This is a genomic window from Oceanobacillus polygoni (genome assembly GCF_008304605.1).
In the GTDB taxonomy this organism is placed as follows: Bacteria; Bacillota; Bacilli; order Bacillales; family Amphibacillaceae; genus Oceanobacillus; species Oceanobacillus polygoni.
In genome coordinates this window covers 1-42333 of the sequence record NZ_PIJY01000049.1, presented here as the reverse complement: position 1 = coordinate 42333, position 42333 = coordinate 1, and the positions used below count along the sequence as shown (strand labels likewise).

At 35.2% G+C, this 42333-nt stretch carries 45 protein-coding genes and 11 tRNA genes; 52 read left to right on the top strand and 4 right to left on the bottom strand.

All coding sequences use genetic code 11. The annotated features are described in order from the left end of the window. On the top strand, nucleotides 1–1151 hold a 1151-nt coding region (locus F1560_RS20945; protein ID WP_187773789.1), incomplete at its 5' end, for a PH domain-containing protein. A gap of 78 nt (nucleotides 1152–1229) precedes the next feature. Here the strand turns inward: F1560_RS20945 and F1560_RS20940 are convergent. Beyond that, complete coding sequence (locus tag F1560_RS20940) at nucleotides 1230–1994, bottom strand: rhomboid family intramembrane serine protease (protein WP_149476556.1); 765 nt, start codon at nucleotides 1992–1994, stop codon at nucleotides 1230–1232. A 479-nt stretch (nucleotides 1995–2473) separates the two neighbouring features. Here F1560_RS20940 and acpS point away from each other — a divergent pair, with 479 nt between their 5' ends. The 14 genes from acpS (at nucleotide 2474) to F1560_RS20870 (ending at nucleotide 14100) form a co-directional block, all read left to right on the top strand. After that, complete coding sequence (acpS, locus tag F1560_RS20935) at nucleotides 2474–2833, top strand: holo-ACP synthase (RefSeq protein WP_149476585.1); 360 nt, start codon at nucleotides 2474–2476, stop codon at nucleotides 2831–2833. A gap of 67 nt (nucleotides 2834–2900) precedes the next feature. Beyond that, nucleotides 2901–4430 (top strand): NAD(P)H-hydrate dehydratase, encoded by a 1530-nt coding sequence (locus tag F1560_RS20930; RefSeq protein ID WP_149476555.1) that lies wholly within the window; start codon nucleotides 2901–2903, stop codon nucleotides 4428–4430. Nucleotides 4431–4470: 40 nt separating this feature from the next. Then, on the top strand, nucleotides 4471–5502 hold the full coding sequence (locus tag F1560_RS20925; RefSeq protein WP_149476554.1) for a LolA family protein: 1032 nt from the start codon (nucleotides 4471–4473) through the stop codon (nucleotides 5500–5502). Between the two features lie 325 nt (nucleotides 5503–5827). Next, nucleotides 5828–6112, top strand: coding sequence for a CopG family ribbon-helix-helix protein (locus F1560_RS20920; protein WP_095311884.1), 285 nt, complete (start codon nucleotides 5828–5830; stop codon nucleotides 6110–6112). 4 nt (nucleotides 6113–6116) lie between these two features. Continuing rightward, nucleotides 6117–6479 (top strand): type II toxin-antitoxin system PemK/MazF family toxin, encoded by a 363-nt coding sequence (locus F1560_RS20915; RefSeq protein WP_095311886.1) that lies wholly within the window; start codon nucleotides 6117–6119, stop codon nucleotides 6477–6479. A 278-nt stretch (nucleotides 6480–6757) separates the two neighbouring features. After that, entirely contained in the window at nucleotides 6758–7621 is an 864-nt protein-coding gene (locus F1560_RS20910; protein WP_149476553.1) for an RsbT co-antagonist protein RsbRA, read from the top strand. A 5-nt stretch (nucleotides 7622–7626) separates the two neighbouring features. Beyond that, nucleotides 7627–7983: an STAS domain-containing protein gene (locus F1560_RS20905; RefSeq protein WP_095311891.1), complete on the top strand. Its 357-nt coding sequence runs from the start codon at nucleotides 7627–7629 to the stop codon at nucleotides 7981–7983. Nucleotides 7984–7985: 2 nt separating this feature from the next. Beyond that, entirely contained in the window at nucleotides 7986–8387 is a 402-nt protein-coding gene (locus F1560_RS20900; RefSeq protein ID WP_149476552.1) for an anti-sigma regulatory factor, read from the top strand. Nucleotides 8388–8490: 103 nt separating this feature from the next. Beyond that, entirely contained in the window at nucleotides 8491–9504 is a 1014-nt protein-coding gene (locus F1560_RS20895) for a PP2C family protein-serine/threonine phosphatase (protein ID WP_149476551.1), read from the top strand. 119 nt (nucleotides 9505–9623) lie between these two features. Beyond that, on the top strand, nucleotides 9624–9956 hold the full coding sequence (locus tag F1560_RS20890) for an STAS domain-containing protein (protein ID WP_149476550.1): 333 nt from the start codon (nucleotides 9624–9626) through the stop codon (nucleotides 9954–9956). After that, nucleotides 9956–10432, top strand: coding sequence for an anti-sigma B factor RsbW (rsbW, locus tag F1560_RS20885; RefSeq protein WP_149476549.1), 477 nt, complete (start codon nucleotides 9956–9958; stop codon nucleotides 10430–10432). The genes F1560_RS20890 and rsbW overlap by 1 nt, the downstream gene beginning before the upstream one ends. Continuing rightward, on the top strand, nucleotides 10404–11195 hold the full coding sequence (sigB, locus tag F1560_RS20880; RefSeq protein ID WP_149476548.1) for an RNA polymerase sigma factor SigB: 792 nt from the start codon (nucleotides 10404–10406) through the stop codon (nucleotides 11193–11195). The genes rsbW and sigB overlap by 29 nt, the downstream gene beginning before the upstream one ends. After that, nucleotides 11192–11809, top strand: coding sequence for a SpoIIE family protein phosphatase (locus F1560_RS20875; protein WP_149476547.1), 618 nt, complete (start codon nucleotides 11192–11194; stop codon nucleotides 11807–11809). Before sigB ends, F1560_RS20875 begins: the two co-directional genes overlap by 4 nt. A 119-nt stretch (nucleotides 11810–11928) precedes the next feature. Beyond that, nucleotides 11929–14100 (top strand): Tex family protein, encoded by a 2172-nt coding sequence (locus F1560_RS20870; RefSeq protein WP_149476546.1) that lies wholly within the window; start codon nucleotides 11929–11931, stop codon nucleotides 14098–14100. Between the two features lie 38 nt (nucleotides 14101–14138). On the opposite strand, the gene F1560_RS20865 is transcribed toward F1560_RS20870, so the two are convergent. Continuing rightward, nucleotides 14139–15632 carry a catalase gene (locus F1560_RS20865; protein WP_149476545.1) on the bottom strand — a complete coding sequence of 498 codons (1494 nt, stop codon included), beginning with the start codon at nucleotides 15630–15632 and terminating at the stop codon, nucleotides 14139–14141. Nucleotides 15633–16116: 484 nt separating this feature from the next. Between F1560_RS20865 and F1560_RS20860 the strand changes: the two genes are divergently transcribed. The 15 genes from F1560_RS20860 (at nucleotide 16117) to arsC (ending at nucleotide 23164) form a co-directional block, all read left to right on the top strand. Continuing rightward, nucleotides 16117–16578 carry a SprT family protein gene (locus F1560_RS20860; protein ID WP_149476584.1) on the top strand — a complete coding sequence of 154 codons (462 nt, stop codon included), beginning with the start codon at nucleotides 16117–16119 and terminating at the stop codon, nucleotides 16576–16578. A gap of 346 nt (nucleotides 16579–16924) precedes the next feature. Further along, nucleotides 16925–16999, top strand: a tRNA-Asn gene (locus F1560_RS20855). A gap of 3 nt (nucleotides 17000–17002) precedes the next feature. Further along, nucleotides 17003–17093: transfer RNA gene (locus tag F1560_RS20850), tRNA-Ser, on the top strand. 9 nt (nucleotides 17094–17102) lie between these two features. After that, a tRNA-Glu gene (locus F1560_RS20845) sits at nucleotides 17103–17174 on the top strand. A gap of 24 nt (nucleotides 17175–17198) precedes the next feature. Beyond that, nucleotides 17199–17275, top strand: a tRNA-Asp gene (locus F1560_RS20840). Between the two features lie 5 nt (nucleotides 17276–17280). Next, nucleotides 17281–17355, top strand: a tRNA-Gln gene (locus F1560_RS20835). 114 nt (nucleotides 17356–17469) lie between these two features. Then, a tRNA-Lys gene (locus F1560_RS20830) sits at nucleotides 17470–17545 on the top strand. A 40-nt stretch (nucleotides 17546–17585) separates the two neighbouring features. Further along, nucleotides 17586–17669, top strand: a tRNA-Leu gene (locus F1560_RS20825). Between the two features lie 541 nt (nucleotides 17670–18210). Then, a complete protein-coding gene (locus tag F1560_RS20820; protein WP_149476544.1) occupies nucleotides 18211–18672 on the top strand; it encodes a MarR family winged helix-turn-helix transcriptional regulator in 462 nt (153 codons plus the stop codon). Between the two features lie 67 nt (nucleotides 18673–18739). Next, nucleotides 18740–19240: an arsinothricin resistance N-acetyltransferase ArsN1 family A gene (locus F1560_RS20815; protein WP_149476543.1), complete on the top strand. Its 501-nt coding sequence runs from the start codon at nucleotides 18740–18742 to the stop codon at nucleotides 19238–19240. 89 nt (nucleotides 19241–19329) lie between these two features. Next, nucleotides 19330–20685: an NAD(P)/FAD-dependent oxidoreductase gene (locus tag F1560_RS20810; protein ID WP_149476542.1), complete on the top strand. Its 1356-nt coding sequence runs from the start codon at nucleotides 19330–19332 to the stop codon at nucleotides 20683–20685. A 58-nt stretch (nucleotides 20686–20743) separates the two neighbouring features. After that, nucleotides 20744–20953, top strand: coding sequence for a hypothetical protein (locus F1560_RS20805; protein WP_149476541.1), 210 nt, complete (start codon nucleotides 20744–20746; stop codon nucleotides 20951–20953). 74 nt (nucleotides 20954–21027) lie between these two features. Then, nucleotides 21028–21372 (top strand): ArsR/SmtB family transcription factor, encoded by a 345-nt coding sequence (locus F1560_RS20800; RefSeq protein WP_149476540.1) that lies wholly within the window; start codon nucleotides 21028–21030, stop codon nucleotides 21370–21372. Between the two features lie 24 nt (nucleotides 21373–21396). Continuing rightward, nucleotides 21397–22686 carry an arsenic transporter gene (locus F1560_RS20795; RefSeq protein ID WP_149476583.1) on the top strand — a complete coding sequence of 430 codons (1290 nt, stop codon included), beginning with the start codon at nucleotides 21397–21399 and terminating at the stop codon, nucleotides 22684–22686. A 58-nt stretch (nucleotides 22687–22744) separates the two neighbouring features. Further along, nucleotides 22745–23164: an arsenate reductase (thioredoxin) gene (arsC, locus tag F1560_RS20790; protein WP_149476539.1), complete on the top strand. Its 420-nt coding sequence runs from the start codon at nucleotides 22745–22747 to the stop codon at nucleotides 23162–23164. A gap of 58 nt (nucleotides 23165–23222) precedes the next feature. Here the strand turns inward: arsC and F1560_RS20785 are convergent, their stop codons facing one another. Next, complete coding sequence (locus F1560_RS20785; protein WP_149476538.1) at nucleotides 23223–24332, bottom strand: tyrosine-type recombinase/integrase; 1110 nt, start codon at nucleotides 24330–24332, stop codon at nucleotides 23223–23225. Between the two features lie 556 nt (nucleotides 24333–24888). Continuing rightward, the gene (locus F1560_RS20780) at nucleotides 24889–25287 is read right to left on the bottom strand and encodes a helix-turn-helix domain-containing protein (protein WP_149476537.1); all 399 of its coding nucleotides are present in this window, start codon (nucleotides 25285–25287) and stop codon (nucleotides 24889–24891) included. A 241-nt stretch (nucleotides 25288–25528) separates the two neighbouring features. On the opposite strand from F1560_RS20780, the gene xis reads away from it, so the two are divergent. The 22 genes from xis to F1560_RS20670 all read left to right on the top strand — a co-directional run bounded on the left by xis (nucleotide 25529) and on the right by F1560_RS20670 (nucleotide 42023). After that, nucleotides 25529–25726: an ICEBs1 excisionase gene (xis, locus tag F1560_RS20775; protein ID WP_149476536.1), complete on the top strand. Its 198-nt coding sequence runs from the start codon at nucleotides 25529–25531 to the stop codon at nucleotides 25724–25726. 442 nt (nucleotides 25727–26168) lie between these two features. Beyond that, complete coding sequence (locus F1560_RS20770; RefSeq protein ID WP_149476535.1) at nucleotides 26169–26546, top strand: DUF961 family protein; 378 nt, start codon at nucleotides 26169–26171, stop codon at nucleotides 26544–26546. Between the two features lie 166 nt (nucleotides 26547–26712). Next, on the top strand, nucleotides 26713–28068 hold the full coding sequence (locus tag F1560_RS20765; RefSeq protein WP_149476534.1) for an FtsK/SpoIIIE domain-containing protein: 1356 nt from the start codon (nucleotides 26713–26715) through the stop codon (nucleotides 28066–28068). A 43-nt stretch (nucleotides 28069–28111) separates the two neighbouring features. Continuing rightward, nucleotides 28112–29155, top strand: a complete 1044-nt coding sequence (locus tag F1560_RS20760; RefSeq protein WP_149476533.1) for a replication initiation factor domain-containing protein — start codon at nucleotides 28112–28114, stop codon at nucleotides 29153–29155. Between the two features lie 313 nt (nucleotides 29156–29468). Then, nucleotides 29469–29768 (top strand): hypothetical protein, encoded by a 300-nt coding sequence (locus F1560_RS20755; protein ID WP_245347879.1) that lies wholly within the window; start codon nucleotides 29469–29471, stop codon nucleotides 29766–29768. 2 nt (nucleotides 29769–29770) lie between these two features. After that, nucleotides 29771–30805, top strand: coding sequence for a conjugal transfer protein (locus F1560_RS20750; RefSeq protein ID WP_149476532.1), 1035 nt, complete (start codon nucleotides 29771–29773; stop codon nucleotides 30803–30805). Between the two features lie 17 nt (nucleotides 30806–30822). Next, nucleotides 30823–31074, top strand: coding sequence for a TcpD family membrane protein (locus F1560_RS20745; RefSeq protein ID WP_149476531.1), 252 nt, complete (start codon nucleotides 30823–30825; stop codon nucleotides 31072–31074). A 13-nt stretch (nucleotides 31075–31087) separates the two neighbouring features. After that, the gene (locus F1560_RS20740) at nucleotides 31088–31591 is read left to right on the top strand and encodes a conjugal transfer protein (RefSeq protein ID WP_149476530.1); all 504 of its coding nucleotides are present in this window, start codon (nucleotides 31088–31090) and stop codon (nucleotides 31589–31591) included. Next, nucleotides 31497–34004 carry an ATP-binding protein gene (locus F1560_RS20735; protein WP_245347878.1) on the top strand — a complete coding sequence of 836 codons (2508 nt, stop codon included), beginning with the start codon at nucleotides 31497–31499 and terminating at the stop codon, nucleotides 34002–34004. The genes F1560_RS20740 and F1560_RS20735 overlap by 95 nt, the downstream gene beginning before the upstream one ends. Before the next feature lie 67 nt (nucleotides 34005–34071). Beyond that, nucleotides 34072–34332: a hypothetical protein gene (locus F1560_RS20730; RefSeq protein ID WP_149476529.1), complete on the top strand. Its 261-nt coding sequence runs from the start codon at nucleotides 34072–34074 to the stop codon at nucleotides 34330–34332. A gap of 68 nt (nucleotides 34333–34400) precedes the next feature. Next, entirely contained in the window at nucleotides 34401–34616 is a 216-nt protein-coding gene (locus tag F1560_RS20725) for a hypothetical protein (RefSeq protein WP_149476528.1), read from the top strand. Beyond that, nucleotides 34603–36753 carry a CD3337/EF1877 family mobilome membrane protein gene (locus F1560_RS20720; RefSeq protein ID WP_149476527.1) on the top strand — a complete coding sequence of 717 codons (2151 nt, stop codon included), beginning with the start codon at nucleotides 34603–34605 and terminating at the stop codon, nucleotides 36751–36753. The genes F1560_RS20725 and F1560_RS20720 overlap by 14 nt, the downstream gene beginning before the upstream one ends. A gap of 37 nt (nucleotides 36754–36790) precedes the next feature. Further along, a complete protein-coding gene (locus F1560_RS20715; protein ID WP_149476526.1) occupies nucleotides 36791–37870 on the top strand; it encodes a lysozyme family protein in 1080 nt (359 codons plus the stop codon). Between the two features lie 4 nt (nucleotides 37871–37874). Next, nucleotides 37875–38366: a hypothetical protein gene (locus F1560_RS20710; protein WP_149476525.1), complete on the top strand. Its 492-nt coding sequence runs from the start codon at nucleotides 37875–37877 to the stop codon at nucleotides 38364–38366. An 84-nt stretch (nucleotides 38367–38450) separates the two neighbouring features. Further along, nucleotides 38451–38831 (top strand): hypothetical protein, encoded by a 381-nt coding sequence (locus F1560_RS20705; RefSeq protein ID WP_149476524.1) that lies wholly within the window; start codon nucleotides 38451–38453, stop codon nucleotides 38829–38831. A 193-nt stretch (nucleotides 38832–39024) separates the two neighbouring features. After that, nucleotides 39025–39417 (top strand): TIR domain-containing protein, encoded by a 393-nt coding sequence (locus F1560_RS20700; RefSeq protein ID WP_149476523.1) that lies wholly within the window; start codon nucleotides 39025–39027, stop codon nucleotides 39415–39417. Between the two features lie 59 nt (nucleotides 39418–39476). Further along, complete coding sequence (locus F1560_RS20695; protein ID WP_245347877.1) at nucleotides 39477–40727, top strand: TRAFs-binding domain-containing protein; 1251 nt, start codon at nucleotides 39477–39479, stop codon at nucleotides 40725–40727. 158 nt (nucleotides 40728–40885) lie between these two features. Next, complete coding sequence (locus F1560_RS20690) at nucleotides 40886–41296, top strand: DUF4231 domain-containing protein (RefSeq protein ID WP_149476522.1); 411 nt, start codon at nucleotides 40886–40888, stop codon at nucleotides 41294–41296. A 379-nt stretch (nucleotides 41297–41675) separates the two neighbouring features. After that, a tRNA-Arg gene (locus F1560_RS20685) sits at nucleotides 41676–41752 on the top strand. 3 nt (nucleotides 41753–41755) lie between these two features. Further along, a tRNA-Pro gene (locus F1560_RS20680) sits at nucleotides 41756–41832 on the top strand. Between the two features lie 28 nt (nucleotides 41833–41860). Continuing rightward, nucleotides 41861–41934: transfer RNA gene (locus F1560_RS20675), tRNA-Gly, on the top strand. 15 nt (nucleotides 41935–41949) lie between these two features. Further along, nucleotides 41950–42023, top strand: a tRNA-Ile gene (locus F1560_RS20670). The last annotated feature ends 310 nt before the right edge of the window (nucleotides 42024–42333 follow it).

Genomic DNA, 42333 nt, shown 5'->3' with positions numbered 1-42333 from the left:
AGTCGATTGATTTAACCTCAGGTGTTATTCATCGTATGTTTAAACTGGTGAAGCTTCAAATAGAAACGGCTGGAAGTGGAAAGAGTGCTGAAGCATCTTTGAATGCTGTTAAGCTATCTGATGGTGAGAAGCTTCGCAAGGCATTAAAGGGGAAAAAGGTATCGCATCCAGATGTAGAGATAGAAGTGCAAAAGGAATCAGTCAACCCTTCACGTGAAATCACGCCTAAGCGCCTTTTACTAACTGGAGTGACATCGGGTAGTGCTGGTATTATTATGGCGTTTGCAGCATTTGCTTTTTCTGAGTTGGAGCAATTTATTCCAAGTCATTTTTATGATTGGACTTTTCATTGGGTAAGTGAGTTAGCAATTGTCTTTATCATTGGACTAGCTATCGTGGTGTTATTTATATTTTGGTTATTAGGCATTGCCGGGACAATAATTAAATATGGAAAGTTTACAATTACAAAGATAGATGATGAGTTGTTCATAGCAAGAGGATTGTTAGAGAAGAAGCAACTAACAATTCCTCTAAAGCGAATTCAAGCGGTTGGGATAAAGGAAAGTATCATCAGGCAGCCATTTGGATTTGTAACCGTGTTTGTCGAGGTCGCTGGAGGGTCGTTAGATAGCGGCGAAGACTTTTCTACGGTGCTATTTCCAATCATGAAAAAGGCTGAGGTCGATCCATTTTTACAGGAGTTTTTGCCGAATTATGTGCAGGGACCAGCGCGCTTAACAGCTTTACCGAAACGTGCGATGAAATTCTACTTGATTCGTACGTGTACCCCTGTTCTGTTACTCGGGCTAGCGGTAATTTACTTCTTTCCGCAATTTAGCTGGCTTGTAATATTTGCCTTGTTTGTAGCATTCTTGCTTGGGTTTATGTGCTATAAAGATGGAGGTTTCTCTGTGGAACCAGAGCGGATTGTTATTCGGATTCGCGGATTTAGTAAGAAAACAATGTTCCTTCATCACAAGCGAATTCAAGCATTTGAGAAAAAACGATATCCATTACAGAAAAGAGAGCTTCTTGCAACGGTGAAACTATCGATTCTTGGGAAAGGTGGAACTGGTAAGCATTATAAGCTCAAGGAGCTAGAAGAGGCACATGCAGATAGGTTAAGTGACTGGTACTCCTATCGGGAATAGCTGAAGAAGTGATAAAAATAAAAAATCGGTCTTAAGGGAATTTTTCCTTTAGACCGATTTTTTAATTGGGATTCTATATTAAAATCGACTTAATATTCCCAGTAACACTAGAATTCCTAAAACAATCCAAATGATATTTTTCTTTAATCGCGGCGGAATTCTCCTTTTCTTATTCCAACGATTTGGATCAAACTGGATAGAGTCATCGTCATCATAGCGGGATCTCCTTCTCCTCCAAGGTGAATAGCTTTGGACATTTATTAAAACAAGCGGAGCGATTGCAAAACCGCCAATGAAACCGAAAATATGTGCGTATATATTGATATTGCTGCGCAGGAAGGTCATCGCCAATCCGATAATTAGAATCGTCATAACGATTTGAGAACTTCCTTGATCGATAAGGTGCTTTCGAAACGAAACCATAAAGGCATATATCCCGAATAAACCGAATACAGCTCCAGAAGCACCGAGATGGAGATAATTAAAGTCTTCGAACATATAAGTAGCTATGTTGCCGATAATACCAGCACCGAAGTAAGCGAGAAGAAATTTGAACTTACCGAGCATTTGCTCCAAGGCAGGGCCAAATAATGCAAGTGAAAAGGAATTAAATAGCGCATGCATTAAATCCCCATGCAAAAATATCGGTGTAACGAATCTCCAATAATCACCAAGGTAGATCATGAAATTACTTCCGACTCCCCATTGATAAATCTCTCTGCCAATTGGCAGCTGAAGGAAATTGATGATGAGCCAAAGAATGAGATGGATCATAATTAATGTAGAAATAACTGGATATAGCTGAATAAACTCCTTTAAGCTTCTTTCATTACGGATAAACAATGTAGGTCCCCCTGCATATTATTATATTATTGTTGCTGCTGATTAACATCGCATTTGAAGGAAACTGCGACGTAACTTACTGGGAAAATTTGTGCAATAATTGTCGTCCGGGATCGATTCGGGCGGATGCTTTCCGTGACACGGCTTCAGTCTCTCCGTAAGAAGACTCACCCGGACTGGTTTGAGCAACGTTTTTGTTTCGGTAAACAATGTTAGTAATAGCTAATGAGCCAGTATTTCCGGAGCGGGTGTACGTACAATCCATCTTGCACGTTACATCGCAGTTTATATCTTGTAAAAATAATACTCATTGCCCTTACCAAGATACGTCTAGTTCAATTAACTGCATAGACCAATCTTATTGGTGCGAAACTTGATTATGTACGTTACTATAACTATAATACTGAAATTCAGGTAATATGACCAATCTAACATGTGTATAAAACTATTGAGATAATTGAATGAAGGGTACGGTTGAAATGATAAAAGGAATCGGGATGGATTTAATTGAATTGGATAGAATTCAAAAAAGTATCGAGAGAAACAAGAGGTTTATCGACCGGGTATTAACGGAAAAAGAGAAAAAGACATATGTATTACTTACATCTCCAAAGCGTCAAGTGGAATATGTCGCCGGTAGGTTTGCTGCAAAGGAAGCTTTTGCAAAAGCGGTTGGAACCGGAATTGGACGTTTGAGCTTTCAGGATATGGATGTAATGAACGATGAGCACGGTGCTCCAAATATTACTGTGAAGGGATACGATCATGTAACCATATTCCTTTCCATCACGCATAGCAGGGATTATGCTGCGGCTCAAGTAGTCCTAGAAGAGAAATGATCTTCGGATACATTGCATAATTAGCAGGGTTGTCTCATATATTTTACTGCGGGTAGGAGGGAACGAATTGTATATTGTCACCGCAAAGGAAATGTACGATATTGACGAATACACGATAAATGAAATTGGACTTGAAGGAAAACTACTGATGGAAAATGCAGGCAGAGCGGTAAGTGAAAAGGTCATAAAGCTGATAGGAGAAACAGAACCCGTCTGCGTTTTTATTGGGGCAGGTAATAATGGCGGAGATGGTTTTGTTATTGCAAGGGTATTGCTTGATAAAGGTTATTTCGTTCAAGTTGTACAGGTCGTTCCGGATGAGAAGATTACTGGTGATGCCCTCTTTCATAAACGCGTGTTTATCCAGTGTGGAGGAGAGGTAAGCTATCTTACTGATCGTGCTGCAATATGCAAAATTGTGGAACGTGTACGCTTTGTAATTGATGCAATAATTGGTATTGGTGTAAAAGGAGTGTTGAGGGAGCCAATCCAAGAGATTGTTCACATCATTAATCAATCAAAAGCTTGTGTGATATCAGTCGATATACCATCCGGATTACCAGCTGATGAAGGAGTAACGGAATTTACTTCTGTTCAAGCGGACTATACGTTTGTTATCGCTGCAGCAAAAGAAAGTGCCTTTCTGGTAGATACTGCAGATTATTATGGACAATGGGAAATCGTACCGATTGGCATACCGAATCTCGTTTTACGAAAAAATTCAACTAAAAGTCAGTGGATAGAGTCGAATTTTCGAAAAACAATCCCCTCTCGAACTGTACATGCACATAAAGGAAGTCATGGCAGGGGTCTTATTATTGGAGGATGTTCAGAAATGCCTGGTTCGATTGCGATGTCTACGAAGGCCGCGTTAAAAACTGGTGCCGGCTTGATAACGGCTGGGACAACGGAAAAGGTTATTTCCATGATTGCTGCGACTTGTCCGGAAGCAATGTATATGAACCTCCCTGAGAAGGATGGCTACATTACTAGTGGTCCTGCATTAACTATAAGCAATTATCATGCAATTGCAATTGGGATTGGATTGGGGAGAAGAAAGGATACTGGAGATGTGGTTGCAGAACTCCTTAACCATGCACCCTGTCCACTGCTGATTGATGCAGATGGAATTTATCATCTAAAGTCTCACCTGTCTTTGTTGAAACAAAGAAGCATGCCAACGATCATAACACCACATCCAGGTGAAATGGCCATGCTGCTAGGTATTTCTATTTCTGATCTTTTATCAGCACCTTTTCATCATACGCGTAAACTTGCCGAAGCTTACGGAGTTTTTATTATTTTGAAAGGAAAGCATACCATCATTACATCGCCAAAAGGAAGACAGGCTGTGGAAGCTAGTGGTAATCCAGGCCTTGCAAAAGGAGGAACTGGTGATGTGTTAACGGGAATCGTACTTGCCATGATGATGCAGGAACAAGAACTGTTTGATGCGTTATGCAATGCTTGTTTTATTCATGGGAAGTCTGCAGACATTCAAGTAGAAGAGAAGCATGCTTATTATGATTTGATGGCGACAGATGTTATTGATGGAATTTCAAATGTGTATCGTACATTTCCTTGTAAACGTGAGTGACGTTGTTCCCTTTGTTAATTGAGACAAGGGAGATATGTCGATGAAAAAAATATTTACGTATCGAATGGCTTTGATTTTAGCCTTATTAATAATTGTATTAGCTGCTTGTGGGGAGAAGTCACAGGAAGATGTTCTTTCCCAATTACAAAAAAACGTAGAAGATATGTCAGGGTATAAAGCAGTAGCAGAAATGTCAATGAATACTGGACAAGAAGAGCAGAAATTTAATATAGACGTATGGTATAAAGAGGAAGATAATTATCGAGTAGCTTTGGAAAATAGCGTAGAACAAAATGAGAGACAAATTATTCTTAAAAACGATGATGGCGTATTTGTACTAACACCAGCACTTGATAAAAGCTTTAAATTCCAAACAGAATGGCCAGAAAGCAGCAGTCAGCCATATCTTTATCAATCACTTGTAAATGATGTGATGAAAGATTCCGAAGCAGTATTTGAGACAACGGATACGCATTATGTTTTCCGTACAAAAACAAACTATCAAAGCAACAGTAATTTGCCTTTCCAAGAAATCTATTTTGATAAAAAATCTTATGTTCCTACGATGGTGAGGGTTTTAGATAAAGATAATAACGCATTAGTTGAAGTGAGCTTTTCTAGTTTTGATATGGACCCCGCATTTGAAGATGATGATTTTTCGATGGAAAAAAACATGGCTAGTAATGCGGATGCCACTACATCCGCAGAAGTCCAAGGAGATGATACGGAAACAGAAGAGTTAGCCGTATACTATCCTTTATATACTGCTGGTTCAGAAGTTTTGGAGAAAAAGGAAGTTACATTGGATGATGGAGAAAGGGTTATTTTGACCTATGACGGAGAAAAGAACTTCACCTTGGTAGAAGAGCGAAATCATACAGCTCCTGCTTTATCAACGCCACAGGAGGTGCAGGGAGAAATTGTGAATTTAGGTCATACGATAGCAGCGCTCTCTTCAAACACAATAGAGTGGAGTTATAATGGCGTTGATTTCAAATTGGCAAGCGATGAATTGACACAAGAAGAAATGATTCAAGTAGCTCAATCTGTTCAAGGACAAGAAGCAAAATAACAACATGACAGTCATTTGGCAGGCTCATAGGAGAGGAGGGTCTGCTTTTTTGTTTCTTTATTCGTGATTAAGCAGCAGAAAGTCAAAATTTAAAAAGGAGGCATGATATAGCTTCGGTCGCATATATATTACAGGGGTGCTTTTGTATGGAATTAACAGCATCAAAGTCAAAACACTATTGTATTCCCGACTAAACAGATATTAAACGACAAATATACGGCTTTTTTTTAGGAAATCTCCAGAACCCTTTGCAATCAGCCGGATTCAATGCTATTATTAAATAGAATTTTATCGATCGTTTATCAGTTGTCGGAGGTGTATGGTTTTGTCGGAAAGCTTGCAGGAGATATTAGTTAAGTTACCAAAGAACCTATTGAATGAGGTGGATGGATTAATGAAATATGAAAATAGCGATTTAAGCGATTTTATATGTAAAGCAACGCAAAATTATCTAAACCACAAGAAAGAGGAGCATATTCAACGATTCCACGAAAATATGCAGCGTGGATATGAAGAAATGGGTCGAATTAATTTAACGATAGCTTCAGAAGCCTTTCAAGCCGAAGAGGAGGCTGAAAACACCCTTGAGCGCTCTGTGATCGGGGTGTAATAATTTGATCGTTCAAAGAGGCGAGGTATATTTCGCTGACTTATCCCCTGTCGTAGGGTCAGAACAGGGAGGCGTACGCCCTGTGTTGATCCTTCAAAATGATATTGGAAACCGTTTCAGTCCCACGGTGATTGTCGCAGCAATTACTGCACAAATTCAAAAGGCGAAGTTGCCTACTCATGTAGAAATCGATGCGAAGCGGTACGGGTTTGACCGCAACTCGGTGATACTACTCGAACAGATCAGAACGTTGGATAAGCAGCGCTTAACGGATAAAATTACAAAATTAGATAATGAAATGATGACTAAAATAAACCAAGCTTTAGAGATTAGCCTTGGACTTAAAGACATTTATAGCAATAATTAACGATACCCTTCTCGACGTGAGAACGGGTATTTTTTGTGCTTCTGGCATTTGTTCTATTAAGGATTTGTTACTAAGCAAGAATAGGTATTTTGAACTGAATGCATGCAAAGCTTGATAGGGTAAGGGAAAGGATTTGTGTAAAACTTTTTGGAGGATTATTTGTATGTTACAATAGTTGTTAGTTTATTGATGTATTCGTGCTGTTATTATTTGCACATTTATTATGAACGTGTAACAATATTCGTAACATTATATCAGCCGATTATGGGGGGAAGAGGATGGAATTCAAACAGTTAGTTATTAATAACAGTGATTCAATTGTACAAAAATGGATGGAAGAAATAGATTCACTTAAGGATAGCAACTATACTGCGACAATATCAGACGAATTATATGAAAGCACAAATCGTGAATTTGTTAATGTTATTTTTACTAGCATTCGAAATGAAGGTTCTACGAAGGCGGTAGAGGATTTCTCGGAAAAAATTATTAACCTCGGTTGGCCATTAAGCTATATTACAGATGGTTTGCAAATATTTAGGAGAGTGTCTACCGAATACCTACTAACTCAATCGGAAAAAGTAGATTCTAACTTCTTCACCAATCTATCAGCAAGTGTTAATGATTGGGTAGAACCATTGATTCGTGAATTAGTCAATGAATACTCGGGGAGCTGGGAACACATTGTTTCTTTGCAGCGAGTAGCATTGCAAGAATTATCTGCACCGCTAATCCCAGTTATGGAAGGCATTACGATTATGCCGTTAATCGGTACAATTGACACCGAGCGTGCGAAGCTGATTATGGAGAACCTGCTAGAAGGAGCTATTAAGCATAATTCTGAGGTTGTTTTAATTGATATTACAGGTGTTCCGGTTGTGGATACAATGGTAGCTCATCATATTATTCAAGCTGCTGAAGCTGTTAGACTGATTGGAGCAACATGTATTCTTGTTGGAATTCGGCCAGAAATTGCGCAAACAATTGTAAACTTAGGTATAGATTTAAGTAATTTCCCAACGAAAAGTTCCTTAAAGAAGGGATTCTCAACTGCGTTAGAAATAACAGGTAGGCATGTGACAGACCTTAATGTAAAAGAAAATAACATTGAGAAAATGATGGATTCTTTACGAGGAGAGTGAGATGAATGCGAATTCCGATTCTGAAGCTACACAATTATTTACTTATTTCGATTCAGACGGAAATAGATGATCAAACAGCAATACAATTTCAAGAGGATTTATTAGATAAAATCCATAAAAGTGGTGCTTCAGGTGTTGTCATTGATTTAACATCTGTTGAAATTATCGATTCATTTATCGCAAAGGTATTGGGTGACGTAGTATCGATGTCAGATTTAATGGGGGCGAAAGTAGTTTTAACTGGTATTCAACCTGCTGTAGCAATGACACTAATTGACTTAGGTATTCATTTAAAAAATGTACCTACAGCATTGGATCTTGAACAGGGGCTCATTAAGCTGCAACAGGAACTGGGGGTATAATCATGAAACCACAGGCCTGTGTAAACATTCATAAAGAGTGGGATATCGTTGGTGCGAGGCAGCTTGGTCGCGAAATGGCCAAAGATCTTGGATTTGGCACAGTTGATCAAGCAAGAATTGCAACTGCGGTATCAGAATTAGCTCGTAATATATACTTATATGCCGAACAAGGGCAAATTTGCTTTGAAATAATCGATACAATCGAGCGACGGGGATTATGCATGATTGCAGTTGACTCGGGACCGGGAATCGCTGATATTAGTCAGGTTATGCAAGATGGTTTTACAACTTCGGGGGGGCTTGGTGCGGGACTTCCAGGTGTTAAGCGGCTGATGGATGAATTCGATATTCGTTCGGAAGTAGGAGAGGGAACAAAAATAAAAGCGACAAAATGGATTCGTTAAAAAAAGCAAGGGGGGCGGTGTTTGTTAGCGAGGCTAATAAGCACCTTTACTTTACTATAAAAAAATAATTGCTTCCTGTTATTTAGCTTTTAGGGGGATAGAGATGGATGAGCTTATTAAACTGCACGCTGCAACCTACAAAGAATTATTAAAGAACTATATGAATACACAGGATGAGCGAGCTTTATATGGAGTAGAGAAGGTCAGTAAAGCTTTTATTAAAGAAAATATATTGCCAGAAGAGATTGTCAACCTTCATATTGATGCGATGGAGGAAGTGTCGACAAACCTAAATAAGGATTATAAACATTCGATGAATTTTTTACTAGAAGCAATGATTTCTTACGGTCTTGCGATGCAAGAAATTCAAATGCTTCGGGAAGAGAAGCATGTACTTGAATCAGAAATTTCGGTTGCAGCAAGCATGCAAGAAACACTTTTAGGAACAACGAAGCCATCTATTGAGGGATTAGATATTGGAGTAATCAGTGTACCAGCTCATCAAATGAATGGAGATTATCACCATTTTATAAAAGGTACAGATGGTTCATTAGGAATCGCAATTGCAGATGTCATCGGGAAAGGAATACCTGCTGCCTTATGTATGTCGATGATTAAATACGCTATGGACAGTTATCCAGAGGAATCAATGAGTCCGAAATCAATATTAAAGAATTTGAACCGGGTTGTAGAAAGAAATGTTGACCCAAGCATGTTTATTACGATGTGCTACGCTCAATACATACCGTCGGAACAAAAGCTTCGTTATTCATCAGCTGGGCATGAACCGGGCTATTATTATTGTGCAAAAAATGATACCTTTAAGGAAATCAAAGCAAAAGGTCTAGTTCTAGGCGTATCTCCTGACACGGAATATAAGGAGTATGAATTAATAATTGAAAAAAATGATATGATTATTTTGTTGACCGATGGTGTCACGGAATGCCGAGACGGAGAACGATTTATTGAAAGTCAGGAGATACTTAGCATCATTAGAAAATATGCCTATTTACCTGCTCAAGAAATGGTAGATAATGTGTATAAGCATTTTGAACGGTTACAGGATTTTCAGTTGCGAGACGACTTTACATTACTTATTCTACGAAAAAAGGTTTAGCTTTATAAAATAACGGGTAATACAATAGTCATGAAGAAAAATGGTAGTTCTATCAACTAATCAATGTCGACTAGAGACCTTGATGTTTTACATAGTGATAGACGTATGGGAGGTAAACCATGAATTTAACAGTAAATGTAGTTGAAGAAAATGAAAAGTCTGTTTTGAATGTCTCGGGTGAAATAGACGCTTATACTGCGCCAAAATTAAAGGAATCTCTACTTCCCTTAACGAAAAAGGAAAATAATAAAGTAGAAGTCAATTTGGAAAAGGTTACGTATATGGATAGCACGGGATTAGGAGTTTTTGTTAGTGCTTTAAAGTCTACGAAGGAAAATAATAGCACGTTAACATTATTAAATTTACAAGACCGTGTATTTCGTATTTTTAAGATTACAGGATTGGATGAAGTAATCACGATTAGAGCGGCGATTCGAGGTGGCAACGAGTGATGGAAAGGTTTGATTTTGTCGAGTTAAAGATTCCTGCAGAGGCTGAATATGTAGGCGTTGTTCGTTTGACAATGTCGGGAATTGCAAATAGAATGGGTTTTTCCTATGAGGATATTGAAGATTTAAAAGTCGCAGTTTCAGAAGCGATAACGAATGCTGTTACACATGCCTATGAGGAAACAGGCCAAGGAGAGATTACGGTTGGTTTTGGGATTTATGACGACCGTTTGGAAATTATGATTGCAGATCGTGGAAATAGCTTTAATATGCAAAAGGTGAGAGAAGAGATTGGGCCATATGAACCGGATGAGCCTATTGAAACCCTTAGAGAAGGCGGTTTTGGATTATTTTTAATCGAAGCTTTAATGGATGAGGTGCAAATTAATAATAACTATGGTGTTATAGTATTAATGAAAAAGTACCTTAGCGAAAAAGAGGTGGATTTTGATGGCGACCAAGTCTCAACCACACAATAGAGGAAGAGACGAGGTTTACCAATGGATTGAATATCTCCAAAAAGAGCCAAAAAATGAGGAGATTCAAGAGAAAATTGTGCTAACTTATAAGGATTTAGTAAGTTCCATTGCTAGAAAGTATTCCAAGAATAGTGCGATTCATGAAGATTTGGTACAAGTAGGGATGATTGGATTGTTGGCTGCTGTCAGAAGGTATGACCCAACATTTGGTAAGTCATTCGAATCCTTTGCAATCCCGACAATCATTGGTGAAATCAAACGATTTATTCGTGATAAGACATGGAGCGTTCATGTACCTCGTCGTATAAAAGAATTGGGACCAAAAATAAAAAAAGCAGTAGATGAATTAACAACAATGAATCAGAAGTCTCCAACTGTACATGAAATTGCTGATTATTTGGATGCGTCTGAAGAGGAAATACTGGAAACGATGGAAATGAGTAAAAGTTATAAGGCACTGTCTGTTGATCGGAAAATTGAAGCAGATTCAGATGGGAGCTCTGTCGCCATATTAGATTTAGTAGGAAATGACGAAACGGGGTACGACAATATTGATCAGAAAATGTTGATCGAGAAAATTTTTCCGATTTTGTCAGAACGTGAACAACAGATACTTGAATGTACGTATTTTAAAAATATGAGCCAGAAAGAAACTGGTGAGTTGTTGGGAATTTCCCAAATGCATGTTTCCAGACTGCAAAGGCGTTCCTTGAGAAAGCTGCGTGAAGCAATTCAGTCTGATAGTACGGAGGTTTTTGATTGACCGTGGGAAGTAAAGTCGAGGTGTCTGTTTTTCAGAAAGCAAAAAAAGGAAATTATCATTGTGGCGATAGTTATTTTTATATAGAAACGGAAAATGAATTTGTTTGTGCGCTAGCAGATGGTTTAGGTAGTGGTGAATTTGCAAAAGAATCTTCACAGATTGTTATCGATATTATCCAAAATAATATTGGAGCAACAGTGGAAGAATTAGTTAAAGTTTGTAATGCTAGATTACTCGGAAAGCGTGGGGTTGTTCTAGGGATTTTAAGGATGGATTATGGTACGCAAACATCTGCTTTTTCTTCCATTGGTAACATTGGTATTATGTCGATTACAAAGGATAAAAAAAAGAAGCGAAATATCCCGAATGCGGGATATTTGGCGGGGTACCATCGGCCGTTTAAAGTGATGACGCAAAGGCTTGAACCTGAGATGACCTTTATTATTTTTTCGGATGGGGTACTGGATAAAGAATTATCACAACGCTTTTTTATGAATAAAGATGTTCGATGTATTACAAAAGCATACGAACAGACAAGCGATAAAATCAGAATGGACGATACGACGTTAATTGCAGTAAGATATAAATCAGAGAAACCATCTTCGGCTGACTAATAGATAGAGTCAGCTTTTTTTGTTACACCAAGAAATGATTAAGGTCTCCATGAAGAAGTCAATTAGGAATTCAACCCTTTTTTTGATAAAATAAAAAGGTATACGAAGGAGGAACAAGTGTGACAGATCAGTTAGATAACAATCTTATAAAATGGGTTTCTAAGGAAACAGAAGTGAATACAATAATAATAAAAAAAGTAATCGAACTATTAGATGAGGGCAATACAGTGCCTTTTATTGCGAGATATCGTAAAGAAGTAACAGGTGGACTAGATGAGGTACAAATAAAAGCTGTACAAGATAAATGGCACTATGCTGTTAATCTCTCGGAGAGAAAGCAAGAGGTTCTTCGTATTATTGAAGAGCAAGGGAAATTAACAGAAGAACTGGAAAAAGAAATCAAGCAAGCTACACAATTACAGCGTGTCGAGGATTTGTATCGACCATACAAACAAAAACGCCGAACGAAAGCTACGATTGCGAAGGAGAAAGGATTAGAGCCTTTAGCAGAGTTGATCTGGAAGCAAGCGCCTTTCAATCAGGAGCAAGAGGTTGCGAAGTATCTTTCAGAGGAGCATGAATTACATACGCAAGAAGACGTGCTAGGTGGAGTTAATGATATTATTGCGGAATGGATTTCAGATGATGCTGCATACCGTGACTACATTCGTGAAGAAACATTTAAACGGGCTACCATCCAGGCCGAAGTAAAAAATGCCGATAAAGATGAAAAAGGCGTTTATGAGATGTATTATACATACAGTGAAGCTGTCCGTTCCCTTGTATCACACCGTATCTTAGCTTTGAATCGTGGGGAGAAAGAGGATGTTCTAAGAGTCGTGATTGAGGCACCGGCAGAACGGGTCATCCAATTTTTGCAAAATAAAGTGATTAGGCGATCTGCTTCTCCAGAATTAGTTGCTATTTTACAAGCAGCTATTGAAGATAGCTATAAGCGATTAATTCAGCCATCGATTGAAAGAGAAATTCGTAATAGCTTAACCGAAAAAGCGGAAGATCAAGCAATTGAGGTTTTTTCCGTGAATCTCAAAAACTTGTTGCTTCAGCCGCCGCTTAAGGGTAGAACCGTGCTTGGTGTTGACCCTGCATTTCGAACGGGCTGTAAGTTGGCAGTTGTCGATGAGACTGGTAAGGTTCACGAGGTCGGTGTTATGTACCCGACCGCACCAAGAAATGACGTTGTAGGGGCAGAAAAAATAGTGATGAGCATTATTCGTAAATATGGAGTAGAGCTTATCGCCATTGGAAATGGAACTGCATCTCGTGAAACAGAGCAATTTATTTCCGATGTCATCACGAATAACAGCTTAAGCATTCCTTATATTATTGTGAATGAAGCGGGAGCAAGTGTATACTCTGCTTCTTCATTAGCGCGTGAAGAATTTCCAGACTTTCAAGTGGAGGAGAGAAGTGCGGTATCAATCGCACGTCGTGTTCAGGATCCATTAGCAGAGCTAGTAAAAATAGATCCGAAATCAATTGGTGTTGGACAATACCAGCATGATGTTAGCCAGAAGTCCCTTAATGAATCATTGAGCTTTGTTGTAGAAACAGCTGTTAACCAAGTTGGGGTTAATGTGAATACAGCGTCTGCATCTTTATTGCAATATGTTGCGGGATTAAGTAAAACAGTCGCTCTGAATATCGTAAAACAGCGAAATGAAGAAGGAAAATTTACTGACCGTAAACAATTGAAGAAAATTCCTCGACTAGGGGCAAAAACGTATGAACAGGGAATTGGTTTCTTACGGATTATTGATGGGGATAATCCGTTAGATCGAACGCCAATTCACCCGGAAGTGTATACACATACAAAAAAACTACTTAAAATGATTGGTTGTGAGCTTGCCGATATTGGTACGGAGAAACTCCGATCAAAGATGAACGGATTGGATAAAACAGAAACTGCAGAGAGCTTAGAAATTGGAGTTCCTACATTGATTGATATGATGGACGCCTTAAGTAGACCCGAGCGTGATCCGCGTGACGACTTTCCGCAGCCGTTACTAAAGCAAAATGTCATTGCCCTTGAGGATCTGCAAGCAGGTATGGAAATGCAAGGAACTGTTAGAAACGTAGTTGATTTCGGTGTGTTTGTAGATATCGGTGTTAAACAAGATGGTCTTGTTCATATTTCGAAAATGGCAAATAAGTTTGTGAAGCACCCAATGGATATTGCTTCTGTAGGAGATGTCGTGACAGTCTGGGTGGAGCAAGTTGATGTCAATAAAGGTAGAATTGCTTTGACGATGGTGAAAAGCGAGAAATAAACGTAAAAAACGTTCCTAGAATTTAGGAACGTTTTTTATTAGTTTTCTAATTCACTTGCTGCTTCTACTTCACTTAAAGAGATGCCAAGTGCGTTTGCTACACCTTCACCATATGCTGGGTCAGCTTTGTAGCAGTTATTAATATGTCTAAGTTGAATTTCTTTTGTTGTACCTTGCATATTTCTAGCAGTGTTTTCAAATAGTCTTTGTTGTGCTTCTGGGCTTTGAAGTCTGAATAATTTACCTGGCTGTTCAAAGTATAGGTCATCATCTTCACGGAAATCCCAGTAATTCGCATCGCCACCAAGTTGTAATGCAGGCTCTTGATGTTCCTTGCTATCTTGCCATTCTCCGTAACTATTCGGGCTGTAAGAAACTTTATCACCGTATGGATGAATTCGCATCGCTCCATCTCGATGGTACGGGTTGAAGTTTTTAGCGTTTTTCGGATAGTTTACAGGAATTTGCCAATGGTTAACGCCAAGACGGTAACGTTGAGCATCGCCGTAAGAGAATAGTCTTCCTTGTAACATTTTATCTGGTGAGAAACCAATACCAGGTACAATGTTTGTAGGAGCAAAAGCAGCTTGTTCAACTTCTTCAAAATAGTTTTGTGGGTTACGGTTAAGCTCTAATTCACCAACTTCAATTAGTGGGAAATCACCTTTATACCATACTTTTGTTAAATCAAATGGATTATAAGGCATGTTCTTAGCCTGTTCATCTGTCATTACTTGGATGTACATTTTCCATTTAGGGAAATCACCATGTTCAATTGCCTCAAATAGATCTTTTTGGTGACTTTCACGATCTTTACCAATTAACTCTTCTGATTCTTGGTCAGTTAAGTTTTCGATCCCTTGTTCTGTGTAGAAGTGGAATTTAACCCAAACACGTTCGTTGTCTGCGTTGTACAAGCTGTATGCATGGCTTCCAAATAAGTTCATATTACGATATGTTTTAGGGATACCGCGGTCAGACATAACGACGGTTACTTGGTGTAATGCCTCAGGCAATCCGGTCCAAAAATCCCAGTTGGATTGTGGGTTATGCATGTTCGTTCTTGGATCACGCTTAACAACATGGTTTAAGTCAGGGAAACGTTTAGGGTCTCTCATAAAGAATACAGGTGTGTTATTTCCAACAAGATCCCAGTTTCCTTCCTCAGTATAGAATTTCATAGCTGTTCCACGAATGTCGCGCTCTGCGTCAGCTGCACCACGCTCGCCTGCAACTGTTGAGAAACGTATAAACATATCTGTTTTCTTTCCGACCTCAGAGAAAATATTTGCCTTCGTGTATTTCGTGATGTCATTTGTGATAGTTAATGTTCCATATGCACCAGATCCTTTAGCATGCATACGGCGTTCAGGAATTACTTCCCTATCAAAATGTGCAAGCTTTTCAAGGAACCAAAAGTCTTCCATTAATAGTGGCCCTCTAGGACCAGCTGTTTTTGAATCATCATCATTAGGTACTGGAGCACCGAAAGCGGTCGTCATTTTCTTTTTACTTTGATTTTCTTCACTCATAACAAATATCCCTCCTAAATTGTTAAATACAATAATTATAATATCACAATCATTACCAGATTACTATAAATATAGTTTGTTAGATAAACATGGTTTATATGCGTTAAACAGGGTTTAATCCTTGTAAAATTTAAGATAACATAGAATAAAAAATTGTTTAGATATGGATATTGTGGACGAATCTTTAGAACGATGATCAATATTCTTTAAACGTAAATATTATCATTTATATTCATTAAATGAGAAAGGAGAGCCTTCATTAGTTAGGGAAAGGTACTCTAAACGAGGTTTAATCTAATAGTTATTATTAGAAAGATCGGTATTGACAAAATTTTTGACGAATACCTTATTTTACTTATATATTATAGTAGAGTTACAGAAATTGCTGTCTTGCGAAAAAAACGGCATTATTTGTTTGTTAGATTATGCTAGAATTAAAAGACAAATAAATTGTCTTATTATCTAAGAGAAAGTAGTTATGCAAATGGAATTATTAAATGAAAAGGAATTATATGAATTAGTTAATGAACTCTCGATTACTTATTTTTATAAACCTTTCATCGATGATGTACGATTCAACCAACGGCTAAGAACAACAGGTGGTAGATACATCCCTGCGAAAAGGGTGATAGAATTGAACCCGAAGTATGCGGTGGAGATGGATGAAGCTGAATTTATTGGTATCATTAAACATGAACTATGTCATTATCACCTTCATATAGAAGGGAAAGGTTATCGACACCGGGATGCAGATTTCAGGAAATTACTGAAACAAACTGGTTCTCCCAGGTACTGCAACCCATTACCTTCAAATAAAGAAAGCTACAAACATGTGTATAGATGTAATAAATGTGACCAGGTTTATGAAAGAAAAAGACGTATTAATTTACAAAAATATAGATGTGGTAAGTGCCGCGGAGTTTTAGCGTATACTTCTATTAAATAAAAAGAAAACGTGGGATTTGCTTATTTGTGAATGCCATCATTGTACTTTGCAAATAAGTAAGCTTTATACCTTTCTAATCTCCAAAAAAGATTTTGTTTGATTTTGTAAAAAAACAAAATAATGCATTGACGAAATATGTCTTCCATGTTAAATTAAATAAGCTAATAAGTTAGCTTTTAAACGCGAAAAAAACTTTTTTAGATAGACCTTGACAACTAAATAAGGTTATTGTATGATATTCAACGTCGCTGTAATTATTCATTTAAGTTCCTCTTAAGCGGGATTGGTCCTTTTAAAGAGTAAAGATAATGTAAAACAGTGAAGTACATAAAAATAATATTATTATTCCACAGTAGCTCAGTGGTAGAGCAATCGGCTGTTAACCGATCGGTCGTAGGTTCGAATCCTACCTGTGGAGCCATTCGGAGAAGTACTCAAGTGGCTGAAGAGGCGCCCCTGCTAAGGGTGTAGGTCGTGTAAGCGGCGCGAGGGTTCAAATCCCTCCTTCTCCGCCATTGTAAAATGGCCCGTTGGTCAAGCGGTTAAGACACCGCCCTTTCACGGCGGTAACACGGGTTCGAATCCCGTACGGGTCATCAATTCTTTAAAATAAAATATCCGGTCCGGTAGTTCAGTTGGTTAGAATGCCTGCCTGTCACGCAGGAGGTCGCGGGTTCGAGTCCCGTCCGGACCGCCATTAGTTGGGCCATAGCCAAGCGGTAAGGCATCGGGTTTTGATCCCGTGTACCCTAGGTTCGAATCCTAGTGGCCCAGCCAATTTTATTTATAAAAGAAGAAGTTAATACTATTTACTTAAATAGTATTTTTTTATTCCTATCTATTATAAGTGTATGTTATTAGTTCCAGATAGAGAAGGAAGTTTCTAGATATGAGCCATTAGCTCAGTCGGTAGAGCATTTGACTTTTAATCAAAGGGTCGAAGGTTCGAATCCTTCATGGCTCACCATTTATAAAAGATTTTTTGTTCCATTAATTATTTTGACTTTGCGGTCGTGGCGGAATGGCAGACGCGCTAGGTTGAGGGCCTAGTGGGTGAATAACCCGTGGAGGTTCAAGTCCTCTCGACCGCATCATATTTCAAAAGCAGTAATACCAAGGGTTTTAAGCCTATTGGTATTTTTTTATGCACTTATTTCTAATGTGAATGGGTGCTTTTTTTGATTGCTGTTACTCCAGTTTTACTCCATGTAAGTAAATGGAAATAATCTAATTACACTATAATGTTCGTGTTTTAAACAAATCGGCATGTTTATCTGAAATATCTTTTGTTGTTAGGGAATGAGTGACCATATACATCGATTGTCGTCTCAATAGAGCTGTGTCTAAGCACTTTAATAATGAACGTATACAAAACTATGATGTATTAACAAAACGTCTTCAGAGCGCCTTAAATCTTTAATTGATGAGTTTATTATTTTATTCATGCATAGCCAAGGTCTTTCTCAATCTCTAAAGATTTCAAGAGTTACTTTCCGGTTTTTTTGTAATAAGTACTATTAGTTGAATTCAGATGATATTCTTCTGGATGGTGGAATCTAAAAATAATTTTAAATTCAATAATTGACAAAAGCAATTATTGAAGGTATCATCTGTTTTGAGGTGACTGAAAAGATGAGTTATACAGAAGCATTAGAGATTAGAGAAATTCTTCAACACTTGGTTCGAGATTTTGGTTTATTACAGCGGGAGGGTTCAGAATGTTGCGGAATAACAGTCCTGCAAAGTCACATTATATATGAACTAGATAAAAATCCTCGTATTTCCTTAATTGATCTGGCTGAGAAATTATCTATGGATACTGGAATGCTAAGTAGGCAAATCAATAAAGTGGTGGAATTAGGGTATGTCTCTCGAATCCCTGACCCTAACGATAGACGTTATGTTGTTTTATCACTTACTGAAGAAGGGCAAGTAAAGGCAAAAGAGATCTCTGGTGAAATGAATAAATACATTGGACAAATTTTAGAATTTATTCCAAATGATAAAAAGAATCAGGTTATAGATAGTTTGCAGATCTTATTAAGTGCCATGAAGGTGAATGGTGGGTCTGGTTGTTGTACCACTATTAAATAGTGGTTTCCTTATGAATAACAATTGACTTTATCAAGTGTTGATATTAACAATTAAAGGGGTATAACCAATGATTATTAGAGAGGTCGAAGTGAATGACTTGATGAAAGTCCTTGAAATTTATAATCAAGGAATAGAGGATCGGATTGCCACACTTGAAACTACAACGAAAGATGAAGAATATATCCATTCTTGGTTTCTTCGTTTTCAAGGGAGATACGTTGGAATAGTCGCAGAGAATGAAGAAAAAAACATCGTCGGCTGGGCATCCATAAGCCCTTATAATACTAGAGATGCCTATAAGGGAGTAGGGGAAATATCTGTGTATATCCATCGTGATTTTAGGGGGAGAGGGGTAGGGCAAAAGTTGCTAAAACAACTTGAAATAGAAGCAATTAATCTTGATTTTTATAAGTTGGTTTTATTTACATTCCCATTTAACCCCTTAGGTCAAGGTTTATATAATAAATTGCAGTATCGTCAAGTTGGAGTATTTAAGAATCAGGGAATTCTTAACGGTGAATTTGTAGATGTTATGGCGATGGAAAAAATATTAGGTTCGGATAGTTAATCTATACGTGGATTTTACATACAGCAAATATCTGAATTACAGTCGAAGTAGTCTTCTTAAAAAAATTTAATGAGAGAGGAAAGATAAAAATGGAACAAATGGAAATCAAAACAATATGTTGTCAAGCTGAAGAAAAATTGAAAAAAAATAATAAAGGTGAAAATAAACAATTACCTATTGCAATCATTGGTGCGGGACCAGTAGGTCTTGCAGCGGCAGCACATTTAGCTAGATATGGGCAATCATTTATTATTTTTGAGTCAGGGTCTCAAGTGGGGGAGAATATCCTAACATGGGGTCATGTTCGATTATTTTCTCCTTGGAGATATAATATTGACAAGATGGCATCTAAACTTCTTAAAAAACAAGATTGGAAGGAGCCAGACTTAAATGAATTACCTACCGGGAAAGGCTTAGTTGATCAATATTTAAAGCCATTAGGAAATTCTCCTGAAATTAAAAATTCATTGTATGTTAACACAAAAGTTCTTTCAATTAGTCGAAAAAATATGGATAAAATGAAAACGGCAAATCGAGAAAAACAACCGTTTGTCATTTATGCAAAGAAGAATAGTGAATTTAAACAATTTGAAGCAAGAGCAGTTATTGATGCAACAGGAACGTGGCGGAATCCAAATCCAGCAAACTCAAACGGCATTTGGTTAAAAGAGGAGGAAGAAATAAAAAATCAAGTTTTCTATGGCATCCCTGATATTCTTAAAAAAAATAAACGTCGTTATCTAAATAAGCGTGTTGCAGTTATTGGAGGCGGGCATTCTGCCATTAATTCTTTATTAGAGTTAGCAAAGTTAAAAGAAGAATATCCAACAACAGAAATAGTATGGGTTTTGAGAAAAGGGAGGGTTGAAGAGGCTTATGGAGGCGAGGAACTGGATGCTCTCGAGGCGAGAGGTGAATTAGGAAGTCACATACACAAATTAGTGGATTCGGGCGTAGTTCGTGTTCTTACACCTTTTAGAATTCAATATGTTAAAGGGGATAATGGCAAAATTGAGCTAGTTGGAGAAACTGAAGGGTGCTTAAAAACTTTTTCAGATATAGATGAGATGATTGTCAATACAGGGAATCGTCCAGACCTTTCAATCCTTCGGGAAGTAAGGATTAGTATTGATACAGCAACAGAAAGTGCTAAGGCTCTTGCGCCATTAATTGATCCTAATATTCATAGTTGTGGAACGGTACGTCCCCATGGAGAAAAGGAATTACGGCAACCAGAAAAAGATTTTTATATTGTTGGAGCCAAAAGTTATGGTCGAGCACCCACGTTTTTAATGGCGACAGGATACGAACAGGTTCGGTCTATAGTGGCATATTTATCAGGTGATTATGAGACCTCTGAGAAGATTGAGTTAGAATTACCCGAAACGGGAGTATGTAGTACGAATGTTAAAGAAGAATCCTGTAGTTCAAATTCATGCTGCTAAATTTTGAAATCAAAAGGGAGGGTTGAATAAACTTTTCCTTTTTTGGGAGGTAACATTAATGGTCATTAATAATGGTGGTAATTTAAGTAAAGAATACTTTGTTGCATGTCTTTCTTTAATAATGAATAGTAGACAATGTAACTTAGAAAGAGCAAAGGAAATCACGTTTGCACGTCTATTTCGAAAAGATGAAAAAACGCTAGGTAATAATTCCTTCGACCAATTTATCAATGCTTATGAGGATTTACAAGAGAAAATAAAGAAGTGAAATCGTTTTTTTTACTTGAATATATAAGCTAATAGTTATATAATTATGTGACTATCTGATTTGAAGGAGGTAAAGTGTTGCAAACAACAATCGAAATGGAAAAAGCTGCAGTGATTTTAAAATTAATGGGGGATAAAACAAGGTTGACGATGCTGAAATTAATTGATAATCAGGCTTGCTGTGTTTGTGAGTTTGTTGAGATATTTCAAACTAGTCAACCATCCATTAGTCAACATTTACGTAAGCTGAAGGATTTAGGACTGGTTAACGAAGAAAGAAAAGGTCAATGGATATTTTATTTGGTAAATAAAAATAACGAGTATTATTCATTTATTAAACCGATTCTTGATCAACTGCCTAATCAAGATTATAAATTAAATGAACTTGAAGAAAAAGGTACACGAATTTCTTGTTGTTAGATTGGAGGTATTATTTTGTCAACCATGCTTATACTAGCAATATTAATTTTTGTAGCAACACTCGTATTAGTAATTTGGCAGCCAAAGGGATTGAACATTGGCTGGTCTGCAATGGGTGGAGCAATTATTGCTTTATTAGTAGGAGTAGTAGGGTTTAATGATGTCATAGCAGTAACAGAAATGGTTTGGAATGCCACCTTGGCATTTGTTGCTATCATTCTTATTTCCTTAATAATAGATGAGGTAGGGCTATTTGAGTGGGCTGCACTACATATGGCTCGAATTGCAAAAGGTAATGGGATTAGGATGTTTGTTTATATCAGTATTTTAGGTGCAATTGTAGCTGCATTATTTGCAAATGACGGTGCAGCATTAATTCTTACGCCGATTGTTCTTGCGATGGTTAGAAACTTAAATTTCACAGAAAAAATGATCTTTCCGTTTATCATGGCGAGTGGATTTATTGCGGATACTACATCCTTACCATTTATAGTAAGTAACCTAGTTAATATTGTTTCCGCAGATTTTTTTGGAATTGGGTTTGTGGAATATGCTTCTAGAATGATTATTCCCAATCTATTTTCACTAGTTGCCACAATCACTGTATTATTAATTTATTTTAGAAAAAACCTCCCAAGTTCGTATGATATTTCCAAATTAAGTGAACCTAGAGCAGTTATTAAGGATCATAAAATGTTTCGTTTATCATGGTATGTACTTGGCTTATTAGTGATTGGATACTTTACCAGTGATTTTATCAATGTTCCAGTATCTCTAATAGCGGGTGCCATTGCTATATTTTTCGTAATCATGGGTAAACGTAGCCCTGCTGTTCATACAAAAGAGGTTATTAAAGGAGCGCCATGGGATATTGTGTTTTTCTCCATTGGAATGTATGTGGTGGTATATGGATTGGGAAATGCCGGGCTGACATCTGCACTGGCGGATGTTCTTCAAACCGTGTCTGAACAAGGCTTATTTGCCGCAACCATTGGAATGGGCTTTATTGCAGCTTTCCTGTCATCAATCATGAATAATATGCCAACCGTCATGATTGATGCTTTAGCTATTGCTGAAACAAATACTTCCGGTGTATTAAGAGAAGCACTTGTTTATGCTAACGTAGTTGGATCGGATTTAGGTCCAAAAATTACACCAATTGGTTCATTAGCAACCTTAGCTTGGCTCCATGTACTATCTCAAAAAGGAATTAAAATTTCTTGGGGGACTTACTTTAAGACGGGGATTGTTTTAACCATCCCAATTTTGTTTATTACACTTGTAGGCTTATATTTAACGATATTATTATTTTAACGTTACAATTCAACAACTAAATTAAACTATTACTTATATATCCAAAGGAGAATCTATTATGTCTAAAAAAACAATTTACTTCTTATGTACTGGAAATTCTTGTAGAAGCCAAATGGCTGAAGGATGGGCAAAGAAATATCTAGGTGATGAGTGGAACGTGTACAGCGCAGGTATCGAAGCACATGGCTTAAACCCAAATGCTGTAAAAGCTATGAAAGAAGTCGATATTGATATTTCTAATCAAACATCTGATATCATCGACTCTGAAATACTAAATAACGCGGACTTAGCTATTACCCTTTGTGGTGATGCAAAAGATAAATGTCCAGTCACACCGCCTACAGTCAAACGAGAACACTGGGGATTTGATGATCCTGCAAGAGCAGAAGGAACGGAAGAAGAGAAATGGGCGGTTTTCCAGCGTGTTCGTGATGAAATTGGTGATCGAATTAGACGCTTTGCTGAAACAGGAGAGTAACAAAAAACACCAAGAGTTTATAATGAAAATTCTCTTGGTGTTTTTTTATGTTCGTGCTCTAAAATAAATCATCAAGTCTATCAGCTGTTTCTTTTTGCTTATTAGGGAACAGATGACCATATACATCGATTGTCGTCTTTATAGATGCATGTCCAAGTCTTTCTTTAATGGTTGTATAGTCTTCTCTTTGGTGTATCAATAAAGCCACGTGGGAGTGTCTTAAATCATGCTGTCGAATCGGTGTAATTTTTCCACGTTCGCAAATTGTTTTGATTCGTCGGCTAAAAATGTCTTTTGTTGGTGCTTTTTCTCGATATTGAAAAACATGAACATTATTGGTATGTTCTATTGAAAATTTATTTAATAAATTTTTTTGTTTTTCTTTCCATGTGTTAAGTAATTTTAAAAGCTTTGAGTTGATACTGATGCGCCTAATAGAATTTCTTGTTTTGGGCTCCGTTATAATAACTTCTTTATCAATATAAGTAAGTGATTTATATACATTTATTTCACGCCGGAAGCTGTCAATGTCATTCCAATTTAAAGCTAATAATTCACCGCAACGCATGCCTGTTAGATAGGCGACGGTATAATAAGTTTTAAACAGAAATTCATTTTCATCATCAATTAAGGAGATAAATTCCTTGAATTGGTCTGGTGTCCAAAATTTCATTTGTTCTTTATTTAGACTTAGATTTTTAACTCCATTGCATGGGTTAGTGTGAATAACATTTGCCTCTAGAGCTGATTCAAAGACGCGCTTTAAAGTAATCATAATGTTGTTGATTGATTTGTTTCCAAGACCAGAGTTAATTAGTTTTTGTTGATAGTCTTTAATGTCATCTTTCGTAACTTTTTTCAAATTGCTGTTTTTAAACTGTTCTTGTAAATGTTTTTGAATAAGATAACGTTGATTTTGATAATAGTTAGGTTTGGCGTGTAATTTACACTCTTCAAGATAAATTTCAGTAACTGTTTTAAAACTAAGATTCCTTGTACCGATTTCTTTACCGCGATTGTACTTTTGAGATAATTGATAATAAAGATCTTCGGCTTCTTTCTTAGTTTCGACAGTTCTTGTTAACCGCCTACGTTTACCTGTGATTGGGTCAGTACCTATACTAATGTCAACATTATAACTCCCGTGTTTGTTCTTTTTAATAGGCATAGTATGATCACTCCTTTAGGAACTTATGTTCTGTTTTGGCTGTAAAAAAAAACGGACTACTAGATAATCGGTTTATTTTTGTTGTTACTTTAGCTATTGGTTGGTTAAGGAATTCGGAACTAAAAATTAGAGCTTCATTATAGGTTACCTCCTCGAAAATAATAGTTTGGTTGGCTCGTGCCTGAAACAAAAAATATCCAAGAATATATGAAAGTAATATTTCTTTATATTCCATATTGGTATTAATATGGACGATTACTTTACCTTTATGAAATTGAAGAATGCCTTTAACATTACCGAGTTCATTTGAAAAAATTTTTAATTTTAAACGCTTGCATAATTTGTAAATGTCATTTGTTTGGTAGTGTTCTTTTATACTTTGTGTTTCTTCTCTTATATTTTCCTTGGAAAAGATAGTATCACTCCTAGAAATATTTGTAATTTTATCCTTATCATTTTGATATCACATTATATAAAACAATTATTGAATTGTCTATATAATGTGACTTTGTTTATTATATACGGTTAATTTTTGAAAAGGTTTCAAATTATAACATTATTTTCCATCACGTTTCATTTCGTCTACAAATTTCATCCCATTTTTTAATGCCTTTTTTATTAAACGAATAGTTTCTTCATCTAGATTAGCTTCATCGAGGTATATGGTTGGATCGTTATCGTTTTGAACTTCCATAACAACTTCGCTAAAAATACTTTCTAGTTTAGATTTTTTTGCATAAGCTTCTTTGTTTTCGTAATCAGTTAATCCTAATAAATAGTCGGTTGATACATCATATAATTCACTCATTTTTTTCAAAGTTTCTGTATCTGGGTCACGTTTATCTCTCTCATATGCCGATAATGAGATGTTGGATATATTTAATTTGTCTGCGACTTCCATTTGAGTTAGCTTTTTTCTCATTCTTGCTATCCTTAATTTCTCTCCTAAAGTCATTTTTATATTTCTCCATTCTATATTTTAATTCTATATTTTGTGATTTTTATTTCGTGTTTTATATTATATCAGATTGTACATATTCTACATATATTTATACAATCTGTTAAAAATAATATTTATTTACTATTTGTATATTATTTAAACAAAAACTAAATTTAATCATTGACATTTACTCTAAGTACAATTACAATGTAAATATAGTTAAGGATATGTTTTTTAAAAAGGAGGCGAATTAATAATGGAAGCTACCACATTTGAATTTTTAACAGTTAAAGATGTACAAAAGATATTAAAAGTTAAGGAAGCAAAAGCATATCAAATTATTAGAGCTTTAAATAATGAACTTAAAAATGATGGTTATTATGTATTACCAGGAAGAGTTAATAAAGAAAAATTTGAAGAAAGGTTTGTCTATAATAATATTAGCAATTTTTAGTTGTGAAATTCTTTTAGGAGGTGATTCATCGAAAACGAGTTAGTTTTGAAAAAAGAATCATTATTTATAAAGTAAAGGATGGTTGTACATTGAAAACTGAATATAGAAAGAAAGGGTATCTGATAATGATACATTACCAAACACCCAATAAAAATTAGACACTTTTATTATAACATAGTTTGGAATCTGTGTCATGGATACTTAAGTATTAAGTGGATACAACTTTACACTTTTAAAACAGTTGTAGCAGGCTAGAAAAAGCGTGCTAATGGTTATAATGATAACCTACTAGGTTGCCATGACCTTCTTAAAAGTTAGCGACTGATAAGCGCCGTGATGGGTACAGAGCCTAGCGAATATTCGATAATAATAATGATCAAAGATTTATAAAGATATGAATTTTAATTTAAAACTATTAAACTATTAAAGGAGAGATTTTATAATGGAATTTAAAACTGGAATTATACCTGATGAATTAACTTTTGGTGATTTATTTTTTATGGGATTAAAACGTGAGAGAATGTTTTTTGATCGTGATAAGAATCAACGTACTGATATATTAGAAGCTCGTGTTTATAATCTTTCTTCCGCAACTCAAAAAGAACAGATTGAAGTTACGTTACCGGAATATATAGATTTGAAAGAAATTGAATTTAATAAGCAAGTGAAATTAAGAAATCCTGTTATCAAAGCTAGGGCACAAGCCAATGGAAACTTTGCTAATGTCGTCTGGACAGTGGAAGCAGAAGATATTTTGGAGATGGGTGCTAGCTCAAAACAGAATAAAGAGCCTGTAGGTGCAGGTGTGGATAAAAAATAGAGTGATAGCGTGCTAGTTAATTATTAATTAGCACGCTATTATAATTTTTTGGGAAAAATAATATCAAACTTTGATTTTGAGACAGATTTTTAGGTAGTAGGTGATAAAAATTGAATATATAAAAAAGCGCTTTTGGAAATATAGAGGAATTAGGTTAGCGCCTAGTATGCAACATGGTGTATTAAGAGCAGGTCTATCCATATTTATCCCTATTTTCCTTGTGACTCTTTTCCTTTATTGGAAAGACGGTCTGTTTCAAGTGAAACAATGGTTTCAATGGGATGTATTGAAGTCTATTGACATGTGGAACTGGGGTTATATAGGAATAGGGATTTTAATAGCTTTAATTGTTGGGACTGTTGCTGTTGCGATGGTCTATTTTTTGTTTTATGAGCAATTTAAACGTATTTGGCATAGGCAAAAGATAGCGAGAATGTTTATATCTAATAGATTTATAGAAAAGGAGAGTTATAAAACGGAATCCACATGGGGATTATCTGATAAGGTAGTTTCCAAAACAAAGATTACCTATTTTCCACGTGCTTATTATCAAGTTAAAAAGGGTTTTATCTATATACGAATTGCATTAGATATGAGTCGATTTCAGAGAAGATTCCTAGAACTTGGTGAGGAATTGGAAAATGGGTTGTTTTGTGACTTGGTGGAAAGAGAGATAGAAGAAAACTTTATATGTTTTAAATTTCTCTATGATGTGCGTAAGAATCGAATAACTATAAAAGATGTTGTAGTAAAAAATGGTTCTATGAAATTAATGAAACATATCAATTGGAAGTTTGATAATTTACCACACATGCTTATTTCCGGTGGAACTGGTGGAGGGAAAACTTATTTCATATTAACAATGATAGATGCATTGTTTAAGTCTGGTGCAGAGTTAAAAATTTTAGATCCGAAAAATGCAGACTTAGCTGACTTGGAAGCAGTAATGCCAGAAAGAACCGTTTTTAGCAAAAAGGATGGAATCATGATGACATTAAGGAAATCGGTTGAAGGCATGTTGAAACGTTCAGAGGATATGAAACAATTGCCTAATTATAGAACAGGAGAAAACTATGCTTACGTAGGGTTATCTCCTGTTTTTATTGTATTTGATGAATATGTGGCATTTATGGAAATGTTAGATCAAAAGGAAAAAATGCAGGCGTTAGAGTATATGAAACAGTTGGTTATGCTTGGTCGGCAAGCTGGATATTTTATAATTTTGGCTTCGCAGCGACCAGACGCGAAATATCTTGCCGATGGCATCAGAGACCAGTTTAATTTTAGAGTAGCTTTAGGAAAAAACAGTGAAACAGGATATGGGATGATGTTTGGTGATACGGATAAAACTTTTGTGCATAAGTCAATTAAAGGGCGTGGATATGCTGATACAGGAACCTCTGTAATATCGGAGTTTTATACACCCTTAGTACCGAAAGGTTATGATTTTATAAAGCAAATAGGGCATATAGCGCAGGGGCGAGTGAGCGGGGCGACGGCAGTCGCCAACGGCAGTGATTAGCGAGCGTCACACAGTGGGATGCCCGGAGGAGTGAGCGAAGCGAATGACGACTAAAAACCCCCCCTACTCTAACAGGGGGGTAGAGATAATAAAAAACGATGAAAACCCTTTAACAGCAATGATTGACTATTTAAGGGTATCATTCAAAACTCATGATATTGATTTGATATTGGAAAAAGTTGTGCATTTAAAAAAAGACTATATGGAACATAAAGAAAGTGGCTTCTATGGATATATTGGAACTTACCAATTAGATAATATAAAAGTTTTCTATTCTCATAGTTTAGACGAAAGGGGAATTCTAGTTGAAATGTCGGGAAAAGGTTGCCGACAATTTGAATCCTTTTTAAAAGCTAGAAAGAATACGTGGTTCGATTTCTTTCGTGATTGCTTAGAAAATAACGGGAAGTTTCCAAGGTTGGATATTGCGATTGATGATAAAAAAACCTATTTTGAAATACCTATGATTTTGGAAAAAATAAAGCATGGTGAAGCCATATCCCAATTTAGAAAAAGTGATTACAATGGTTCTTTGAATATCGAAGATGGTGATTATAGAGGTACAACGATATATTTTGGGTCGAAGCAGTCTGAGGTTTATTTATGTTTTTATCAAAAAAATTATGAGCAAGCTAATAAGTTTAATGTACCAGTTGAGGAATTCGGAGATTGGAACAGGTATGAATTAAGATTAAAAAATGATAGAGCACACAATGCTATTTTAGGGATATTAGAATATGAGAATTTGTTGCATGTCGCAAAAGGCATTATAAAAAATTATTTGAGATTTGTTGATAGGGGAAATAGTGAGAGTCGCCAATCTTGGGTAACTTCATCTTTTTGGGAAGAATTCCTTTCCGATGTAGAAAAGTTAAGGTTATTTACAAAGCCAGATGACAAGTTCTATGAGAAATCAAAAAATTGGTTTATGAAATACGGTGTTAGAACGATGAAGATGGTAAAGATAGTTGATGACACTTTGGGAACAACTGATTTACAAGATGTAGAAGAAGAGACAGAATTAAATCCAAAACAAGAACATATGATGAAAGTTTATATGGCAAAGATTTTGGATATGGTTGTTTGAGTTCCCCCTTTTTGAGGTAGTGATATTGGCTGGCAGTGTGGTGGCCAAACACCACGAATTTAAACGTAACTTATTATCGCATAGTCATTTATTTTCGAACGATGCTCAAACGATTTTGTCGGTACACTTAATAAAGGCAAGTCAATAATAACTTAATTCCTTTTGAGTATAGTTGACTTGGCGTATGTCAAACACCGACAAAAAAACGGAGATCAAGGGGGAAAAGGTGGAGAATTTTTGAGTGTTCTTCTCAAAAAATACTACCTGAACCTTGATTGTAGTTTAGTGTCTAAATAAAAGAGGAGTGAATAAAATGTTTAGTCTTACTGAACGTTTTAAAAATCTTGGTTTTATTGTCGGTGTTCCAGAGTTGAGGGAGGGAAGATTTACAAAACTCCAACAGGTGTATGTTAAAGATTTAACCAAGCATACTTCTTTAATTATTGAAGGATTTAAGAAAAAAGGTTATTCAACTTATCGCTATACTTTTTATAAGGCAACATATATTAAAGATGGTCTGAAAATAAATGAAAAGGTATATGTTGAAGATGCTTCGCCAAAGGAGGTGTTACGAAAAGTAACATCTTTTTTAAGTTATATTGAAAGGAGATAATTATGGGTGAAAAAAATGAATCCATGAAGAGTCGATTTAAGGGGAAGTTTAGGCAAATAAAAAAACCAGAAAAAGATAGAAGCAGTATTCGCAAAGATCATTCAAAGCGCACTGCTTTTTTTGTTTGGTTATTAATAATTGGTATGTTGTTTCTTGCGACACTATCCATCCTATTATCAATAAATACACGTTCCATATTGAATGAAACAAATCAATTGGTTGAAGCTAGCGAAAATGAGGAAGTGAAAGAGGAAATTCCACATGCTTCAGCAAATGAATTTTTGTCATCCTTTGTCAGAGAGTATATAAATGTTCCAAATGAAGGAGCAGCATTAGAAGAGAGAGCCAATAATTTAAAAGAATACATGGTTTTCAATGAGACATTTAATGATGATAGAAATCCTTTGTATGACTTGGAGGGAGTGAGTGGAACAAGAACATTAAAGACTTTTAATCTCTTTCATATGGAGGATAAGGGTAATACAAGTCTTTATCAGTACAAGGTAACCTTCAAAAATCAAGTAGAGCGAGAAGTAGAAAAAGAGGTTAGAAAAGGAAAGAAGAAGGAGATCAAAAAAGAAACGGAAACAGAAGAAGAAGAGAAAACCTTGTTATTAAATATTCCGATTATCTATGAAAATGGATTATTTAGTGTTTCTGCAATACCTTATTTTACAGAAGTCCCCTCATTGGCTGGAAACATTGAATATGAAAAGGAAGCAATTGGATTAGAGGGATATAACGGAAATGAAGAAGAGAATATTGCCATATTCTTGAATACTTTTTTTGAAAAGTATTCTACTGAACCTATAGAAGAAATGGCATATTTGATGGAAGAACCGCAAACATTAAACGGTTCTTTTTTGTTTGAGGAAATAAGCGATCTGATGATTTATATAGATGGTGAAAATTATAAGGTTTCCTTGGAGGTGATATTTAGAGACGAACTGACCAATATTCAACAAGTCAATCAAGTGGAAATGACTATTTCAAAAAATGAAAATAACTTTTACGTGGAGGAATTTAACTACATTTGATTAGGAGGAAATAAAGAATGGAATTTATGAATGTAATGTTCTTAGCCAGTGCAAATTTACCTACCTTGGATGGAATAGAGAATTGGGGCTTGGAAGTGATACAACAAGCTATTCTATTAATTGTTATCTTTCTTGTAACAAAGCATTTAGCGAAATTTAAAGTCGGGGCTATTATTATTTCTTGTGTAGTAGGTGGAGCAGTTTACTTCATTGTTCGTAACTGGAACACGGTTAGTGGATGGATAGAAGCCTTTATTAATACGCTTTAAAAGAGGGATATTTATGAGAGAGATTTTTAATTACCGTAGAGCATTAAGAGAACCGAAAAAAATTAGGCAAATAACAGATTATTATTATTTGCCTTTTACGATTGAGTTAATACCAGCTATTAATTTTTTGCTTTTTCTTGGATTAATTTTTTTAATAGGCTGGATGATACGTAGGGTATACCCTTATGCGTTTTCTGATACATGGTTTGTTTTTTTAATAGGTATTCCATTATTACTAACTTGGTTAGTAACAAAAATCAAACCTGAAGGTAAAAATATTTATGTGTATATGTACGATTATGTTAAATATCTAGTAGCGATAAAAATCCCGAGAAAAAAGTTTTGCAATGGGGAGGAAGTAGTTTGGATGAATGATAGAAAAATAACATTTAAGCAATGTGTGTGGGTGGTGGATAATAAGAATGGCAAAACTGAAACCAGCAATAAAAACGATAAGAAACAATATGCTCTTAACGAGAATGGGAGACGTGTTCGCGTATTATCGGATAAAGAGTGAATCTATTCCGATACAAAATAAGAAGGTAGTGGAAAACTATAAGCGTAAATGGAGAATGTTCTTTGAGGAAGTAACAGAATATGAGGATTTCCATTTAAAGATGTATCCTCAAGAATTTCGTTTAAGGGAACGTTTTAATGACTTAAGTTTAGATTTATCGAAAGATAGTGAAGATGTTGGGACTTATTATTTGGGAGAAACGGAAAATATCCTAACTTCTCGACTGGGGAATATGACAAAGAATGATTTTATTATTGGGATTAAATTAAAAAATGCATTTGTAAAGCTAGATGAAGGTCTGAAAGAGAATGCTTTCTCTATTTTTTCCAATGTGACAGATGCGTTTGTTAATTTGATTGGGTGGGAACAAAATGTTCCTGCCTCCTTTTTTGAACAATTTGAGGAAATGGAAGATACAGTTTACAAAGTGGTGGCAGGAGTCAATGGTTCACGTTTAGATGAACAAGAATTGATCTACGTTAACCGTTACGATTTTATAAGAGGTCTGAATCATGATGTGGCAGAAGAGATGGAAAATGGAAATTTCAAAGCAATCACAAACACCATTATTGATCCAGGAGAATCATCATGCTTGAAGTTAAGTAGTGAACAGGATGAAGGTTATTTAACTTTTGTTGTGATTGATGAGTTTCCCGATAATATGGCTGAAAGTGATATTTTTTATGAAGCACAATCATTGCCGTTTGAAGTAGGAATAGATTATAAAATTCAAGCCGAAGGAAAAAGTAAAACGAAATTAAAGTTAAATCTAAAAGGGAAGGAATTAAAAGAATCAGCGAATGAACAGGCAATGACAGGAGATTCAATTGATTCATCTGTAGTAGATAGTCATTATTTGATTAGAGACTTACAAGATAAGATAAAAAGTCATGATGTTTCTATGATGAACTGGCTTGCAACGATTGCGGTTACTGGAAGAGATAAAAAAGAATGTTTAACACGAGCTAAACAAGTAGTACGATATTTTAAACAGTTGAATATTATCTGTCGTGTTCCGACTGCCGACCAATTAAGCTTGTTTTATCGAATGCTACCGGCTGAAAAATTGGAAGCAACAGATAGGAATTGGCTGCAACCAACCACACAAAATGGATTAGGAGAAAGTTTATTTGGTGTAAATTCCGATATTGGTTCAAAAATAGGCTTTTTTATTGGATGGGTGGATAGGTTTAATAAGCATAAGGATTTGGAAAGTGCAAAAATGGCAAGTCGTGACCCTGTTTTCTTTCATCCTATGTTAGCGAATCAAAATATAAAAGGGAGCAAATATCGTTCACCACATGTATTAATCACTGGCGATACTGGTGGTGGGAAATCGTATCTTGCAAAGTTATTATTTATCTATGTAACACTACTATATATAAAAGCATTATATATTGATCCAAAAAAAGAGTTTAGAAAATGGATAGATAAAATCATAAACGATAGTATTATTAAGCGTGATTATCCTTTGTTCGTTGAGCATTTGAAAAAGTTTAAGTTTATCACATTGGACTTTGAAGAGAAGGATAACTGGGGAGCATTAGACCCTGTTGCATTTCTTCCATCACACCAAGCAAAGGAATTGATTCAAGATATCTTTTCGGAAGTCTATGATTTTAAAGGGAAAGATGAAATTCACACAGCTTTTTTAAGAGCCATTTCAGAAGTGTTAGAGAGGAAGCAAAAAGGGGAACAAGTTGGTTCTATGCATATTATCGATATTATGAAAGACAGTAAAGAATCATCTGTAGCAAAAGCAGGTGATTTTTTATATGAGGTTGTTTCTGATAGTATTTTGAAATTGTGCATTCATGACGGTTCGAATGCTGCGCTTTCTTTAAATGACCGTATAAGTATCATTGAGATTGAAAATATTGATTTGCCAGAAGCAACAGCAAGTGTAGATACGTATACGAATAGTCAAATGAAATCAAATGCGATTATGTTAGCGCTAGGGAAGTATTGTGAACTGTTTGGAAAACAGGATAAAGATGAAAAAACAGCCGAATTTATTGATGAAGCATGGGTTATTGTTTCTTCACGTCAAGGGAAGAAAGTTGAAAAGAGTATGAAACGTGTTGGGAGGAGTTATAACAATGCGTTGTATTTTATTTCTCAAAGTACGAAAGATGCTTTACGAGAGAAGGAAAATGAAACAGGTAATTTCGGGGTATCATTTGCTTTTGATGAAGAAAACGAACGAACCGATATATTAAAGTGGATGAATATGGAACCAAGTGAAGAAAATATAGAAATGTTGGATAACATGTTGCAAGGGCAGTGTTTAATGAAAGATGTATTTGGTCGAACCTCTAAGATTACTGTCGAATGTCTATTTGAAGAATGGGAAGGGGCATTAGAAACGGTGAATAAATCTGCGGTCGCATATGCAGAAGAAAAATATTTATAAAAAGGAATGGCTATCAAAAAATGGTAGCCATTTTTTAAATATAAAAAGGGAGAGGGAGTGTCTATGAATGACTTATGTAGTAGATGTTGAAAATTGGTTTAGATTTGAGGAAGAATTGGTCGAATTAGAAATGTTTCGTAATAACGAGGAAATCCGTATACAAGCGATTCAGACCGCGAATGACATGAGAGAAGGGGAACTAGGAACATTTGAAATTGTTTCGCATGCTAGAGAGGATGAAAGTTATAAGTTTATTTTCAGCGTGGAAATAGATGAAGATGGAGAGGAAGAAAAAAAGCTATACTATTGTTTCTGCTTTGAGGTGTAATGCCTATAAAAGAGTGGCTATCAGGTGGTAGTCACTTTTTAATCTTTTTAAGAAGGTTGGTGTTGTAAATGATTAGCTTCGATATTTTAAGAAATTTATTAAATGGTCTTAAAAAGCATCATGAGTTTACATGTCATTTAGAAAAAGATGTTGTAAGAAGATTAGAGAAAGATGGGATTCGAAAGGAATCTGATATTGAATATATATCCTATTGTAACGGTGTAATAAATGCATGTGAAACAATACTAATTTTTCTAGAGGAACATGTAAATGTTGAAAAGTAGAAAACTATTTATGACTGTATTTAGTAGTTTAATTTTGTGTGTCCATTTATCAGCTACAACTGTTTTTGCTGAGAATGAAGCAGATAGTGAGGGAAATATTTCTAATCTAATAGAGGTAGACAATCCAATAGGGAAAATGCTAATGGATATATTCGGGGATATTTTAAGTGAAAAATACAAACCACATGAATATATGAACCAGCCAGAAAGTGAAGAGAATATAAAAAAGGGTGGTGTGGAATTAGAAATTAAGAAATATCCTGTTGAGCGTTACATGGTAAATAATGAAGATACCAATGGGATATTTGGATTTAACTTGTATGGCATCAATAACTTTTTTATGGGGATAATTCAGCATGTGGTTATAGTTACGGATTCAAGTTTAGAAAAGCTATTTTCCTTACAGATATTAGATGAATTTGCTGATGACCTGCAGAGTATTTCATATGATATTTATCAAACCTTAAAAGATTATTTTGCTGAATTGTTGTTTGCATTTTTGTGTGGCTACCTTGTCTTTTTGTTCTTTACAAATGGTAATGCGAGGGAGTCTGTAAGAAAATTTCTCTTATTTATTGTTGTTTTGGTTGTTGCTGGATATTGGATGGCTAATGCTAGTTTTCTAATAAAGTCAATGAATGCAATATCGAATGAAACACAAGGGTATTTGGTGAGTGCAGGTAATGGTTTATTGGAGATATTTGAAAATGATAGAGAAGGCGTTTATTCAGCTATTAACGATATTGATGAAGATGACAAATTAAACGGCGCTTTGTCTGTGATGCGTAATGTCTATTTTGATTTAGCGTTAAAAAGACCATATCTTTTAATCAATTATGGTACAACAGAGGAAAATGATATTAATAATAATGATAATGTGAAGAATTTAGGTTTTGGTTTTGATCAATATAATCGTGTTGATAGAATGTTAGCATTTAATTTAAGTTCGGCAGGTTCAGTTTATCGAATAACTCATGCCCATATTGAAGTTAATAAAAATAATAACTCGGCTATGGCATCGGGTGGGTCGTTTAAACAATCAGGTTTAATTTTTTTGACGTTTATTATAGTTATTGCGTTGTCTATACCATTTCTTTTGTTAGGTTTATTAAATTTTGCATTGCAATTGTTAGCAATATTGATTGCCTTAGCATTGCCTTTTGCATTTTTCATTAGTTTTATACCGCAATTTGTAATGAGTGGCTTCAATACATTAGGAAAGCTAGTTACGGTCTTTTTAATAAAAGCGATGCTGGGGATCTTTATATTCATTTCCTATTTATTGACGTTTACCTTGTATAGATTAGTACCACCAGAAGATACTGGAATGTATCTATTACATGTCTTTCTATTAATTCTGCTGTTCTTTTATATCATTGTGAAAAGAAATTCCATTATTCATTTTGTGACAGCAGGGCGAGTTCAATCGATAGATAAAAATATCATGCCAAATATGAATCAATATTATAGTAAGCAATTTAATGATGCGCGAGGAAGAATTAACAAGAGACGTAGTAGAAAGAGACAAAACCCAATGAATAAAGTGGGTGAATCGGATGAATTGTTGGACGATGCAAATACAAATAGAACGAGTATGAAAACGGAAAGAAATAGTGCTTTGAATAGGGAGAGGAAGAATGTTCCACGTACTTCACAAATAAATAAAGAGGAAAATGCTAAAGAAGCTAAGCATGTTGCTCCATTAAAACGTAGAAAACAAAATCTAGATAAGAAGGTGGTTACTGGAAATAATCTAGAGGAAGGAAAAGGTAGAAACAAAGAGGATGTGCAATTTGAACCAATTGGAAAAAATGATCGTGTTAAAAAATCTAAAGAGAATAATGGAGCAGCGGATAGAATTAAGCAAAGTGAAATTTCAAATGTGCAAAGTCTGAAGAGTGCTCGTCGTAAAAAAGCAAGGAATGAAAGACTTCCGTACGGTTCGTATAAAGTGGGAATTGTAAATGATATTGACCCGAGACAAAAATTAAAACCAACTCGAAATAAGCAAAATCTAAACCTAAACCTCAATGGAACAAAGATAGAAAGTTTTAATGATGGTGTGAAACAAAATAAAAATGTTTCTTCTGTAGAAGAAAGTAAAAAAGAAAGAGATATAGATAGAGGAATGTCATAGAAGGCATTTCTCTTTTTTATTTTTATGGAGGTAAAGTATGAATTCGAAATTAGATAAAATACCTGCTGTAAAATTGGTCAGTTGGAAAATGAAAATCTATATAGCTATCTTTATATTGGTTGTCTTTTTATTATTTGGTATGGTTATTCTTTATTTAATTATGTCTAGTAGTACAAGTAATGACATGATAGGGGAACATTTAGAGCAAAAAGAAAATCAAGGAACTACAGATATGTATATTAGTAGGGGTGTCGCTCCCGAGGTGACAAGATACGAAAGTTTCTTTAAAGAGTATACAAAAAAATATGGTATAGAAGAACATACAGATGTTGTAATGGCAATTGCAATGCAAGAATCAGGAGGAAGGTATTTGGATGTTATGCAATCCTCTGAATCTCTTGGGTTGGCACGTAATACCTTAACAGACCCCGAAAAGTCGATTGATCAAGGTGTAAAATACTTTTCCAACGTATTGGAGCAGGCTGGCGGGGATATTGAATTAGCATTGCAGGCTTACAATATGGGACATGGTTTTATAGATTATGCCCAAATATATAATAACGGTAAGTATTCACAAGAATTAGCTTTAGATTTTAGTAATTACATGGCTCGAAAATTAGGGTGGGCAAACTACGGTGACCCTAATTATGTCCAGAATGTTATGCGTTATTTAGAGCAAGGTGACAGTGTTGCTACGTCTAATGGTGACTGGGCTTTTCCATTAAGGGAAATAAGGATAACTAGTGAGTTTGGAGAGAGAACGCATCCAATTACAGGGGAGATTAATAGCTTTCATGGAGGATTAGACTTTGGTTGTACACCTCAAGATGACATATTAGCTGTCGCTAATGGTGATGTGGTAGAAGCGGTTCGTAGTAATGTTGGTTATGGAAATTATGTGACTGTAAAACATGGAGAAAGTGAATTTAGTAGGTATGCACATATGACATCATTCTCTGTTTCAGTTGGTGATAAAGTGTCGCGTGGTGAGTCGTTAGGAAAATGCGGTACAACTGGAAGTAGTACTGGGAATCATTTGCACCTAGAGCACTTGACCAAATTAGGTCAACCACATTCAAAAAAGGTAAACCCTAAAAAAACCTTAGGATTGGAATGATTAAATGAAAAGGTACTGGTTATTAAATGCGGTTGCTGTTTTAGTCATTGGATATTTATTTATAAAAAATGAGAATTATAGAAATGAGTTAAAACAAACGGAAAATAAAATTTCTCAATTAGAATTATCAGAAGAAATCATTCACATTGAAGCTGGTGAAGTAGCAGAAAAATTTATATTGGCTTACTTTAATTTTCAAGGAAAACCGTTAGAAAAAAGTGTTGAAATGTATGTAACTAAAGATGTCTTAAAAGAATTAAATTTTGAATCTAATGAGGAATATGATGAGTTTATAAGTGATATAAACTCGAATGTAAGTAACTTAGACGTATATTTAGGTGAATTCGTACAAGAAAAGCAAAAAGTGCTGGGTGTTTTTGTAAATCAAATTGATCTGGGTAATACAGAAAGTAAAGTTAATTCATTTATTGAATTAGACTTAGAGAATATAGGTGGGGAATGGCGTATTGTAGATTTTAACTTTTTTCAATATTAGTTCTATGTTATCATAGGTTAACTAATTATAACTCTAATGGCGGTGATTTTATTGTATAAACACATGTTAAAAATGAGTTTGTTGATGACTTTATTAACAGTGTTTGTAGGATGTGGAATTGTAGATGGAAAAGGTAATGATTTAACCTATGAAGAATTAGTTAACTTAACTATTGAAGAATTTGAATCGGATATGCCAGAATTTGGCGATTCGGATTATGAATTTTATAATATAGACTATGGAGACGATTTGAGAAGTAATTCTGATATAAAAATTTGGAAAAATGAAAAATATGTTGAATTAGTTGTTTATGACCAAAGTGAAGATTTTACGCGTACACGATATTATGAAATAGGTGATGATGGACTAAGGAATGTAAATGGTCACCCAGATATCGATTTTGATTCTATAAAAGAAAAAGAACCCGATTATATCGAAAAGCAAGGGAAAGTTATAAAAGAGTGAAAGCAATGAATTTGCATAACAATTGTTTAATGTACTTAATTTAGAACATCGTTAAAGTGTAGTTATTTAGTATCTCATTTATTGTTATAATCATCATAATTCGGGTACAAATAAATATTTGATCAGAAAAGAAGGTATATAGTCTCATTATGTAGAAATATATATTATAGAAAATTTTGGGAGATGAGTATTAATGGCAAATGTCGTTTTTTTTAGTTTCAAGGAAGAAGATAGAGGCGTGGTTTTAACTATAAAGGGTAGAGCGACTAACCCAAAGTATCCGTCATTAGATTTTCGAGTTAGGGATTTGTTAAAGCGTTGGAATACGGAAGATGAAGCTACTATAAAACAAGCTATCTCAAAAACGATAAAAGGTACCTCAAGGACGATTGTATTTGTTGGGGAGGATACTCATAAAAGTTATTGGGTGCCACATGAAGTTCGAATGACATTAGATGCTGGGAAACCTGTATATGCGATTAGGTTAAATGGTACAGAAGGTAAAGTTCCTAAATGTTTATCAGAAAATAACATTCATGTTTATAACTGGAGTGAGAAAAAACTTCAAGACCTAGCAACCCGTTAATGTAGATTGGTAAGCTCCTTACACGGAGCTTTTTATTTTTTATTATAAGGAGTAATTATATGAAAAGAAATAATAAATGCTTTGTCATTATGGGGTATGGTATAAAAACTGATTTATCTACAGGTAGAGAGTTAAACTTAGATAAAACATATAAAAACATCATTAAGCCAGCAGCTGAAGAAGCTGGTTTAGAATGTATAAGAGCTGATGAAGTTAAGCATTCAGGAACAATAGATGTACCAATGTATAATTTATTGATAAATGCAGACGTTGTAATAGCTGATCTATCTACGAATAATTCAAATGCATTTTATGAATTAGGGGTAAGACATGCTTTAAGACCTAAAACAACTATTGCTATTGCGGAAAACGATTTAAAGCCTCCTTTTGATGTGGATCATACAGTGATTCGCAAATATGAACATCTAGGAAAAGACATAGGTTATGATGAGGCTCTAAGATTTAAGAATGAACTTATTGATACTATAAAAGTTATATTAGATACACAGGAGATAGATAGTCCGGTTTATACATATTTAAAGGGCTTAAAACCTCCTACAATTGAAGAAACAGGAGAAAATACAGAAGAACCTGGTAGTGATGGTTTAAAAGATACATTAGGAAATATTATCGAGAGTGCTATACGGCATCTGGACAAAGATGAGTTTATTGAAGCAAAATCATTACTTAAGCATGCAAATACAATTGATCCTAATAATGAATATATATTGCAAAAACTTGCACTAGCTACATATAAAAGTAAATATCCCAGTCATATAGAGGCTTTGAAGGAAGCTTTAGAAATTGTAGAGTCATTAAATCCAGAAAAGACGACAGACCCTGAAACATTAGGTCTTTCTGGTGCAATAAATAAACGTTTGTGGGAGGAATTAAATGAAAAAACATACTTGCAGAAATCAATATCAAATTACGAAAAAGGATTTTATATTAAAAATGATTATTATAACGGCATTAATTTAGCATATTTATACAACGTACAAGCAAGTATTGAAGAAGAGTTTAACCAAGCTATAACTGACTATATTATTGCAAATAGAATTAGAGAAAAAGTAATTTCTATTTGCAAGGAATTATACGAACAGGGCAATTTTAATGAAAGAAGTGATAAATATTGGATTGTGGCTACTTTAGAAGAGGCGTATTTTGCGGTAGGCAATTTAGAAAAGTACGAGCATTTTAAAAAGGCTGCAACCTCTATAGCTACAGATAATTGGGAAAGAAAAACCACCGAATCACAGATAGTAAAGCTAAATGAACTCCTTGAGAAATCACCTATTAAAAAAATGTGATTTATGTGAGGTGTTTGGTTAGTTGACCAAGGAATTATTATCATTGTTTCCCATTCCTGTCACCTCCTATAAATATCAATAGAAATACAGAAATAAAATTGTGTTGAATAAATAAGAATTCAATAAAGCTAAAAAAGATTAATAGGTGATTGTATAATATGAATGAAGAAGACTATATTAATCAACGATTAGAATATCAAATTAATTGGTATGATAAAAAGAGCATAAGCTGCCAAAAAAAATACAAGTGGTTAAAAAGGTTAGAAATACTATTTGCAACGGCAATACCTGTAGTTATTAGTATTGGTCCTAATACAATAATCGTTTCTGTTTTAGGTGGTAGTATTGCTTTTATTGAAGGTTGGCTATCACTATCTAAATATCATGAAAATTGGATTGAATATCGGAGTATTTGTGAATTACTTAGGCAAGAAAAATATATGTTTTTGACCAAATCAGGAATATATACTTCTGACCATACGCTTAATTATTTAGTGGAACGTGTTGAGAGTATTGTTTCCAAGGAAAATGTAAACTGGGCAAACTTACACTCTGAAAAGGGTGTATAACAAGGTAAACCTCTCATAATAATATGCAATGCTCTATTAATCCGAAAACGGACGGTTGTTAAACGATTTAGGTAAAAATGATTAAACTCTATTAAAAAAAATGTTGACTTGTAAAAATAAACATGGTAATATTTTAAACCGTACGACAAAAACACTTGTTGTTCTGACGTACGGTTTCTATTTTATGTTTTTACTCCTTTTTTACTCCAAAAGGAATTAAAAAAACTATAAAAATATAAAAGTGATATAATTAGATGTACTTTTAATAAGGTATTGTGACTGGTAACGTCATTTCACGTTATTGAGGGCCTAGTGGGTGAATAACCCGTGGAGGTTCAAGTCCTCTCGACCGCATCATTTATATGACAGACATTTTTATGCGCCCGTAGCTCAATTGGATAGAGCGTTTGACTACGGATCAAGAGGTTAGGGGTTCGACTCCTCTCGGGCGCGCCATTACGGGAAGTAGCTCAGCTTGGTAGAGCACTTGGTTTGGGACCAAGGGGTCGCAGGTTCGAATCCTGTCTTCCCGACCAGTGATGTATTAAAGTATAATTTTATCTTGCGGGTGTAGTTTAGTGGTAAAACCTCAGCCTTCCAAGCTGATGATGAGGGTTCGATTCCCTTCACCCGCTCCAACTTACTATTTATGTGGGCCTGTAGCTCAGCTGGTTAGAGCGCACGCCTGATAAGCGTGAGGTCGGTGGTTCGAGTCCACTCAGGCCCATTCATCTTTTTTATAAAAAGGTGTTGACATCTCTTCTGAAAGGTGTTACAGTATAAAAGTTGTCGAAAACAGAGGAATATTTCGAATGAAAAATATTTTAAAAAAGTTATTGACAACAACTTGTAAGATGTGATAAATTAATAAAGTCGCTCCAAAAGAACGACAAACAAATTTGCTCTTTGAAAACTGAACAAAACAACCAGTATGTCAAGAAAAAAGAAAACTCGTTTTTCTTTTTAAAACAAGTAGAAGTCAGCTTCTACAACAGCTAAGTATTACAAACACTTTTATGGAGAGTTTGATCTTGGCT

Coding starts and splice junctions, on each gene's coding strand:
- acpS (WP_149476585.1), top strand. CDS start 2,474: ATGATAAAAGGAATCGGGATGGATTTAATTGAATTGGATAGAATTCAA.
- F1560_RS20925 (WP_149476554.1), top strand. CDS start 4,471: ATGAAAAAAATATTTACGTATCGAATGGCTTTGATTTTAGCCTTATTA.
- F1560_RS20910 (WP_149476553.1), top strand. CDS start 6,758: ATGGAATTCAAACAGTTAGTTATTAATAACAGTGATTCAATTGTACAA.
- F1560_RS20905 (WP_095311891.1), top strand. CDS start 7,627: ATGCGAATTCCGATTCTGAAGCTACACAATTATTTACTTATTTCGATT.
- F1560_RS20900 (WP_149476552.1), top strand. CDS start 7,986: ATGAAACCACAGGCCTGTGTAAACATTCATAAAGAGTGGGATATCGTT.
- F1560_RS20895 (WP_149476551.1), top strand. CDS start 8,491: ATGGATGAGCTTATTAAACTGCACGCTGCAACCTACAAAGAATTATTA.
- F1560_RS20890 (WP_149476550.1), top strand. CDS start 9,624: ATGAATTTAACAGTAAATGTAGTTGAAGAAAATGAAAAGTCTGTTTTG.
- rsbW (WP_149476549.1), top strand. CDS start 9,956: ATGGAAAGGTTTGATTTTGTCGAGTTAAAGATTCCTGCAGAGGCTGAA.
- sigB (WP_149476548.1), top strand. CDS start 10,404: ATGGCGACCAAGTCTCAACCACACAATAGAGGAAGAGACGAGGTTTAC.
- F1560_RS20865 (WP_149476545.1), bottom strand. CDS start 15,632: ATGAGTGAAGAAAATCAAAGTAAAAAGAAAATGACGACCGCTTTCGGT.
- F1560_RS20860 (WP_149476584.1), top strand. CDS start 16,117: ATGGAATTATTAAATGAAAAGGAATTATATGAATTAGTTAATGAACTC.
- F1560_RS20820 (WP_149476544.1), top strand. CDS start 18,211: ATGAGTTATACAGAAGCATTAGAGATTAGAGAAATTCTTCAACACTTG.
- F1560_RS20815 (WP_149476543.1), top strand. CDS start 18,740: ATGATTATTAGAGAGGTCGAAGTGAATGACTTGATGAAAGTCCTTGAA.
- F1560_RS20810 (WP_149476542.1), top strand. CDS start 19,330: ATGGAACAAATGGAAATCAAAACAATATGTTGTCAAGCTGAAGAAAAA.
- F1560_RS20805 (WP_149476541.1), top strand. CDS start 20,744: ATGGTCATTAATAATGGTGGTAATTTAAGTAAAGAATACTTTGTTGCA.
- F1560_RS20795 (WP_149476583.1), top strand. CDS start 21,397: ATGCTTATACTAGCAATATTAATTTTTGTAGCAACACTCGTATTAGTA.
- arsC (WP_149476539.1), top strand. CDS start 22,745: ATGTCTAAAAAAACAATTTACTTCTTATGTACTGGAAATTCTTGTAGA.
- F1560_RS20785 (WP_149476538.1), bottom strand. CDS start 24,332: ATGCCTATTAAAAAGAACAAACACGGGAGTTATAATGTTGACATTAGT.
- F1560_RS20780 (WP_149476537.1), bottom strand. CDS start 25,287: ATGACTTTAGGAGAGAAATTAAGGATAGCAAGAATGAGAAAAAAGCTA.
- xis (WP_149476536.1), top strand. CDS start 25,529: ATGGAAGCTACCACATTTGAATTTTTAACAGTTAAAGATGTACAAAAG.
- F1560_RS20770 (WP_149476535.1), top strand. CDS start 26,169: ATGGAATTTAAAACTGGAATTATACCTGATGAATTAACTTTTGGTGAT.
- F1560_RS20765 (WP_149476534.1), top strand. CDS start 26,713: ATGCAACATGGTGTATTAAGAGCAGGTCTATCCATATTTATCCCTATT.
- F1560_RS20760 (WP_149476533.1), top strand. CDS start 28,112: ATGACGACTAAAAACCCCCCCTACTCTAACAGGGGGGTAGAGATAATA.
- F1560_RS20755 (WP_245347879.1), top strand. CDS start 29,469: ATGTTTAGTCTTACTGAACGTTTTAAAAATCTTGGTTTTATTGTCGGT.
- F1560_RS20750 (WP_149476532.1), top strand. CDS start 29,771: ATGGGTGAAAAAAATGAATCCATGAAGAGTCGATTTAAGGGGAAGTTT.
- F1560_RS20745 (WP_149476531.1), top strand. CDS start 30,823: ATGGAATTTATGAATGTAATGTTCTTAGCCAGTGCAAATTTACCTACC.
- F1560_RS20740 (WP_149476530.1), top strand. CDS start 31,088: ATGAGAGAGATTTTTAATTACCGTAGAGCATTAAGAGAACCGAAAAAA.
- F1560_RS20735 (WP_245347878.1), top strand. CDS start 31,497: ATGGCAAAACTGAAACCAGCAATAAAAACGATAAGAAACAATATGCTC.
- F1560_RS20730 (WP_149476529.1), top strand. CDS start 34,072: ATGACTTATGTAGTAGATGTTGAAAATTGGTTTAGATTTGAGGAAGAA.
- F1560_RS20725 (WP_149476528.1), top strand. CDS start 34,401: ATGATTAGCTTCGATATTTTAAGAAATTTATTAAATGGTCTTAAAAAG.
- F1560_RS20720 (WP_149476527.1), top strand. CDS start 34,603: ATGTTGAAAAGTAGAAAACTATTTATGACTGTATTTAGTAGTTTAATT.
- F1560_RS20715 (WP_149476526.1), top strand. CDS start 36,791: ATGAATTCGAAATTAGATAAAATACCTGCTGTAAAATTGGTCAGTTGG.
- F1560_RS20710 (WP_149476525.1), top strand. CDS start 37,875: ATGAAAAGGTACTGGTTATTAAATGCGGTTGCTGTTTTAGTCATTGGA.
- F1560_RS20705 (WP_149476524.1), top strand. CDS start 38,451: ATGACTTTATTAACAGTGTTTGTAGGATGTGGAATTGTAGATGGAAAA.
- F1560_RS20700 (WP_149476523.1), top strand. CDS start 39,025: ATGGCAAATGTCGTTTTTTTTAGTTTCAAGGAAGAAGATAGAGGCGTG.
- F1560_RS20695 (WP_245347877.1), top strand. CDS start 39,477: ATGAAAAGAAATAATAAATGCTTTGTCATTATGGGGTATGGTATAAAA.
- F1560_RS20690 (WP_149476522.1), top strand. CDS start 40,886: ATGAATGAAGAAGACTATATTAATCAACGATTAGAATATCAAATTAAT.